This is a genomic window from Herbaspirillum sp. GW103, from assembly GCF_000261365.1.
Taxonomy (GTDB): domain Bacteria; phylum Pseudomonadota; class Gammaproteobacteria; order Burkholderiales; family Burkholderiaceae_D; genus Herbaspirillum.
In genome coordinates this window covers 288,358-345,198 of the sequence record NZ_AJVC01000003.1, presented here as the reverse complement: position 1 = coordinate 345,198, position 56,841 = coordinate 288,358, and the positions used below count along the sequence as shown (strand labels likewise).

Genomic DNA, 56,841 nt, shown 5'->3' with positions numbered 1-56,841 from the left:
CTGGTCAACTGTACCGGCCCGTACCGTGACAGTGGACGACACTGTACGGGTGGGCCCTGGGGAACGTGTACCGCTGGATGGTGTACTGCTGTCTGGTAGCACCAGCATCAACCAGGCTGCCATCACCGGCGAAAGCATACCGGTACAGAAGCAGGAAGGTGACCCGGTCTTCGCCGGCACCATCAATGAACAGGGCGCCTTCGAGATGCGCGTGACAGCCGTGCAAGGTGATTCGACGCTGGCGCGCATCGTCAAGAGCGTGCAGCAGGCACAGGGCCAGCGCGCGCCTACGCAACGCTTCGTCGACCATTTTGCGCGCTACTACATCCCGGCCGTCGTCGCGATGGCCGTGCTGGTGGCGCTACTGCCACCGCTGCTGGCCGGCGCACCCTTCCAGCCCTGGCTGTACAAGGCCCTGGTGCTGCTGGTGATCGCCTGCCCCTGCGCGCTGGTCATCTCCACCCCCGTGACCATCGTCAGCGGCCTGGCCTCGGCGGCGCGCCATGGCATCCTGATCAAGGGCGGCGTCTATCTGGAGCAAGGCCGCCAGCTGCGCACCCTGGCGCTGGACAAGACCGGCACCCTCACCTTCGGCAAGCCACGCGTGACCGACGTGGTTTCGCTGCATGCCGATGCCGACCAGCAGGCCCTGTTGCAACTGGCGGTGTCACTGGCGGCGCGCTCGGATCATCCGGTCTCGCGCGCCATTGCCGATCAGGAAGAGATCGTCACCCTGGAGGTCAGCGACTTTGCCGCGCTGGCCGGACGCGGCGTACAGGGGCGCATTGGCGGACAAATGCTGCACCTGGGCAATCACCGTCTGGTGCATGAGCTGGGCCAATGCAGCCCGGAACTGGAAGCCCGTCTGCAAGCCTTCGAAAAACAGGGCAAGACCACTACCCTGCTATGCCGCGAAGATCAGCCGCAGTTGTTGATCGCCGTGGCCGACACCGTGCGTCCCGGCAGCAAGGAAGCGGTGGCCGGGCTGCGGGCGCTGGGCGTGGAGGTCATCATGCTGACCGGCGACAATGGCCACACGGCCCAGGCCATCGCCGCGCAGACCGGGATTGCCGATGCCCGTGGCGAGCAACTGCCGGAGGACAAGCTCAAGGTGATCGAGGAACTCGCTGCGCGCCATGGCGTGCGCAGCGTGGGCATGGTGGGCGATGGCATCAATGATGCCCCGGCGCTGGCGCGCGCCGACATCGGTTTCGCCATGGGCGCGGCCGGTACCGACACGGCGCTGGAAACGGCCGATGTGGCGCTGATGGATGACGACCTGCGCAAAATCCCCGACTTCATCCGCTTGAGCCGCAAGGCCCATACGGTACTGGTGCAGAACATCAGCATTGCGCTGGGCATCAAGGCGGTGTTCCTGGCGCTGGCGCTGCTGGGCATGAGTTCGTTGTGGATGGCGGTGTTTGCCGACATGGGAGCCAGCCTGATCGTGGTCTTCAACGGACTGCGCCTGGTACGCGGCTTGCGCCAGCGCAAGGCCGGCTCCTGAGTCCGGCGCGACAGCTTGATCGCCGGCGCAGCGGCGGTCTATACTGCCGCCCATGATGCTGCGCGCAAAACTCCTCCTGCTCTGGTTGCTGGCGCTGGCCATTCCCGTCCAGGGATGGGCCGCAGTGCTACAGCCCTGCGCGCCCGGGCAACAGCAGTCGCTGCAGCATCACGCGTCGGCGATGCCGCAGGCACATCAGACGCATCAAGGACATCACGCGGATCATTTGGCAGCAGCGCAAGTGGCCGCTGCCGATGATACACAGACCGAACATCAGCAACAGCAACAGCCACAGGCCCACGGCTCCTGCAGCTTCTGCGCCGCCTGCACCGTCGGTGGCCTGCTGCCGCTGGCCTTGACTGCACCACCTGCCCCCGATCTTCCCTCGCGCGAGTTCAACGCGCTGCCGGCTTCCGGCTTCGTCGGCTATCTGCCGGAAAATCCCGACCGTCCCCCTGCCCTCGCCTGACATCGCCCTGCACACCTTCGCGTGTGTCTGAGCCCGCACGTGCCGAACCCGGCGCGTGCGGGGCATGACGATCATCATCAGACGAGGATTCCATGATGTCCCACGTTTCACGTCCCTGGCGGACTGCCGCCGTGGCCGCCTGCACCTTGCTGGCCGGCTGCGCGCAGCTGTCGCCCGACGGCGGTTTCGACCAGCTCGCGCAGAGCAGCAGCGCGCGTCTCGGCCAGGCCCCTGCCTGGAACCGCACCCCGCAACAAACCCAGGCCAGCAAGGAGCGCGTGCGCCAGTTGCTGCACGATCCTGCCGACGGTGCAGCGCGCCTGGCCAACGCCGACGATGCGGTGCAGATTGCGCTCATCCACAATCCGGACCTGCAGGCCGAGTTCGCCCAACTCGGCGTGGCCGAAGCCGACCTGGTGCAAGCCGGGCGGCTGCCCAATCCGGGGTTTTCTTTCAAGCGCACCCATGCCGGTGACGATCTGAAGATCGAACGCAGCCTGTCGTTGGGCCTCATGCGCCTGCTCACCCTGCCGGCTGCCTCGCGCATCGAGCAACGGCGCTTCGAGCAGGTCCGTCTGTGGCTGGCCGGGCGCGTGCTGACGGTCGCAGCACAGACCCGACAAGCCTACTATCGGGCGGTCGCCGCGCAGCAGGGCTTGCAGTATCAGGAGCAAGTAGCCGACGCCGCCGAGGCCGCGCATGAACTGGCCGCGCAGATGGCGCGGCTGGGCAATATCAGCCAGCTTGATGCGGCGCGCGAGCAGTTCTTCTATGGACAGGCCCAGGCCAGCCTGCAACAGGCCCGTCGGCAGGCGGCGCAACACAAGGAAGCGCTGGCCCGCCTGCTGGGCCTGGCGCCGGATTTCGCCCTGCCCGCGCAATTGCCGGCACTGCCCCGGCAGCTTGATACGGTGGACGACATCGAACAGCAAGCCCTGCAACAGCGCCTGGACGTGCAGGCTGCGCGCACCGAACTGGAGGGCCTGCAAGCCTCGCTGGGCCTGACCCGCAGCACGCGCCTGATCAACGTGCTGGACCTGGGCGCAGTGCGGACCACCGAGCGCGGCAAGCCGCCCGAAAACGGTTACGAAATCTCGCTGGAGATTCCCTTGTTCGATTGGGGCCAGGCGCGCGTGGCCAAGGCCGAGGCCATCTATCTGCAAGGCGCGCAAAAACTGGCCGCCAGCGTGCTCGATGCCCGCGCCCAGGCGCGCCTGGCCTGGCGCGAGCGGGAGGATGCCTATGCGCTGGCACGACGTTTCCAGGATCAACTGGTGCCGCTACGCCAGCGCATCGCCGAGGAAAACGTACTGCGCTACAACGGCATGCTCATCAGCGTCTTCGCCCTGCTGGCCGACGCCCGCGAACAGGCTGCCACCGTGAACGCCGCCATCGAAGCCCAGCGTGATTTCTGGATCGCCGACGCCGGCCTGCAACAGGCGCTGGGCGGCCATCCCCAACCAGGAAAGCAACCATGAACCCGACCGACAAACAACGCCGCCACTTCCTGCAAGGCGCGGCCCTGGCGGTGAGCGCCGGCGCCCTCAGCCGCGCGGGCGCCGCCAGCCTGCCCGAAGCCGCGCTGCAAACCAGCGCCGCGACGCAGCCGCCACTGCAACCTGCCAATGGCCGCCCTTATCAGCCGGTGGTCACGCTCAACGGCTGGACCCTGCCCTGGCGCATGAAGAACGGCGTCAAGGAATTCCATCTGGTGGCCGAAGCGGTGGAACGTGAAATCGCCCCCGGCATGAAGGCCAGGCTGTGGGGCTACAACGGCCAGAGCCCCGGCCCGACCATCGAAGTGGTGGAAGGCGACCGGGTGCGCATCTTCGTCACCAACAAGCTGCCTGAGGCAACGTCGGTGCACTGGCACGGCCAGCGCCTGCCCAACGGCATGGATGGCGTATCGGGCCTGACGCAGCCGGCCATCCCGCCGGGCAAGACCTACGTCTACGAATTCACGGCCAAACGGGCCGGTACCTTCATGTATCACCCCCATGCCGACGAGATGGTGCAGATGGCCATGGGCATGATGGGCTTCTGGGTCACGCATCCCAGAGACCCCGGCTTCATGCGGGTGGACCGCGATTTCGTGTTCCTGATGAATGCCTACGACATTGCGCCGGGGGCAGCCGTCCCCAAGGTCAGCACCATGCTGGACTTCAACCTGTGGACCTGGAACAGTCGTGCCTTCCCCGGGATCGACCCGCTGGTGGTACGACAGAACGACCGGGTGCGCATCCGCGTGGGCAATCTCACCATGACCAATCATCCGCTGCATCTGCATGGTCACGAATTCAGCGTCACCGGCACTGATGGCGGCTGGGTGCCGCCATCGGCACGCTGGCCTGAGGTCACCACCGACATTGCCGTGGGCCAGATGCGCGCCATCGAGTTTGACGCCACCGAAGAAGGCGACTGGGCCCTGCACTGTCACAAGGCGCACCACACCATGAACGCCATGGGCCATGACGTGCCGACCATGATCGGGGTTGACCAGTCCAAGGTAGTGAACAAGATCAGCCGGCTCATTCCCGACTACATGGTCATGGGCGACAAGGGCGGCTCGATGGGCGAGATGGAGATGCCTCTGCCGGACAACACTCTGCCCATGATGACCGGACGCGGACCGTACGGACCCATCGAGATGGGTGGCATGTTCAGCACCGTCAAGGTTAGGCGCACGCTGGCGCGGGATGACTATCGGGACCCCGGCTGGTATCGCGCCCCTGCCGGCACGGTGGCGCGCGAATGGCAAGGCGAGATGCCCGAGGCACGGCGGGCGACACCGGACCAGTCCGGCTCCGGCGCACCGGCCACGCTGGAGGTCATCAAGCCCGGCGGGCATCAGGGGCATCATTGAATGTTCGACTCATTGAAGGCCCCGGCAATCTCATTGTTGAATGACTGTTTTTTGAATCAGCGACTGTGCTTCGCTGACGACTTCATGAAAGGAAAGATCATGTTACGCAAGCTCCTCATCACCGTAGTCCTTTGTCTTGACGCATGGGCGGCTCACGCACAGGGTGATGCGCCGCAGGTGGAGGGTGAAATCCGCAAGGTCGACACCGGCAATGGCAAGCTGACCATCCGTCATGGCGAGATTCCCAATTTGCAGATGGGTGGCATGACGATGGTGTTCAAGGCCACGCCCGAGATCCTGGCGCGGGCGCGCGAAGGTGAAAAGATCCGCTTTACTGCCGACCGGGTCGATGGTGCACTGACCGTGACCTCGCTGGAAGAAAAGCGCTGATCTTGCCAGGGCGAGCTCGGGACGATGCGCAATTTCGTCGTCCCGACGACCATGCTGTCGGGGACTTGGCGGTATCATCGGGGTTCGTTTCATCCATCCTGTCCATAAGACATAAGAGGCGGCCCTGCCGCCGCACAACAAAGGAGACTCCGGCATGCCCCAAGCGATCGAGCAAACCCCGTCGGCCTATGGCTATCCGCTGTTGATCAAGCAGTTGCTGCACAGCGCCCTGGCCACCGCCCCCGAGCAGGAAATCATTTACGGCGCGCGTCGCCTGAGCTATACCGGCTTTTACGAGCGGGTGCAGCGGCTGGCCAATGTGCTCAAGGAAATGGGCGTGCAGGCAGGCCATACGGTGGCCGTGATGGACTGGGACAGCAATCGCTATCTGGAATGTTTCTTCGCGGTGCCGATGATGGGTTGCGTGTTGCAGACGGTGAATGTGCGTCTGTCGCCGGAGCAGATTGCCTACACCTTGAATCATGCCCAGGCGGATATCTTGCTGGTCAATTCGGATTTCATGCCGGTGTTGAAGCAGATCCGGGGCGAGCTGAACACGCTGACGCGCTGTGTTCTGCTCACCGACGATGGCAGTCCCTGTCCGCAGGGACCGGGCTTTGCGGGGGAGTACGAAGCCTTGCTGGCCGAGGCTGGCAGCCGGTATGACTTCCCTGACTTTGACGAGAATGCGCGCGCGACCACCTTCTACACCACCGGTACGACGGGCTTGCCCAAGGGGGTGTATTTCAGCCATCGGCAGCTGGTACTGCATACGCTGGGCACCACGGCCGGGCTGGCATTGGCGCCGCAGCAGGGGCGTTTGCATCGGGACGATGTCTATATGCCCTTGACGCCGATGTTCCATGTGCATGCGTGGGGGCTGCCTTATGTGGCGACGATGGCGGGGGTCAAGCAGGTATATCCGGGGCGTTATGTACCCGATACCATCTGCAAGCTGATCCGTGAGGAGAAGGTGACGTTCTCGCATTGTGTGCCGACCATTCTGCAGATGGTGCTGACTTCCGAGCAGGCGCGCGAGGCGGATCTGTCGGGGTGGAAGATGATCATTGGCGGTTCGGCGATGACCGGGAGTCTGGCGCGGATGGCGCGGGATCGGGGGATTGATGTCTTTACCGGCTACGGGATGTCGGAGACCTGTCCGGTATTGACGCTGGCGCAGGTGCCGACCGCGGAGCTGGGCGGTGAGCGCGAAGCCACGCTGCGGGTGAAGACCGGGCGGCCCTTGCCGCTGGTGGCCTTGCGCACGGTGGACGCCGAGATGAACGACTGTCCTCGGGATGGCAAGAGCACCGGCGAAGTCGTGGTGCGCGCCCCCTGGCTGACTCAGGGCTATCTGCATCAACCGGACGCATCGGAAGAGTTGTGGCGCGGTGGGTGGCTGCATACGCAAGATATCGGCCATCTGGATGCCGAGGGCTATCTGCAGGTGACCGACAGGATCAAGGATGTCATCAAGACCGGAGGCGAATGGGTCTCTTCTCTACAGATCGAGGACATCATCGCACGACATCCTGCCGTGGCTGAAACGGCAGTCATCGGGGTGCAGGATGGCAAGTGGGGAGAGCGGCCCGTTGCTCTGGTCGTGCTGAAGAAGGATGCGGCCAATGTTTCCGAAGAGGATATCCGGCAGCATGTGATGGCGGCCGCTGAAGCAGGGACGATTTCTCGCTATGGCGTGCCGGATCGGGTGCGCTTCGTGTCTGAACTGGCGCGTACCAGCGTAGGGAAACTCAACAAGCGGGCGATGCGGGAGCAGTATCCTTCCGGGGGGTGATCTTTTCCTTTTTGTGTTGGTGGATGTTGTGTTGGTGGATGTTGTTTTGGCGGGCTTGGTTTTTGGTTTTGGTTTTTGGGTAGTCTGCACGGATTGCTGTTCTGCGCTCTAGCTTAATACTTATCATTCTCCGGTCGGGAGAACGCGCCGGGGGCGGCCCGGCAGCCGCTCACTTTTCTTGTCTCGCCAAGAAAAGTAAGCAAAAGAAGGCGACCGCAGCTGCACCGCCCTCCTTCGGAGGGTCCCCGATTCAGAAGCCAACAAAACGGGAAAAATAGAGTCGCTTCGCTCCGACTATTTTTCTGATCCGTTTTGTCGGCTTCTGAATCGGCGGCGCAGATGCGGACGACCTAAACGCCTCGCCTTCGGCATCGTAAGGCACACTACTCGCCTTCGGCTTTGCTTTGGCGTTCTTGCGCCTTCGATACGTCGCTGCGCGACTACTCAGGACGAAAGAACATAAATAATTTAAACAATAAAAACCAAATCAGGACGTTGATCGAAGAAAAAATCGATGCCACAGGCGAGCCAACCCAAAGCCGAAGGCGAGTCGGAGATCCGGCGAGGCCGCAGGCGAGCCCGAGTGGACTCTTCCCCATAGAGCCAGCCGTCGCAGCGGAGCGAAAAGTGGATCAGAAGGATAGTCGGAGCGAAGCGACTCTATCCTTCCCACTTTTCGCTCCGCTGCGACGGGGACCCTCCGTAGGAGGGCTGGCTCTCTGGGGTCGCCTTCTTTTGCTTACTTTTCTTGGCGAGACAAGAAAAGTGAGCGGCTGCCGGGCCGCCCCCGGCGCTCCGTTCCGACCGGAGAATGATAAGTATTAAGCTAGAGCGCAGAACAGCAATCCGTGCAGACTACCCAAAAACCAAAACCAAAAACACAAGCCCGCCAAGACAACATCAACAAAAGCCACAAAAACAAAAACGCCGCCCAGGCAGCCCCCGAACGGCGTCTAAATCAGAACCAGCGGATCAGTTGAAGATGACGGTCTTATGCCCATTGAGCAAGATACGATGCTCGGTGAACCATTTGACAGCCCGCGCCAAGACCACGCATTCGATATCACGCCCGATTGCGGTGAGGGTATCTGGCCCCATGGAGTGATCCACGCGCTCCACGCCTTGTTCGATGATTGGACCTTCATCGAGGTCACCGGTCACGAAGTGCGCGGTTGCGCCGATGAGCTTGACCCCGCGATCATGCGCCTGATAGTAGGGCTTGGCTCCTTTGAAGCTGGGCAGGAAGGAGTGATGGATATTGATGGCTCGTCCGCGCAGGGCCTCGCACATTTCGGGAGAGAGGATCTGCATGTAGCGTGCCAGCACCACCAGATCGATCTGGTTGGCCTCCACGATCTCCATGATGCGTTGTTCCTGCGCGCGCTTGACTTCCATGGACGACCCGGTCGCCAGCGGCAGATGATGGAAAGGAATGTTGTAGCTCGCGGCCAGCTGATAGAAATCCGTATGGTTGGACACGATCGCCGGAATCTCCACCGGCAGCAATCCGCTCTTGTAGCGGAACAGCAGATCGTTCAGACAATGCCCGATCTTCGACACCATCAGCATCACGCGCGGCTTCTTGCCCGCGTCATGCAGCTGCCAGTTCATCTGCAGCGAATCGCCCAGCACCCCGAAATCTGCACGCAGCGCCGCGTCCGACACTGCCGCATCCTCGGAGGAGAAATGTACACGCATGAAGAAGAGCTTCGATTGCGCATCACCGAACTGTGCCGAATCGATGATGTTGCAGCCGTGATCGGCCAGAAAGCCTGAGACGCGATGCACGATGCCGCGCTGGTCCAGGCAGGACAGGGTAAGAATGTATTCCGGGTGAGCCATGAGTGAACTGAGCAATGAAACCGAGAAGCGCCAGCGCCCTCCCGGCGCCGCCACTCAGGACGACACCGACCCGACTGAGCGGGAAAAAGGACGAAAAGACGAAAGGCGCTATTGTCGCACGACCGGGCCATGCGGACAAATCCGCCGCGCGCAAATACACGCCGAATACGTCAAAGCCAGGTCATTGCACCGGAAATCACCGCAGATCGGCACGACTTGACAACAAATCGCACCGACCAGGCATCATGGTTTCCCACCGGAAATGCAGCCAGCGCAGCAAGCCACTGGCCGGGCATCAAGCACTGCCCTCATCGGATGACGAACGGCGCTGCACACCCGCCACCACCCGCAGGGGAGCTCATGCGGTCTTCTGCAACAGATCCTTCTGCTCGTGACCACCGCCGACCTGCAGATCGCCTGCCAGCTGGCCGCCTTCTTCAATGACCAGCTTGCCATACCGGATCTTCCCGGTCACCTTGCCGCTGGAGTAGATCACCAGCTTCTGGCGTACCGTCAGGTCACCATCGAACTCGCCGCGGATCTCGGCCAGGTCGATCTCGGCCGAGCCCTTGAAGGCGCCACGCTCGGCAATCTGCACCACGCGACAATTGATGGTCGCCTGGACCTTGCCTTCCACCACCAAGGTGTCGCAATCCTCGATCTCACCCTTGACCTTGATGTTGGGACCGACGGTGAGCTTGCTGCCGCTCTCTTCGGTGGCCGCAGGAGCGGTATTGGAAACGGAAGAAGGATATTGGCTAGGTTTGTTCACGCTGGTCACATTGCCGCCTGTCGTAGAAGAGACGTTGCCCGCACTGCTGAACGGGGAATTGGTCGAACTGGTTTCGCGTTTGCCGAAGAGGGATTCCGAGCGAAGCATGTGATCTCCTGAAATGGTAGTGCTGATGCGTAAAAATCTACGCGCGAAAATAAAACGTGCGGCAAGGTGCGCACGACAAGCTCATGACGCCCACCGCCAGTGCGGCAGCAGAACCGCCCTGCACGATCATCGAGAAAACCGGCAGCGTGGACGGCGCGTCGTAGCGTCGACAAGGTCAACGAAAGCGGCTCTTCCGAATGTCCACGCAGATCGCATGGATAGCCCGGACATCACGCATCCGGACATTGCCAAGGAAGAAACCTGTGCGATTCGGCAGGATGCCTTTTGCAAAGTTCACCGCAAATTTGTAACAGTGAGAACACCGTTTTTTGCGCCGTTTTTTGCGCTCTCAAACCAGAGCAAATTATTTATATTTTGAGACCCCTTGTAACTAAAAAAAATGTAACAGTTGTTAGAAGCATGGCGTCGCCTGAAGGCGACACATCATCCCCTGAAGTCCGCTCCCGACATGGCTTCCACAGAATCAATCCATTTTCATCAGGGCTCGACGTCATCCATGGAAATGGATCTAAAACTTAGAAATCAAGACCAAGCAAACTTCTCGAAAAACGGGGCAATATCGCTCGTTCCCGACGTCAATGGATGAGCATGAAAGAGCATGAATGAGCGCATCGATGCGCCCGACTCGCGAACGGACAGGCGCAGCGACCGCCGCACCCCGGAGACCATGTGTCTTGATGTAAGCGTTGAAAATGAATGTCATCCGGCCAGCACAACCATGCCCGCCCGATTTATGATGGAGTCCATTGCCCGGCCGATGTCGCCCGCCCCGCTGCGACGCCGGCCCCTCCACCTCCCGTGACGACACCATGAGCAACGACAAGATTCCCTCGCCGGAATCGCTGGATTCCTTTGGCGCCCACCTCTTCCCGGCACGCCGCAACTCGGCTGCGGCGCAAACGCTCGCCGGCCTGATCGCACTCATCAGCTGGTTCGCCTTCGCGGCGCAGACCGACATCACCATCAACCGCCTGCTGGCGCGCGGCGGCGGCATACTGGATGGCCTGGACCGGCTGACCATGTATCTGACCAACCTGACCATCCTCATGAGCGCACTCTGCTTTACCTCGCTGGCGCTCTCGCTGAAGTCGCCCCTGAGCCGCTTCTTCCGGCAACCCTCGGTGATCTCGGCCGTGGTGACCTACCTGGCCTTCGTGGGCATCGCCTACAACCTGCTGCTGCGCCATCTGTGGACGCCCACCGGCTTTCGCGCACTGGTCAACGAGAGCCTCCATACGGTGGTGCCCCTGCTGGCAATCGTCTATTGGATTTTTTTCGTGCCGGTGTTCCAGGCGTCGCTGAAAAAGGCACTGCTGTGGCTGGTGTACCCGCTGGCCTATCTGATGATCACGCTATGGCGCGGAGCCCTGTCGGGCTTCTATCCCTACCCCTTCATCGACGTCAATGCACTTGGCTATGCGCGCGTGATCCTCAACGCCAGCCTGCTGCTGGCGGCCTTCCTGGGATTGATGGGGGTGTTCATCGCAGTCAACCGGTCCGGCAAACCAGTGCTGCAGAGAAAATGATCCGGAGCGCAGGCAGAGGCCGGTCCTTGCTCCCCGGCCGCCTGTCAGATCAGCGGGTCCGTCAGTGCCAGCGCCAGCATGAACAGCATCCAGACACTGAAGCCCGCACCGATGATCAGGTATTGAAAAGTTTTGAGCAAGATGTTCCCCTCGTCAGACAAGACCGCATTGACATGAGAGCAGTCCCCGCCATCCCCTGGCCGGAACTGCCCACCTGACCCGGTCGCCGGGCCGCGCGATGCGCGGCTGCAACCGGTGCGGTCGAGGCATTCTAGGGCCTTGGCCACGCATGAGGCGCATCCTAGCGCGTCCTTTACCTAGTCTTTCATTGTCTCTTGGTGCATGTTTCGTCATTTTCTTGAGCAAAATCCTGACGAAAAAGACACATCCCTGTCATACGGTCGCGCTATCCTGATCGCCGCTACGCGCCAACCCCCATAACAATATCCGACAGGAAACTCATCCATGAGCAAGCACGACGACGACATCGCCGGCAGCCAGCCGAGCGCCGACGATACCCTTCCGCCCCCGCAAAACAGCAGCCGCCGCCGCTTTCTGGGCGGCGTGGCGGCACTGGGGGCGGGCAGCGCCCTGGGCGCCTGCGCCACCGAAGGCCAGGGACCGGCCCTCTCCCCGAGCGGCAATCCGGCCGAGGCTGCTGCGCTGGATCGCGCCCTGCGCGAGAACATCAAGACCATCGTGGTGATCTACGCCGAGAACCGCAGCTTCAACAACCTCTTCGCCGATTTCCCCGGCCTGGAAAAGCCGCTGTCCTCGCTCAAGCCCTCGGACTACCAGCAGCGCGACCGCGACGGCACCCTGCTCAAGCAGTTGCCACCGGCATGGAGCGGCGTGGTGCGCCAGGAGCAGACCATCGAAGGCGTAACCTACCCGGCCGACAAGCAATACCAGAGCAACCTGCCCAATGCCCCTTATGCCTTGAAGGGTCCGCAGGGCGAGGCCCTGCCGCTGGGGCTGGTCACACGTGACCTGTGGCACGTGTTCTATCAGAACCAGATGCAGATCAACGGTGGCAAGAATGATGGCTTCGTGGCCTGGGCCGACTCCGGCGGCCTGACCATGGGCCACTACGCGGATACCCGCTACAACCTGCGCCTGTGGGATGTAGCGCGTGAGTTCGTGCTGTGCGACAACTTCTTCCAGGGGGCCTTCGGTGGTTCCTTCCTGAACCACCAGTATCTGATCTGCGCCACCGCCCCCTACTATCCGAACGTGATGAACTCGGTCTCGCGCACCCAGGTAGCCAGGACCAGGAACAATGATCCGCTCTCGCCGGAACTGGTCCCGGCCGAGAACAGCCCGGCCAGCGCCCTGCAGGGACCGCCCAAGTTCGGCCCCAGTGCACTCACGCCGGACGGTTATGCGGTCAATACCATGGCCCCGCCCTACTGGCCGACCTGGAGCCGTGACCGCAACAACCCGGCCTATGCCGAGCCCAACCAGCCCAGCGTGCTGGTGCCGCAGACGCACGAGCACATCGGCGACAAGCTCAACAAGAAGGGAATCGACTGGGCCTGGTATGCGGGTGCCTGGCAGGCCACGCTGGACGAGTTCAAGGATTCCAAGGGCATCCCCAAGATCCCCAATTTCCAGTATCACCACCAGCCCTTCAACTACTTCAAGAACCTGGGTCCGGAAAATCCTGCCGAACGCAACAAGCGCCTGCGCGATGGCGGTCTGGGTGATGAAGCACGCACCAACCGTTTCCTGGCCGATGTCGAGGCCGGCCGCCTGCCGCCGGTGACCTTCTACAAACCGCAGGGCAACCTCAACCTGCATGCCGGCTATGCCGACGTGGCTTCGGGTGACCGCCACATCGCCCACATCGTCAAGAGCCTGCAGGCCAGCCCGCAGTGGAAGAACATGGTGGTGGTCATCACCTTCGACGAGAACGGCGGCTGGTGGGACCACGTCGCCCCGCCCAAGGGCGACCGCTGGGGTCCGGGGACGCGCGTGCCGGCGCTGGTAATCTCCCCCTTCGCCCGCAAGGGAACGGTGGACCATACCGTCTATGACACGGCCTCCATCCTGCGCCTGATCACCCGCACCTTTGCTCTGGAAAAGCTGGACGGCCTCAGGCAGCGTGATGAGGCCATGATCGCGCGCGGCCAGCAGCCCATGGGGGACCTGACCAACGCGCTGCAGTTCAAGGGCTGATCTCCCTTCTGCCAGTCACAAGCTCAAGGCCGCCGCAGGCTTCTCCTGCGGCGGCCTCGTTCATGGTGAGACCTGATGCGCGAGGACGTATTACGCCAGCCAGGGCGGTGCCGCCTCGCTCAGCTTGATCTTCCTGGGGATCAGCTTGAGATCAAGGAAGGTATCGGCAATCTGCTGTTGCTCGTCGAGAATGGCATGGGTGATGGGCAAGGTGCCGTAGTGATAGCGGCGTACCACCACGTCCAGGACGCTCTTGGGCAAGCCGAGGATGCCGGCCACTTCGCTGGCGTACTCGTCCGGACGCGTCTGGGCAAAGGCGTCCACCTTGGCCAGCTCTTCCAGCGCGATGCGGATGAGGTCGGCATTGTCGCGCGCATACGTCCGGGTCGAAAAATAATAGGCGCGGTTCTTGACCACGCCATCGGCGTCGGCCAGGATGCGCGCCTTCAAGGTCTGCTGGGCCGCCGCCAGATAGGGATCCCAGATGGCCCAGGCATCCACCGCACCGCGCTCGAACGCGGCACGCGCATCGGCCGGGGCCAGCCATACCGGTGTCACGTCGCCATATTGCAGGCCATGCTTTTCCAGCAGCTTGACCAAGAAGTAATGCACGTTGGAACCCTTGTTCAAGGCGATGCGCTTGCCCTTCAACTGTACCGGTTTCTGCAGGCTGTCCTGCTTGACCAGCACCGCTTCCACATAAGGACGCGGCACGGTCGCCCCCACGTAGACCAGGGGCGTACCGGCGGCCTGAGAAAAGATCGGTGGCGCTTCGCCGACATCGCCGAAATCAATGGATCCCGCCCCCAGTGCTTCGAGCTGCACCGGGCCGGCGCTGAACTCCACCCATTTGACGCTCGCCCCCAGCGGGGCCAGGCGCTGCTCCAGCGAGCCATGGGCACGGATGATGCTCAAGGCCCCCTTCTGGTACCCCACCCGCAACTGGCGTGTGGCCGCCTGCGCCGGGCGCTCACCGAAAACGGTAGTCGCAGCGGCGGCGCCCAACGCCAGCCCGGCGCCGATCAGGCGGCGACGCTTGCGGCTCGGCTCAAAGGCGGTGAGGACGTGGCGGGGTGTGTCTTCGTGCTGTGGCATGGGGACTCCATCGATCATGGTTGAGGTCGATACATCGAGGCTCACAGCGTAGCCAGACCCGCGCACGCTGCGAACGAATCATTCCTCCTGTGCATAGAAGAAAAGCAGATAAGTCGTGCCGCGCATACAAGCGCCAACCCGTCGTGCCTCACGTTTTTATATCATATTGCGATATATTTGCCGCTTATCCCTTTATTCATGCGCCCTCTACAAGATCGCGCTACCACTACCGTCCTTGAACACGGCAATCCATGAAACACAAACGCGACTACACCGCCGACCGACGGCTACCCCTGCTGTGCGCCATCGCGGTGCTCATCGGCATGTTCTCCACGGGTGCGGCGTGGCTACTGCTCAAGCTCATTGCGCTCTTTACCAACCTGTTCTATTTCCAGCGCCTGTCCTTTGCCGCCAGCTCACCGGCGGGCCATACGCTGGGCTGGATCGCCGTGCTGTTGCCGGTCATCGGCGGCCTGATCGTCGGTCTCATGGCGCGCTATGGCAGTGACAAGATCCGCGGTCATGGCATTCCTGAAGCAATCGAGGCCATCCTCTTCGGCAAGAGCCGCATGTCGCCCAAGGTCGCGTTGTTGAAGCCACTGTCCTCGGGCATCGTCATCGGCAGCGGCGGTCCGTTCGGTGCCGAGGGTCCCATCATCATGACCGGCGGCTCGCTCGGTTCGCTGCTGGCGCAGTGGCTGCACCTCACCGCTGCCGAGCGCAAGACCCTGTTGGTGGCCGGTGCCTGCGCCGGCATGACGGCCATCTTCGGTACGCCGTTGGCCGCCCTGCTGCTGGCAGTGGAACTGCTGCTGTTCGAACTGCGACCGCGCAGTCTGTTGCCGGTTGCGCTGGCCTGTGTCATCGCCGCTTTCCTGCGACCGTGGCTGATCGAGGCAGGTGTGCTTTTTCCATTGCAGGTGGCACCGGTCGCGCCGATGGCGCTGCTGTCCTGTCTGCTGGCCGGATTGGCCAGCGGGGTGCTGGCCGCCGTGCTGACGCTGGCCCTGTATCGTATCGAGGATGGCTTCCATCGCCTGCCGCTGCACTGGATGTGGTGGCCGGCACTGGGTGGCATGGCCGTGGGCCTGGGCGGACTGCTGCAGCCGCGCGCGCTGGGCGTGGGCTACGACGTCATCGCTGACCTGCTGAATCAGCACATGCTGGTCTCGGCGGCATTGGCGCTGCTGCTGGTGAAGGCGGTAATCTGGCTGCTGGCCTTGGGCTCGGGCACCTCGGGCGGGGTGCTGGCACCACTGCTGATGATGGGCGCCGGACTGGGCCTGGTGCTCTCGCCGTGGCTGCCGGGTGGTTCACCCGGCTTGTGGCCGCTGGTCTGCATGGCTGCAGTGCTGGGCAGTGTGCTGGGCGCACCGCTGACGGCAATCGTCTTCGCCTTCGGCCTGACCCATGCCGACAATGCACTCCTGCCGCTCATCGCCACCACGTCGGTGGCCTATGGCGTGAACGTGCTGTGGATGAAACGCTCCATCATGACCGAGAAGATCGCGCGACGCGGCCTGCATGTGCACCGCGAATACGGTGTCGACCCGTTGGAGCGGGTGCATGTGGAAGACCTGATGTCCGCACCGCAGGCCCTGGAGGCGGCCCTGCCCGCCGCAGAGGCGCTGGCGCTATGCCGCGCAGCGGACCATGTCCATCGCCATTACCCGGTGACCGCAAATGGTCGCCTGCTCGGCATGGTCGCGCTGACGCGCTTGCAGGCGGCCGATCCGGCCCAGGCTTGCAGCGCCCTGCTGGCGCCCGATGCCGGCCATCTTTTGCCGCACCTCAGTGCCCGCATTGCCGCCGGCACGATGGCGCGCCTGGGCGTGGCGCGGCTGCCGGTAGTGAGTACGGCAGAACATCGGCAGCTGGTGGGCGTGCTGTCCCTGTCCGATCTGGCGCGGGCCAGCGCGAGCCATGCAGAAGAAGAATCCGTGCGGGAAAAACTGCTGGGCAACTGACGCCCGTTCCTCCCTGCGCAATCCTCAGACGCCGCCGCTGAGCTTGCACATCAGATTGTCGTGCGAGACCAGGATGACATTGATGCCGGCATTGCCGTTGTCCATGCGGAATTCGCTGTTGCCGTTGGAGAGGGAAATGATGCGCACGGCACGTGTGGCCGTCTCGGTCATGACGGTTTCGGCAGCCATGTTCAGGCAGGTCAGCACACAGCCGCTGCCGGCCGCGCAACTGCGGGTAATGTCGCTGGCCACCGGTGTGGGCGCGGCAGCGGGCAGCGTCGGCACGCTCGCCGGGACCGGCACGGGAACCTGCGCGCGCGCCGCGACGGCAGGCAGCAGCACCATGGACAACAGCCACAGCAGCCCCAGCTGGGACAGGGAAAAACGCGGTTTTGACATGGAAACTCCTCCCGTACAAGGCACTCTGATCAAGCCCGTATTGCATCACAAACAAAAAAAGGGCGCCCCCCCTTGCGGAAGTACGCCCAAAAGTAAGCCCCCCTCAGGGCTACCCGGTAATCGTGCAGAAGCTCTCCCCAGATCGGCTGTCTGATCTCCGACCTTCGTTCGGATTTCTTGCCGCAACTGGCATGACGAGACTTTAAGTTTTTGTGGTTCCGCCAAGTATCAGGAGCTTCCTGAGTCGCCCCGCATTGGTGTCAGGAATTTCCTGAATGACACAAATACATCATCTCGTGAGCCATTGAACAATCCTCACCAGGCGAGTCGCCGAAACGCTTGCGGTACTGACTGCCTGCTTTGCCCTGCCCGACGCCGCGCGCGCATTTTTGATAGCATGCGGGCATGGAACCTTCTCACACCCCCGAACTGAACGCGCTGACCGACTCGGTCGAGTCGGCGGGACTGGGCTTGTCAGCCGTTGTGGCCGGCCTGCGCACCTCGCGCGAGATTACCCACAAGATCCGCTATCGCGGCGAGATCCGCGAGCTCCCCTCGCGTGAAGCGATGCAAAAGCTGCTGCAACATCTGCAGGCGGCCTTGTTTCCCACGCATTATGGGCATACCGATTTATCCGATGAGACCATCGATTATTTCGTTGGCAGCCAGTTGAATGCTGCGCTGTCGATCCTGCGCGAGCAGGTACGTCGCAGCCTCTATTTCAGCAGTGATGTGGACGATGAGGCGCTGCTGCGCCAACGCGCCGCGGCCATCACGCGCGACTTCGCGCATCGGTTACCGGGTGTGCGTGACATTCTGGTCAGCGACATCCAGGCTGCGTATCACGGCGATCCGGCCGCCTCCAGCATCTCGGAAATCCTGCTGTGCTATCCCGGCACCACCGCGATCATCTATCACCGTCTGGCGCATGCGCTGCATCAGCTGGGGGCCCCGCTGCTGGCACGTCTGATTGCCGACATTGCGCATTCGGCCACCGGCATCGACATCCACCCGGCAGCGCAGATCGGCCCCAGCTTCTTCATCGACCATGGCACCGGCGTGGTCATCGGCGAGACCACCATCATCGGCCGCAACGTGCGCCTGTACCAGGCCGTGACGCTGGGGGCCAAGCGTTTCCCGCAGGAGGCCGATGGTTCACTGGTCAAGGGCATTGCGCGCCATCCCATCGTCGAGGATGACGTAGTGGTCTATGCCGGCGCGACCCTGCTGGGGCGCATTACCATTGGCCAGGGATCGGTGATCGGCGGCAATGTCTGGCTCACGCACAGCGTGCCGCCGGGCAGCAACATCTCCCAGGCGGAGATGCTCAGCGACTGTCGCCAGCCCTGATCCCCTTGGTGAACAGACCCTAACGTGGCACCGGTGCGCGTGCGCAGGCGATTGCCGCCAGCGCCAGTGCCGAGGCGGCCAGTCCGTAGAGCCACAGGGACGACATCACCGGCAGCAGCAAGCCTGCCAGCATCGGCCCCATACCGGCCCCGATATCGCGCCAGATGGCGCGTCCGGCCAGGGCATGCACGCGCTGCGCCGCAGGCGTGCGGGCGGCGACGATGGGGGCCAGGAGCGGCAACTGCAAGGCACGAAGGATCACGATCAGCCCCGCAAACAGCCACAGCAGCCCGCCTCCGAAACCGACCAGCGCCGCACAGGTAGCCAGTGACAGGATCACCAATACCTTGACCGCACCGAAGCGCTCGGCCAGCCAGCCGCCCAGCGGGCTCAAGACGATTTCGCCGGCATAGCGCAGGGCCATCAGCACCCCGGCCACCAGTTCGCCATCGGCCCCGAAGGACTGCTTGCTCATGTAGGCCAGGCCGACGATGAAGAGACCATCGAGCGTCAGTCCTTCGAGGAAGGACCACCAATCCAGTGCATTGGGCAATTTCCAGCGGCGCGGCTGCGGTGGCGCATAGGCGTGCTGCGGCAGGCGGCGGGCGGCCAGCAGACCCAGGATCGCCGTCGTGGCGACCAGGGCGAACACCATGCGTGGTCCGATGTGCGGCGCCAGCAGTGCGGCTGTGGGCAGCCACAGCATGGGGCCAATGGCGATCACCCCGCGCGAACGTCCGGAGCGGCGGGCGGCGCCGTGCGGATTGGCGGTGGACATGGCCTGGGTAGAAAGGTTGAGTCCGGCGAAGGCCATGCCCCACAGCAGGCGCAGCGGCAGGAGGGCCCAGAAGCCGTTGGCCATCGTGTAGCCAAGTGCGCAGAGGATGGCCGCGCACACGGCCAGGGTGCAGGTGGGGCGGTCGCCGCGTCGGGCGTAAAAGCTGGCGACCCAGCGATAGCCGGCGATGCGCACCAGTCGGTTGGCCGCCAGCAGCACGCCGGCCTCGGCCAGGCTGACGTGGAACTGGGCGGCATACATGGGAAGCAGCAGGTAGAGGACGATATCGCAGGGCAAGGCGGCCGAGAGCGACATGGCGGCGTGGCGGGAATCGAGGTCGGCCTGGCGGAGGTCTGGCGTGGTCATGAAGACCGATGATGCGCCGCATGGGCAGGCGCTGACAAACGATATTAATTCCGGCCATGCGTGATAATATCTCACGCATGGCCGATCTCACACTTCCGCTCAACGCCATCCGCGCCTTTCTGGCGGCGGCCCGTCACCAGAGTTTCACGCTGGCGGCACAGGAGCTCAATGTCACGCATGGCGCGATCAGTCGCCAGATCAAGAATCTCGAAGGCTACCTTGGCATGCCCTTGTTCGAGCGCCGTACGCGGCAGGTACTGCTGACTGATCGTGGCCGGCAGTTCTTCGAGCAAGCCAGCCCGGCGCTGGACATGTTGGCCAATGCGGCGCGGCGGGTGATGCGCGACGCCCCCACGCGCACGGTGGTGATCAATGTGCGGCCGTCATTTGCGGTGCGCTGGCTGATTCCGCATCTGTCCGGTTTCGTGGAGCATTATCCGGGGATTGCACCGCAGGTGGTGACCAGTACGGCGACGGTGGGCAAGGTAGGCTCTTCATTTGACATTGCGATCCGGCGAGGGGAGACCAACTGGCCTGAGACGCTGAAGGTGCAGCGCTTCATGGAGGATGAGCTGGTGCTGGTGGCTTCTCCTGCTCTGTTGCAGTCCATGCCGCTGGAGGATGTATCAGGGCTGGCGCAGCATACTGTGCTGGTGTCGCGCAGTCGGCGCAATGACTGGGAGGACTGGCGCAAGCTGGCAGGACTGAAGCGCTCTCGATCGCAGGCCATGCTGCATTTCGATCACGTACATTTCGTGTTGCAGGCAGCAGTGGATGGACTGGGTGTGGCCTTGTCTCCTTTGTCGCTGGCAGACAATGATCTGCGTGCCGGTCGCTTGGTCTGCCCCTTCCTCTCCTTGCGTCTGCCCCTCGCACCTTACTATCTCGGGATCAATCTTCAGGCGGGAGCTGAAGCACAGTTGTTTGCCAAATGGCTGGCGGAATATCGCGGATCGTTGGTTGTTGCTGGTTGATCTTGCTTGGTTTTTTGTCTTGGCGGGCTTGGTTTTTGGGTAGTCTGCACGGAATTTCTTCCTGCGCTCTAGCTTAATGCTTATCTTTCTCCGGTCGGGAGGACGCGCCGGGGGCGGCCCGGCAGCCGCTCACTTTTCTTGTCTCGCCAAGAAAAGTAAGCAAAAGAAGGCGACCCCAGAGAGCCAGCCCTCCTTCGGAGGGTCCCCGATTCAGAAGCCAACAAAACGGGAAAAATAGAGTCGCTTCGCTCCGACTATTTTTCTGATCCGTTTTGTCGCCTTCTGAATCGGCGGCGCAGATGCGGACGACCTAAACGCCTCGCCTTCGGCTTTGCGTTGGCGTTCTTTCGCCTTCGATACGTCGCTGCGCGACTACTCAGGACGAAAGAACATTAATAATTTAAACAATAAAAACCAAATCAGGACGTTGATCGAAGAAAAAATCGATGCCACAGGCGAGCCAACACAAAGCCGAAGGCGAGTCGGAGACCCGGCGAGGCCGCAGGCGAGCCCGAGTGGACTCTTCCCCATAGAGCCAGCCGTCGCAGCGGAGCGAAAAGTGGATCAGAAGGATAGTCGGAGCGTAGCGACTCTATCCTTCCCACTTTTCGCTCCGCTGCGGCGGGGACCCTCCGTAGGAGGGCTGGCTCTCTGGGGTCGCCTTCTTTTGCTTACTTTTCTTGGCGAGACAAGAAAAGTGAGCGGCTGCCGGGCCGCCCCCGGCGCTCCGTTCCGACCGGAGAATGATAAGTATTAAGCTAGAGCGCAGAACAGCAATCCGTGCAGACTACCCAAAAACCAAAACCAAAAACACAAGCCCGCCAAGACAACATCAACCAGCAACGGGAACAAGTCAGGAAATCAGCTTGATGTAACCAGCCGCATCAAGGAACCCATCAGCAGAGAAAGGCACAGCCGGCTTCAGCTTGAAGATCCACTGTTCATAAGGCGCCGCATTGATGGCATCAGGCGCATCAAGCAGCACCTCGTTGACAGCAATCACCTCCCCATCAACAGGCGCATGCAGATCAGAAGCTGTCTTGTTGGACTCGACGATGCCCGATTCAGCCCCCTGTGCCAACACCTTGCCCACCGCTGGCATATCCACATACACCAGCGGCCCCAACTGTTCCTGACCGAAATCGGTAATACCGATGGTCAGTGTCCCGTCGTCTTCAAGCTTCACCCACTCATGGGTATCGGCATAGACCAGATGATCCGGAATGTGCATCACAGTCTCCTCATGCAAATGATTATTTGGCCTCAGCCTTGCTGCCATCGGCAAACACCGGCTCACCCAGGTTGAGCATCAAGCGGTTGGCCCAGGCGAAGATGGCCACCGAATGAATCAGATCCAGCACTTCCAGCTCGTTCAAGCCCACGTCATACAGTGCCTTGATCTGCCCGGCGCTGATATCACCAGGCGTCTCGGTCAGTTCCGCCGAGAACTTGGCGATGGCCTGCTCGCGCGCATCCACCCCTGCCCCATAAGGCGAATCGAACACCTGCCGAACCGTATCGTTACGCTTGGCCAACTGCTCAAAACGCTGTGCATGGACCGACGCACAATACACACAGCCATTGATACGCGAAACCACCAGCGAACCCAGCTCCCGCTCGGCGCGCGACAACCCGCCTGGCGCATACATGATGGCGTTGAATGCAGCCGAGCGCTGACGCAGGATGTCCGGCTGATGCGCCAGAAACAGGTAATAGTCCGAGGTCTTGGCCTTGGGATGGCTTTCTTCCAGCACCTTGATCTGGTCCTCACTGGCCGCTTCCAGCTGGATCACATCCAGCCAGGCATCCCACTCCAGGGACTCATTGGTAAAGCCATTGGCCTTGATGATGTCGCTCATGTCGACTCTCCTTACTGGGCAGCGGCAGCACGCATGGCCTTCAGGCCCGCGACCACACGCAATTGATAGGACACGAAAGCGATCAGCTGCGACAGCGCCACCACCGCAGGCGTACTGATGCCAGCGGCCGGCAGCTTCTCGATCGCCGCCTTGTCGCCTTCCACCGGCCGCTGCGTCAACGCGCGCGTAAAGACCAGCATGGCGCGCAAACGGCCCTCCGGCAATTGCTCAGGCGCGCCACTCTCAGCCACCGCCAGTTGCCCGGCATCCGCCGACACCGCCTGCGCACGTTCGCGGTAGTGCGCAGCCAGATCGGACGCACCCGCCAGACGGCAGGCGTACAGCGCCACCAGCAGACGCTCGTCCAGGCCGATGCCCTCCAGAGCCGGATCGAACAAGGTGTCATAGCTGCCCTGTGACGCCACGGCCACCTTGTCGCGCTGATGGCGCAGGCCGTGCAGGGGACTGCCAGCGGCCAGACCGGCCAACTGGTCGATGACATCCTTGCTGATGTCGTAGACAGGGGTACTCATGAAATTTCCTTTGTGGATGTGTGCCTGGCCAGCGCCTCGCGCAGGAAGTGCTGCGCCTGCTGCCAGGCGTCGAGATCGGCGCGGGCATTGGCGGCGGGCTCGCCGCCACCGGTACTGATGCGCCCCGAGACCGGGTGCGCATACGTGGTCTGCGTGGTCGGAACAAACGGGAACAGAATCGAATGGCCGGCATGCGCATAGTCGCGCCATACCACCGGCCAGCGATGCGACACCTCGGCCAGCTTGTCACGCACCATCGCGCAATACAGACTGGAAGGCCAGGAACCATCATCGGTGGCCGACAGCAGCAACACCGGTGCCGTGATCTTCTCCACCGGAATGCGGGCACGCGCCACCGCATCCTCATCCTGCAGCGCAGTCAGCATGGCCAGCGCATGACGGTGCGGGGCCGGGCCTTCGTCAAACGGTGCCCAGCTGGCCGTGCGGTTGTCCTGCCATTGATGCGGCAAGGGTACACCGCGCAGCAACCAGGTCGGACCTTCCCGCCCCACGGCCGGGTCAGCCGCGTTCTGGCCGCTGTGTACCAGGGCACTGGGTACATAGGCCAACACCGCCGAGACCTTCTGCGGGAAGACCGCAGCCAGCAGCAACACCAGCTCGCCGCCGCGCGACTGCCCACTGATGGCGACGAAATCGTGCAAGGGACGTACCTCGGCACGCAACCAGTCCAGACCGCGTTCAACATATTCCAGCGGTGTATTGGAGATGTAGTCCGACAGGCCCGGCGCCTTGAAATACGCCAGCGCAAAGGCCGCATAACCACGCGCCGCATACAGCGCGGCACGCGGTTCATTGATGCCGCCACCGGACCCGTTGAGAATCATCACCGCCGGATGCGGCCCCGGCGTGGCCGGCAGGAACAGCGTACCGACCAGCCCCTGCTCCCGCACCTCGCGCCGGATCACGCCGGCACCGGCCAGCCGTTGCACCAGCTCGGTACTGGCCGGGACACAAGGTGCGAGCCCGGGCTGATCCAGTGAAGAGACCGTCAGCGTGGTCACCAGCGGCGCCAGCACATCGGCATGGAAGAGATCGCGCCGGCCGGCCTGCACCGGCTTCTGCGACCACAGCAGCCCCATGGGATCGATACCGTAGTAATCGCCATCGATGGCCGGATTCATGCTCACGTCGACATTGCCGTAGGCATCGGCAATGTAGCAGGCGGCGCTGCGCCACTCGATACCCTCCCGCAAGGTAGACGAGGAAATGCGCACCGGCTCGCCCGGATGCGCACCCCGCACGATGATGCGGCGGGGTACGTCGATCAGGTCGTCGGCCGGGCTGACGTCAATCGAGAAGTTGGGCATGCGCTTACTTCTTGTCCTGCGTCACCATCATGGCGGTGGTACGGTCACTGGTGATCGGAGTGACCTTCAGGCCCTTCCTGGCCGCCCAGATGTTCTGGTAGTGATACAGCGGAATCACGCCCACATCGTCCGAGACCGTCTTGGCAGCACCACGCAGAATGGCCTCACGCTTGGCCGCATCGAACTCGGCGGTCGAATCGGCCAGGGCCTTGTCCACGGCCGGGCTGCTGTAGTGGTTCCAGTTCGAGGCACCAATCCCCTTCTTGGGATCGACCGTCCCCAGCACATTGACCAGCGCATAGCTGGCTTCACCGGTACCGTTACCCCAGGCCAGCACGGAGACGGCAAACTCGTTCTTGTTGGCACGCGAGGAATACGACGCCCACGGCAGCACCTCGACCTGGGTCTTGATGCCGATGCGGGTCCAGAACTGCGCCACCGCCTGCATGGTCTCCGGCGCCAGCGGATAGCGGTCGTTGGGCACGTGGATGGTCAGCTTGAATCCTTCCGGGAAACCGGCCTGGGCCAACAGCTTCTTGGCCTGCGCAGCGTCGAAGGGGATGTTCTTGATCTCCGGGTTGTAGCCGAAGGTATCGGCCGGCATCCACTGGTTGGCCTCGGTGGCCGCACCCTGCAGGATGCGGTCGATCAGGGCCTTGCGGTTGATGGCCAGCGACATGGCACGGCGCACGCGCACGTCCAGCAGCGGGTTCTTCTCCAGCGGCTTGCCATTGTTGTCGGTGATGAAGGGGCTCGGGCCTTCATGGAAGCTCGGCTGGATCAGCAGCACGCGCAGGCCGTTGTAGGGATAGACCTTGATATCGGGTGACTGCTTGAGCCTGGCCAGGTCCGACACCGAAACCTTGTCGATCACATCCACATCACCCGAGAGCAACGCAGCGGTACGCGCCGCACCATTGTTGATGTAGCGGTAGTTGACCTTTTCCCACAGCGCCTTGCCATTCCAGTAGTCGTCGTTACGCTGCATCACCACGCGATCACCCGGGATGTAGGAGACGAACTTGTAAGGGCCGGTACCGATCATCGCGGCACCACTGTTGTAGTTCTCGGTGGTCGATTTCTCGCCCACGTGCTTGCTCACGATATGCACCGAGGCCAGATTCAGCGGCAGGTCCGGATTGGGAACATTGGTCTTGATGACCAGCGTCAGCGGATCCTTGGCCGTGACCGATTCCACCGTGCGCAGGTAGCCGGCGAAGGTGGCCACGCTGCCCGGCACCGCGCGGGCGCGCTGGTAGGAGAAGATCACGTCATCGGCTGTGAAGGGCTTGCCATCCTGCCACCTGACGTTGGGACGCAGCTTGAATTCCCAGGTCTTGGGGTCGATGTTCTTCCAGCTCACGGCCAGGCCGGGCACCAGCTTGTTGTAATCGTTCTGGACCAGCAGGTCCCAGAAATGCAGGTCCACGGAGCGGTCACCGGCATGGTTGTTCAGTTGCGGATCCAGCGAGGACAGCGGATCGGCAAAGCCGATGTTCAGGTTCTGCGCATGCGCCGCATCGGCGGCAGCGGCCAGGGCTGCACCGGTCAGGGCGACGGCCAGCAGGCGGGTCAGGAGGGTCTTCTTCATGGTCGGGTTCCTCTGTGGTCAGGGTGGAAGCACTACGGATACATCAGTTCGGGGCTTTCTGGACGGCCCCCTTGCTCAGTCCGAACGGTAGGTAGAACATTTCAACAAACCTTGTCAACGGCCATCATTGAGATGGCAGGCACTCCTGTGTCCCGGCGCGATCTCGCGCAACACCGGCTGCTCTTCACGGCAACGCTGCGTGGCATGCGGGCAGCGCGGGTTGAAGTGGCAACCAGTGGGCGGATTGAGCGGGCTGGGGATCTCGCCCTTGATGGCGGTGAATTCCTTCTTGCGTGCTCCCATGCGCGGCACCTCGGCCAGCAGCGCCTGCGTGTAGGGATGGTTGGGCTGGCCGAACAATTCGGCCACCGGCGCACTTTCCACCACACGCCCCAGGTACATGATGACCACGCGGTCCGACACGTGCTCCACTACCCCCAGGTCATGGCTGATGAAGAGATAGGTCAGACCCAGTTGCTCACGCAGGTCCATGAACAGATTGAGGATCTGTGCCTGGATCGACACATCCAGCGCCGCCACTGCCTCGTCGCAGACCAGCATCTGCGGCTGCACCGCGAGTGCGCGCGCAATGCCGATGCGCTGGCGCTGGCCGCCGGAGAACTGGTGCGGATAGCGGTCACGCAGGGCCGGATCGAGACCGGCGCGCAGCAACTGCTGGCAGACGTAGGCATCGAGGTCGCCCTCGACCTTTCCATTCACTTGCGCTGCTTCGCCGACAATCTGGTCGATGCGCAAACGCGGATTCAGGCTGGCATACGGATTCTGGAAAATCATTTGCACCTGCAGGCGTGCCTCGGCCTCTTCTCTGCCGTTGAGGCTGGCGCGCTCGCGCCCATGGACCAGCACCTGGCCATCGGAAGGTTCGAGCAGCCCGCAGGCCACCCGGCCCAGCGTGGACTTGCCGCAACCCGATTCGCCGACCAGGCCGACTACTTCGCCAGGCAAGACCCTGAGGTCCACCTGGTCCAGCGCATGGGTAACGGCCGGCGGTCGGCTCCAGCCGCGCGCCTGCAACTGGCGTTCCAGCCAGCCCTGGCGGCGCTCGCCGAAGCGGCGGCTGACGGCGCGGGTTTCGATCAGAGGGATGACGGCCTTATCCATGGTGCTCGTTGCTCTGTGTGCTTGGGATGGGGTGATGGCAGCGCACCCGGTGCGCCGGCAGTGGCTCGCTGATCGCGGGGGCCACCAGGCACTGCCGGGACAGGCGCTCGCAGCGGGCAGCGAAGGCGCAGGTCGGCGGCAGGTGCAGCAGGTTGGGCGTCATCCCGGGAATCTGGCGCAGACGCGCACCGCGCCGGTTGTTGCTGGGCAGGCTGCCGATGAGGCCCTGCGTATAGGGGTGCAGCGACGCATCCAGCACCGCATCCACACTGCCCTGCTCGACGATGCGCCCGGCATACATCACCGCCACTTCATCGGCCAGGCCCGCCACCACGGACAGGTCGTGCGTGATCCAGATCAGCGCGGTGCCATGCTGGCGCGCCAGCTTCTGCACTTCCGACAGGATCTGCGCCTGGATGGTCACATCCAGCGCGGTGGTGGGTTCATCGGCGATGATGAGGTCAGGCTTGTGCAGCATCGCGATGGCAATCGCCACGCGCTGACGCATGCCGCCCGACAATTGGTGCGGATAGGCCTGCAGCCGTTCCTCCGGGCTGGCGATACCCATCATGCCCAGAGTGTCACGGGCCAGTTCGCGCGCCTGCTGGCGGCCGACCTTGCTGTGCGCCAGCACGGCATCGACCATCTGCGCCTCCACCTTCAGGACCGGGTTCAGGGTCATCATCGGGTCCTGGAAGATCATGGCGATGCGATTGCCCTGCAGCTCGCGCAGCGAAGTCTTGTCCATGCTGACCAGGTCACGTCCCTGGAACAGGATCTCGCCGCCGACGATGCGACCCGGCGCATCGACCATGCCGAGGATGGAAAAGCCGGTCACGCTCTTGCCCGATCCGGATTCACCGACCAGGCCGAGAATGCGACCCCGCCCGACCGACAGCGAGACGTCATCCACCGCCGGCAGCACACCCTCGGGGGTAAAGAAATGGGTGCGCAGATTGCGCACCTCAAGAGTAGGCGCGCTCATTTCTGCCACCGTGGGTTGAGGATGTCGCGCAGGCGGTCACCGACCAGGTTGATGGCCACGATCACCACCAGCAGCGTGATGCCGGGATAGAAGCTGATCCAGTATTCGCCCGAGAGCATGTATTGGTAACCATTGGAGATGAGCAGGCCCAGCGAGGGTTCGGTAATGGGCACCCCCAGGCCGAGGAAGGACAAGGTCGCCTCCAGCGTGATGGCGCGCGCCACCTGCAAGGTACCGATGACGATGAGCGGCGGCAGGCAGTTGGGCAGGATGTGGCGCACCATGATGCGCCAGGACGACAGATTCAGGCCGCGCGCGGCCTCCACGTATTCCTTGCGCCGCTCCACCAGTGCCTGGCCGCGTGCGGTGCGCGCGTAATACGCCCACTCCAGCACCACCAGCGTGGCCATCACGTTGAAGATGCCCTTGCCCACATAGGCCAGGATCAGCATTGCCACCAGGATCGAAGGGAAGGACAACACCAGGTCGGCAAAGCGCATGAGCAGCGTATCGACCTTGCCACCGGCATACGCGGCCAGCAGGCCAATGAGCGTGCCGATGACACCGGCGATCAGGGCTGAGCCCACGCCGATGCCCACGCTGATGCGCAGGCCATAGAGAATGGCCGAGACCAGATCGCGGCCCTGGCCATCGGTGCCCAGCCAATAGGTAAAGCTGCCTGCACCGTTAATCGTGCCAGGATGCAGGCGTGCATCAAGCACATCGAGCTGCATCAGGTCATACGGATTCTGCGGCGTGATCCACGGAGCAGCGATGGCGCCGACGATGAGCAGCAGCACGATCACCAGTCCCAGCATGGCCGAACGCGAGGCCACGAAATGGCGCATCACGCGCCGCCATGGGGACTCGCGACGCGGGGCCTGGAAGGCCGACAGCTCGGCCACGCGGGCGCGCACCTGTTCTTGCGTCATCGTCACTTCGGTCTGCGGCGCGCTCATGCACGGGCCTCCACCCGCACACGCGGGTCCAACAATTTGTAGAGCACATCGACCACCAGATTGATGGTGACGAACATGCAGACGATCACCATCAGGTAAGCCACGATGACAGGACGATCCAGTGCGTTGATGCTGTCCAGGATCAGCTTGCCCGCACCAGGCCAGGCAAAGATGCTTTCCGTGACCACCGCAAAGGCAATGGTGGAGCCGAACTCCAGCCCGACCACGGTCACCAGCGGGATGAGCGTATTGCGCAGCACGTACATCAGCACCACGCGCGCCGGGGACAAGCCCTTGGCACGGGCGAACTTCACGTAGTCCATCGGCAGCACCTCACGCACATTGGCGCGGGTAAGGCGAATGACCAGCGAAATCTTGAACAGCGACAGGTTGATGGCCGGCAGGATCATGTGACGCCAGCCGTCCGCAGTCAGCCACGACCATTGCACACCGAACAGTTGGGCGGTCTGGCCGCGTCCGCCCGAAGGCAGCCATCCCAGCGTGACCGAGAAGGCCATGATCAACATCAGCCCGATCCAGAAGGTCGGCAGCGAAAACCCGAAGATGCTGGTGGTCATCACCAGGCGCGAGAAGGGATGATCCGGCTTCATGCCCGCCAACAGCCCCAGCGGCACCCCGACCAGCAAGGCCAGCAGCAATGCCGCCAAGGCCAGTTCCAGCGTGGCCGGCAGGCGCTGGAAGATCAGCAGGATGGCCGGAGTGTTGTAGACGAAGCTGTTGCCCAGATTGCCGTGCAGCGCGCCATTGAGGAAGGCCAGGTACTGGCGCCACACCGGCTGATCCAGTCCCAGTTCCTGGATGATGCGCAGGCGGTCCACCTGATCGACATCCTGGCCGATGAGGATATCGACCGGATTGCCGATCATGTGCAGACCGAAGAAGACGATCACCGTCATCAACAGCACCACCATCAGCGCCTGCAACACGCTCTTTGCGATCGCTGCACTCATGCGGGCAGCTCCCAGGGCGATTCGCTCCATTCGTCGCCTTCCAGTTCCGGTTCTTCATAGGACTGGATATTGCGGTAGTGATACTCCACGTCTTCGCCGTACATCAGTGCAGCAATGCCCTGCGCCAGGCGGTAGGCACCATCGCTGATGGCGGGGATGTCGCCGGAAACCGTGCCATGGCTGGCCGCCGCCGGATAGCAGAAGCAATGTATGCGCTCCAGGCCCGGCAGGCTGCCCGGGGTCTTTTGCTGGAACTCGAATGCCGGCCCCAGGTAGGGCGAGTCGGCCAGCTCCTGGTCTTCTTCGCCGGCCGGCGGAGTGTAGCGGTCGCTCCAGTTGAGGATGTGCGGGGCGATGTCCTTGAATTCGCTACGCAGGCTCCAGTCGATCTTGAAGCCGGTGGAGAAGAACAGGAAATCCAGTTCCAGCGGGCCGCGATTGGTCTGCAGCAGCAGCGTGCCGTCCGGCTTGACTTTGACCGATTCGATGGCGGTGCCCAGCAGGAAGCGTGCATTGGCAAAGCGCGAGACGCGGCGGGTGCTGCCGGAGGGCGGCGGCACCTGCTGCGCATTGACGTAGTGGCGGATGCGCCACTTCCATTCGTCCGACAGGTGCAGGTGACCGTTAACCAGGCCGGGGCTGCCCGATCCCTTGCCCTTGTTGATGCGCGGCAGGTCCTTGCGGCGGATCAGCATATCCACTCGCGCAGCCCCCTCTTCCAGTGCGGTGGCAGCACTGTCCATGGCGGAGGCGCCACCACCGATCACGCCCACGCGCTTGCCCTTGAGGCTGGCATAGTCGAACAGGTCCGAGGAATGTGCCCAGCGATCGCGCGGCAACTGATCGGCCAGCGGCGGCAGGTAGGCGCCACCCAGGCCGTCGCGGCCGGTGGCCACCACCACGCGGCGCGCCAGCACGGTCGATGTGCCCGCAGGCGATTGCAGCTGCAGCGCCACGATGCCATCGGCGCGCGGCTGCACGGCCAGCACGCGGTGTTCGTTGCGGATATCGAGCTGCATGACGCGACGGAACCAGCGCAGGTACTCCATCCATTGCAGGCGCGGGATCTTGTCCAGCGCTTCCCAGGCGTCCAGCCCGAACTGGGCCTCGAACCAGGCACGGAAGGTCAGCGCCGGGAAGCCCAGTGCGGGACCGGTCAGGGTCTTGGGCGAGCGCAGGGTTTCCATGCGCGCGGTGGTGGCCCAGGGGCCTTCGAAGTCCTTGGGCGACTGGTCGTAGATCACATTGGGAATACCCAGGTGCGACAGCGCCACCGAGGCGGCCATGCCGGCCTGGCCGCCGCCGATGATGGCCACGTCGATCACCGGCACACCGTCGCGCAGGATGGCCGGGGTCCACGACTTGCCGGGCAGCGCCAGCCACTGCAGGTCCTGGCGCAGGCGCGCCTCCAGGGCAGCCAGTCCTTGCGGGGGAGCAGCGGGGATCAGGGTCGGTTCGGTCTCGTGCATAGCGCCTCGTCAAAAGCATGAAGAGACGTCGCGGGCAAGGGCCTGCGATCGTCTCGATTCGGGTTTTGTGATGCAACGCCCTTCCCGGTTGACGCTGCTTGCTTGGGTTCTAACTGCGTGCTGCCAAATCATTTACAACAATTCGTCATGCAGGCTGGCATCGCGCTTGACGAAGCCCTGCAAGGTCATGCGGGCGGCCTTTTCCACGGCATCGATGAGGCGCTGCGTGACGCCTTCGACCGGTTTGCCATAGGGCGTGACCACGCCGAAGTAAAACGGAATCTCCACCGCCAGGCGCTTGACCACCATGCCCTCGATGGGCATGCCATAGGCCGTGGCCGGCTCCACCAGCGCCACCCCCAGCCCGGCACGGGCGGCCATGATGGCGTTGAAGGAGGTATTGGTATCGATGGCCACATCGAGCTGGCTGTTTTCGCCCAGCGCCAACTCCACGCGCTGGCGCAGGCGATAGCGGTTGGACATGGTAATGACGCGCTGGCCACGCAGGGCCGCGCGGGTGAGCTTGTCGCGACCGGCCAGCGGATGGTCGGCGCGCACCACCGCCACGCAGGGTGCCTCGCCGATCCAGTGCAGCTCCAGCCCGCGATGGGCCACCGGCAGCGAGGTCAGCCCCAGGCTGACGGTACGGTGCAGGACTGCATGCACCACCTGCTCGGCCGAGGCGCTGCGCAGGTGGACGTGTTCGGGGAAGGCTCGCTCCCTGTCGGCAGCCAGCAACTGCAGGGCCGCCGGGGCGATGGTCGAGGCCAGGGCAGGCGTCGCCACCAGGTGCACGGGATGGACTTCTTCGCGGGCGATCTCCTGCGCACGCTCGCGGATGCTGCGCAGGCCCACCAGCGAGCGCTCCACCTCTTCATAGAGCAGAAAAGCCTTCGCCGTGGGCGTGACGCGCGGACCATTGCGATCGAACAGGGCATAGCCCAGCTCGGCCTCGAGATCACCGATGGCCTTGCTGACGGCCGGCTGCGAACGGCCCAGGCTGCGGCCGGCACCGGTCACACTGCCCAGGGTCATTACAGCAGCAAAGGCCTCCAGCTGGTTCAGGTCCATGGAAATCGCATTCCTTGATCAAAGTGCTTGCATATGATTTTCGAATTATAGGTTTGCTTGTATTCTATTTCAGTATAATAATTTTGTATAAGCAAATACGTGAGGTGGCATGTGATCGCGAATCTCGCCGTCCTCCTGCCTTGCGGACTGGCCAGTGGCGATGCTCGCGGGCAATCTTTACAAATCGTATATACAAATAAGCGCAAAGTCGTTTTCCGGATGCGGGCGACGGCGTTACTGTATGTGCTGGTCGCTGGTCACCCTGCTCAACTGGAATACGCTGCACTCTCCGGAACACCGTCATGAACGCCCCTGCTCCCTGCGGCCCGTCGGCCGATCTTCGTTTCCCCATCTACCTGGACTATGGCGCCACCACGCCGGTTGACCCGCGTGTGGCCCGCGTCATGTGCGACTTCCTCACGGAGAAGTTCGGCAATGCGGCCAGCAGTTCCCATCCTTTTGGCTGGGAGGCGCGGCGCGCGGTCGACCGGGCACGTGCACAAGTGGCGGGCCTGGTCGGTGCCCGGGCCGATGAAATCATCTGGACCTCGGGGGCGACCGAATCCAACAACCTGGCGCTAAAAGGCAGTGCCCACGCGCTGCGTGCCCAGGGGCGAGGCAAGCATCTCATCACGGTAGCGACCGAACACAAGGCCGTGCTGGACACCATGCGTACGCTGGAGAAATCGGGCTTCGAGGTCACCATCCTGCAGCCCGATGCAGACGGCCTGATCACGGCAGCGCAGCTGCGCGCGGCACTGCGGCCGGATACGCTGCTGGTTTCGGTGATGTATGTGAACAACGAGATCGGCGTCATACAGCCGATTGCCGAACTGGGCGAAGTATGTGCCGAACGCGGCGTGATCTTTCACGTGGATGCGGTGCAGGCTGCCGGCAAGATCGCCATCGACCTGCAGCAGTTGAAGGTAGACCTGATGTCCTTCTCGGCGCACAAGGTCTATGGCCCCAAGGGTATCGGTGCCCTGTACGTGCGTCGCACCCCGGATCTGACACTGGAAGCGCAGATCGATGGCGGCGGCCATGAAAACGGCATGCGTTCCGGCACCCTGGCCACACACCAGATCGTGGGCATGGGCGAGGCCTTTGCGCTGGCGGGAGAATTGCTGGAAGAAGAAGGACGCCGCATCCGCTGCCTGCGCGACCGCCTGTGGTCGGGCCTGGCGAACTTGCCGGGCGTACAGTTGAACGGCAGCGCCGAGGCGCGCGTGCCGCACAACCTCAACGTGAGCTTTCCGCCCACGCGCTATGGCACGCTGGGCAGCCAGTTGCTGGGCATTGCGGTGTCGGCCGGCTCAGCCTGCAACTCGGCGGCGTCGGCCCCTTCCTTCGTGCTGCTGGCCATTGGCCGCTCGCCCGAGGTGGCGCGCAATGCCGTGCGCTTCTCGCTGGGACGCGGTACCAGCGAGGCCGAGATCGACTATGTCGTGGCCACCGTACGACAAGTGCTGGCGCATGAAGTCGAGGCTGCCGCACTGACCGGCGACTGAAGCGCCCCGTCCCCTTCACGGGCGCGGCCACGACCCGGCCGTTGAGCAGAACCACGGTGTGATCCGTGGTTTTTTTTCGTGCCGCGCCAGGCGGGCGATCACATTATCACTCTCCGGGACAGGTACAAACTTGGTGCCCGCCCGCCCCAACATCGCCCCGACCTTGCCCCTCCATCGGCCAGTCCATATCGGCATCACATCATGCCGGATCGGCACCATCCCGGACGATAGCGCGGGCGCCTGTTGCGGCGCATTGGCAACCGGGCCGCCGCTCCCGCGCCAGGCCTGGCATGGTCATTGCAAACCCGCCCCGGCACGACACAGTCCATTCAACGAAAGGGATTTACATGAAATTTGCCAAACCGGTGCTGGCCGTCTCGCTGGCCCTGCTGGGCCTGTCCACCCAACTCGCACGGGCCGACGCGCTGGCCGACATCCAGAAGGCCGGCACCATTCGCATCGCCGTGCCGCAGGACTTCGCGCCGTTCGGCTCGGTCAATTCCGAGCTGCAACTGCAGGGCCTGGACATCGATGTGGCCAAGCTGATCGCGCAAAAAATGGGCGTGAAGGTGCAACTGGTGCCTGTAGCCAGCGCCAACCGCATCGCCTACCTGCAGACGCACAAGGCGGACCTGGTCATCTCCACATTGGGCAAGAATGCCGAGCGTGAAAAGGTGATCGACTTCTCGCAATCCTATGCGCCCTACAACAACAGCGTCTTCGGGGTAGCCTCAGTCAAGGTGAGCGGCCCGGCCGACCTGGCGGGCAAGACCGTGGGCGTGGCACGCGGCACCTTCCAGGACCTGCAACTGACCGACACGGCCCCCAAGAGCGCCACCATCAAGCGCTACGAAGACAACAACGCCATGATCTCGGCCTACGTGTCCGGCCAGGTGCAGTTGGTCGGCACCGGCGATTTCGTGGCCTATGCGCTGGCCGAGAAGGCTCCTGAGAACAAGCCGGTGCTCAAGTACATCATCCAGGAATCCAGCTGCAGCGTCGGCCTCAACAAGGGCGAAGCGGCCTTGCTTGACAAGGTCAATGAGGTCCTGACCGCGTCCAAGAAAAATGGCGAACTCAATGCCATCGTGCAGAAATGGCTGAACGTGCCCTTGCCCGCCAAGATGGCGACCACTTTCCAATAAGCAGAACGGCCCGCCAGGGCGGGCCGTCCTTGCGGGCCGGATCGCTTACTGGTAAGTCGTGGCGATCTTTTCCGGCAGCGGCACATTGAGCCACTTCTTGACGATGCCATTGAGCTCACCGCTCTTCTTGGAGGCAGTCAGCGCCTCATTGACCTTGGCCATGAGCGCGGGCTCACCCTTGTTCATGCCTACATAGCAGGTCGAGACGTTGATGATGTACTTGAGCAGCGGCTTGTTGGCGGGTGTCTTCTCGGCCAGCGCATAGGCCACGAAATCGCCGGTGCCGACCAACTGCACCTGACCGGACACGTAGGCCGAGATCAGCCCGTTGTTGTCTTCGTAGCGCTTGATGGTGGTGCTCTTGGGAACGCTGTCAGTGAGCATCAGATCTTCGAAGGTGGAACGGGCCACGCCCACAGTCTGGTTGGCCAGGTCAGCCGGACCCGCGACCTTGATGGCGGCCACGCCGAAGACACTGTTGTTGTAGGGCGCATAGCCTTGCGAGAAGTCGATCACCTTTTCACGCTCGGCATTCTTGCCCAGGGTGGAGATGATGAGGTCGATCTTGTGCGTCTGCAGGAACGCCATGCGGCTGGAGATCGGCACCGGTACCAGTTCGGCCTTCACACCCAGGCCCTTGGCGACCAGCTTAGCGACCTCGATGTCCAGCCCCTGCAGCTGCAGATCAGCCGTGACCGATCCATACGGCGCAAAGTCCTGCGGCACACCGATCCTGACCACGCCGGCCTTCTGGATGTCGGCCAGGTTGTCGGCGCAGGCGGTAGCGCTGAGAGTGGCCAGAGCGGCCAGGGCAATGATGGTCTTGATGAACTTCATGAAGGTTCCCTTGTTGTCGTGGATATCGTCAACGGTGCGGCAGACAAAGACTTAGAAAATCACACGCCGCAATCCGTACGCGTCCCGCATCGTTGCCATGAAGCAGGAGCTGCCGGACGCGATCTTCTTCCCTGCAAGGACCATGCCAGCCAGCCCCGGATAGCGGAAATCATTTCCATCATCGGAGCACCCGGGGGAAATCCGATATCGCTCCGGATATCGCTCCCGATCTCTGCGGTGCCTGCCCGAAGTTCTAAGGTTTCCGGATCGGACCACACCATGCCGGCCCACGCGCCAATGCCCATCCCCCGAGCGAAAGCGGAGAGGCCGGCCGCCGTGCACGATTGATCGCGACGAGGCAAAATCTAAGGAATGCAGGACTGGCCCAAAGGGACAATATTATGGGAATTCGCTTGACACGAACTTCAAGCAGGAATAAAAAGCGGGGGCATCTTCGCTGTTGCGATCGCGCCAAAGATCGGCACCGACATTCCCGCCAAATAAGAGCGGCCCGACAAAAATCGTAAAATCGAAGAAATAAGTTCTTCTGCCTTTACGATCGAAGTTATATTGCCGCAGGCACTTCAGCAACCTCATTCCAGACCAATCACAAGGGAGATACCCATGCCCAAGCGTTCCAAGACCATCGAACCCGTCGTGGTGGTTCCGCCGCAGTTTCTGACCGAACCGGATGGTTTCCTCAATGTCCCGGTGAGCCGCAAGACCCGCGATCACATCCACCACCTCAAGAAAAGCATGCGGGTTTCCAGCCAGGCTGAAGTGATCGAGAAGGCCGTCGCCATCGTACGCGCCATTGATCTGGCTGCCAAAGGCGAGTTGCCCGAAACCTGAACCATGCTCGGCACCACCTCCGGCCATGCAAAAGGCCATCCGTTCATCCGGATGGCCTTTTTTCATTGCACGACCTGAACAGCCGCTTCGGCTGGCACGGCGCGCTGCCGTCGGCACCGCGCCAGGCGTCTTACTTGCCGGCCATCTTCTCATCGAACCAGCGTTTCCACGCCGGCACGGCCGTGGCAAAAGTGCCGCGATGCGTAGTCGGTCCGGTCGACACCGCCTGCACATGCGGATTGCCCGCGCCCATGGCTTGCGCGTAGGTCATCGCCATGCGGCCTACGCCAGGGGTGATGGCTTCGTCCGTCTCGCCATAATAATTGCGCACGTCGGAACGGATGACCCAGCGATAGGCCTGGGTCGCCGCGATCAGGCGCCCGTAGGCGGACTGGGCAAAGTATTGCGGGTCGAAATATTCAGGGCGCATCAACTTGTGCAGGTCGGTCGGAATGTCGGCCACATTGAAGGGCTGGCGATCATAGGCTTTCTTGGCCACGTCATAGACGGAATCCTTGAGTACCGAACGCGCCAGCCCCGGTACACCGTAGTAATTCTCGAAGGCGAAGGCCGAGAGGATCACGATGCTGTTGAGCCAGGCCGCATCATTGGGACGCGGATAGGTAAGAAAGCCTTCAAGCAGTGCGAACACATCCAGGGGCGCACTGGCGGTGGTGGCGGCATCGACCTTGATGCCGGCCGCCTCCAGCTTTTCGAGGAAGGCCATGGTCACGAAGCCGCCCTGGGACCAGCCCGAGAGGAACAGTTTGTCGTCGCGCACGCCCATGCTGGCCAGCACGCTGCGCGCCGCCAGCAACATGTCGTAGGTGGCCTGCTGATGGCTGCCCTTGACCATGTAGCCTTCCGGCTCGGTGGAAATGCCCATGCCGAAATAATCGGCACCGATGAGGGCATAGCCCTGGCCGGCGAACTGGGCAATCATCAGTTGCGTTTCCGGAGATTGCTCGGGGAAGGAAGGTACCTGCTGGCGCTCATACACGGTGCCATGCTGGTAGGACACCAGCGCATAAGATCTGGCGGACGTATCGGGCAATGCCAGCAGGCCGGACGCCAGGATGGGCTGATTGCCGCGCTCCGGGATCACCGAAGGATAGGTCACCCGATAGAGCAGCACGGCATTGCGCGCGGGCGTGTAATTGACCTGGACACCGGAGAAGGCGGGCGTGTCCTTTTGCAGAATGGCATTGAGCCGGTCGACATCCCAACGGCCGATCAGCTGATAGCGCACACCCGAGGCCACCGCCTGCACCGCCGGAGCAACGGGCGTCTGCGCCCATGCCGGAGATGGCAAGGCGGACAACATCCCGGTCAGTATTGCCAGAACCATGCTGGCGCGCATCAGGCATGACTTCATTGCTTCCCCTTTTTTGTATTGGAATTGAATCGCTGCAATCGTTTGCATCGCCTGTAGACGACGCTTGCGTGCAACATGCAGCGTATGTATATACTGTCCAGCCTGGCGCATTATGACGAGCCGGTGCGCGTCGCAAAGCGGGAAAAGCGGGGGCTTTACCGTGCAAGCGCAGGTTTGGGGCTGAGGTGACTTCTGGTATAAACAGTGACTGGAACGCCGTCTGCCCTTTCCCCCCGATGGCCGGCGGCGCCATTCACATTCCGACATCGAGAAACGAGCAAGCCATGAACAAGCGTTCCCTCTCCCGCGTCCGCTTTCTGAAGCTGGCCGCCCAGGCCGGCCTGATCTGCGCCGCAGCCCTGAGCTACCCTGCACATGCCCAGGCCAACCTGGACTTCTTCTCCAACACGGCCGTGGCCGACCTGAAGAAGGAACAGATCAACTCCCTCTATGCCGCCATCAGCGCCTCGCTGGATGCGGGCGTGAGCGGCAAGACCTCGCAGTGGACCGATGGCCCCAAGCCCTCCACCACGGCCAAGATCACGCCGACCTTCGAGCAGAGCACCCCGCCCTGCGCCAAGGTGGACCTGGTGGTCTCCAGCAAGCGCGGGACCGAACCGCTGAAATTGCGCTATTGCAAGAACAGCGCAGGCAAGTGGGCGCTGAGCAACTGATCCGCTGACTGACTGCATTACTGCGCGCAGCGCGGCGTCGGCATGCTTTTTGCACCCCGCGCAACTCACACCGCTTCCTCAAGGTAGCTTTACACCATGGCTGATACAGACCAACATTTTCTTGTCGTCGATGACTTTTCGACGATGCGCCGCATTGTCAGCGGCCTGCTCAAGGAACTCGAATACACCAAGATCGTGGAAGCCGATGATGGCTCCACGGCCCTGAAGATCCTGGAGTCGGGTGCTTCCAACATTACCTTCGTGCTGACCGACTGGAACATGCCGGTCATGGACGGCCTGACCCTGTTGAAGAAAATCCGCTCCACGCCGGCGCTGGCGCATCTGCCGGTATTGATGATCACGGCCGAGGCCAAGAAGGAGAACATCGTCACGGCGGCCCAGGAAGGCGCCGATGGGTATATCGTCAAACCCTTCAACGCCACCACGCTCAAGGAAAAGATCGAGAAGATCCTGGCGCGGCGCGCACAGATGAAATGAGAGAGCGCGATGGACATCCCCGCCAATGACGACCAGCAGGAACCGGAACCGGGCAGCATCATCAAGCACGCCTCCATGACGACCCGCATCCACCGGACCATCTATACCCTGGAGAGTCGTATCGTGCAGCAGGGCAGTGGCGTGCAGCGCTCGGAATATCGTGTGCTGCTGGAACGCAATGTCATCAAGGACTGGACCGAAGGTGACGTGGCCCAGTATTTCGGACTGGACATCTACTGATTCCTGCGGATTGCGGTGAGCGCTTTGCACACACCGGCAGAAAACATCAACGGCAGCCTCGTGCTGCCGTTGTCGCGTCACGTCGTGCAAAGACCGACGCAGCGCTCAACCGCGGCGGCCACCTGCAACGGGTCGAAGCGAGTCCAGCGGGCTGCAACGTGCTGGTCCGGCCGGATGAGGTAGGTGCATCCCTCGCGCGCGGCATAGCGCTGTGCGACCAAGCCTTGCACATCCTCCAGCATGGCCCCGGAACCGGTCGGACCGATGGTCTTGACCGCAATCTCAAGGCCTGCCGCATGCAGGCTGGCAGGGGTCTCGCCACTACCGAACACCAGTACGGTGAAGCCCTCCCCCAACTGATCCAGCAGCCAGCCCGGCCGCCTTGCCTGCCGCACCGGCGCATCCGCGCAGGGGGTGCCGGGCACCATGCGCGGGCCAAACAGGACGTTGTCGGGGGTATTGAGCGAGGACGCCACATAAGGCGTGGGCGTGGACAGGCGCCCGCTGTTGACCAGGGTCCGCGCGAACGGCTCGCGCTCGGCCAGGGTCAGCACGGCATCGCGCAGCACACGACTGACACGGCTCTTGGGCGTGATGAAATCGGTGGAGCGCGTGGACTGGCGCAGGTTGTCGTCGGCGGCGAAGGCGCGCTCCTCGTGATAGCTGTCGATGAAGCTGGCCGGTGCCTGGCCATCGATGACCAGCTTGAGCTTCCAGATCAGGTTGTCGATATCCTGCACGCCGGTATTGGCGCCACGTGCGCCGAAGGGGGAGACCTGGTGCGCCGCGTCACCGGCAAAGAGTACCCGCTGGACGCGCATGTTGTCGATGCGGCGGCAGGCAAACTGGTAAACCGACACCCATTCCAGCTCGAATTCCACACCCTCGCCCAGCATGGCCTGGATGCGCGGGATGACCTTGCCGGGCTTCTTCTCTTCCTCCGGATCGGCGTCCCAGCCGAGCTGAAAATCGATGCGCCAGACGTTGTCGCACTGCCTGTGCAGCAATACGCTCTGGCCGGGATGAAAAGGCGGATCGAACCAGAACCAGCGCTCGGTAGGGAAATCGGCCTTCATGATGACATCGGCGATAAGGAAGCGGTCCTGGAAGAACTGACCGGTAAATTGCGCGCCGACCATCTTGCGCGTATCACTGTTGGCACCGTCGCAGGCGATGATCCATTGTGCCTGCATGGTGAAAATTCCATCCGGCGTTTCCACGCTCAGGGTGGCACCGTCGTCGTCCTGTTCCAGGGCCAGCAGGCGATGCTTCCAGCGCAGCTCGATGAGCGGCTGCGCCAGACAGGCTTCCACCAGATACTGCTCCAGATAGTATTGCTGCAGGTTGATCATGGCCGGCATCTTGTGCCCGGTCTCCGGTAGCAGGTCGAACTGGTAGACCTGGCGCTCCTCAAAAAACACCTTGCCCAGTTGCCAGCCCACGCCCTTGTCCACCATGCGCTGCGCCACGCCCAGGCGGTCCCAGATTTCCAGCGGACGCTTGGCATAGCAGACCGCACGCGAGCCGATGCTGACCGTGTCATTGTCATCCAGCACCACGGCGGGCAGGCCGCGTGCTGCGCATTCCAGTGCGGCCGTCAGGCCGATGGGGCCGGCGCCGATGATGACCACCGGATGGCGCAACGGTTGCCCGCTGCGCTGTTCATCAGATTGCCGGTAGGCGAAACGGGGATAAGTATAAGTGCTCTGCATGGGTGTCTCCTGTCAATGAGCGGGTGATGCTGGTGTCATTTTTTTATCGGATCAATGGTCTGCCGCCGTGAATTCCTGCGCGTGCATCCAGGCAGCGTGCCGGGGCGCACGGCGGGTCCGCGACCACTCTTCGAGCATGTCCCACTTCACCTCGTCCAGGCGCTGCATCTGCTGCGCACTGGCGCAATCGGCGGCCAGTTCGATGCGGTGGCCACTGGGATCGAAGAAATAGATGGATTTGAAGATGGTGTGATCGGTAACGCCGACCACGTCGATGCCATCGGCCCGCAGGCGCTGCATGACTTCCCGCAACGTGGCTTCGCTGTCGACCTTGAAGGCGATGTGCTGCACCCAGGCCGGGGTATTGGTGTCGCGCCCCATGGGCGGAGAATTGGGGATCTCGAAGAAGGCCAGCACATTGCCCTGGCCGGCGTCGAGGAAGACGTGCATGTAGGGGTCAGGTGCCTTGGTCGAGGGCACCTGGTCTTCGGCGATGGCCAGAATGAAATCCATGTTCAGGTATTTCTGGTACCAGAGCACGGTTTCTTTGGCGTCCTTGCAGCGGTAGGCAACGTGATGGATGCGATCGATCTTCATGACAGTCTCCTGGAGGGCGTTCTTCGAATTAGTAACGGTTGTTACTATATGGACAGCCGACGGCCAGGGTCAATGTGGAAGATGGGCAAGAACGGCAGCACAGGCAGGGGTCTTGACATGGATCAAGCGCAGGACGGCTGCGTTGAATTGGTAACGTCTGTTACCATGCGGGAATGAAACTGCAATCCTTCTTTCCCTATCAACTGGCGCAACTGGCCGAGGCGGTCAGTCGTTCGGTGGCCGGTGTCTATGCCGACCGCTTCGGGCTGAGCCGTGACGAGTGGCGCATTCTGGCTGCCCTGGCCGAAGAGGGGCAGATGCAGGCCAGTGCTCTGGTGCCCCACACCTCGCTGGACAAGATGCAGGTCAGCCGCGCGCTGGCGCGCATGGAACAGGAAGGACTGGTACTGCGCCAGCCCTGTCCGGACGATGCACGCGCGCGCATCGTGCGGCCAACGGCGCAGGGCCGCAAGCTGTACCGCAAGATCGTCCCGATGGTGCAGGCGCGTGAAGCCTATCTGTTGCAGGCCTTGAGCTGTGGCGAGCGCGAGGCCCTCCTGCGCGCCATGGAGAAGATCCGCGAGCGCGCCATGCAGGCCGTGGACGCGGCCGACTGAGGCTGCTCGTTGCCAGCATCAGACCGCTAGGCGGACCAGGCCAGCTTGGGTTTTCTGACGGGGAATTCGCGGTAGACCGCCCTGCCACGCCCGGCCTCCTTGGCCTGATAAAGGGCCTTGTCGGCGCTTTCGATGAGTTCGCGCGGGAGGTAGGAAAAGCCCTCGTCGGAGGTGATGGAGGTAATGCCGATACTGACCGTGACCGTACCCTCGACGCTGGATGCGTGCGGGATAGCCCGGGCCCTGACGGCTGCCTCTATCCGTTCGGCCACGACGAGGGCACCGGCGCTGCCGCACTCAGGCAACAGCACGGAAAACTCTTCGCCCCCGTAGCGGGCCACGGTATCGATCTCCCGCTGGACGGCGCCGGAGATGGCCGCTGCAATGTTCTTCAGGCAGACATCACCTACCACATGGCCGTACCGGTCGTTGTATTGCTTGAAGTGATCGACATCGATCATCAGCAGCGAAAACGCCCCGCCCACTCGCGCAAAGCGCGCCGCTTCGGCCTCCAGCAATTCATCGAAATGGCGGCGATTGATGGCGCCGGTCAATCCGTCACGGCGCGACTGAGTCTGCAGCAACTCGAACATGGCCTCAAGTTCCGCCTGCGCCCTTACCGCATCAGCTTGTGCCCGCTCCCGCAGTGACACCTGCGCCACCATCCTGGTACCGCCGTAGCAGATCGCAAGCAGCAGGACAATGATGCCCACGCCGCGCACGATGGCATGCCTGGCCCAGCCGTGCAGGACTTCGTCCTCGGACACGGCCACGATGACAAAGAGCGGGTAATTGGCAAGGTGCTTGAAGCCATGGATGCGCAAGATACCGTCCTGCGTCGACCGGCTCTCTACCGCACCCGCCTCTTGCACCTTGATGTGCTGTTGGAACAAAGGCGACTGCGCGAGCGACTTGCCCATGGAATCGGCAAGCAGTGGCCGGCGATACAGGACCGTGCCGTCGTTCGAGCCGAACAGGATGGCACCCTGCTGCCCGATATCGAACTTGTGATAGAAGCGTTCGAAGAACTGAATGTCCAGCGTGGCCAGCACGACGCCACCAAACGAACCGTCGGGCTTGCTGACGCGGCGGCTCATGGTGAGGACCCAGTGTCCGGTCGACTTGCTGCGGATGGGCTTGCCGATGAAGGTGGTATCGGCCTGATGTGCCTGGTGATGCTGGAAATAGTCGCGGTCGCTGTTGTTGAATCGTGTTTCGAGAACCGGCTGGGAGGAGGCGATCCATCGGCCTTTTTCGTCATAGACGAACAGGCCCGCCAGTTGCGGCACCTCGCTTACGTTGCGGACCAGGAAGTTGTGCAGGCGCTCGTTGTCCGTGGTCGCCAGCCGCTTGTCCTGAACCTGCTCCATCACGGCCTTGAGCACGATGTCGACCTCGTCGAGCGCCTGGTCCGCATGCTGCGACAGGGCCAGCGCCATGTTGGCCGTGGCGCGGAAGGATTCGTCCATCTCGGTGCTGCGCTCGTGCCAGGAGGTCCAGGCCTCCAGCACGAGGATGATGATGCAGACGGCCGCCACAAACCCCTTGGCCGCCCTGGACGCCACCTTGATCGGACACACTTGCATTGCTCTCCCCTGAACGGTGACGTCTCGTGGCGCCATTATTGTTCAACCGGGCGGGCATTGCCATCAGAGATTGCCTGATCAGGATTCTCCCGATGGTATCAAAGAACCAATGCCGTATAAGCTCGGGGCGATGGGAGAAATCATGCTAAACAGTTTTGCAGAAGAGATTGCCGACCGATATGTCCTGATCATAGAGAAGCTGGCCGAGATGGCCGGAGCCAACCTGATCGTGGGCGACCTCATCCGCAATGCCACCCGCAATTGCCTGGTCGCGATGTCGGCTGCCGGTGCCGAGCCCGGTGAGATACGCCAGTACGCAGGTGGCCTGATCGGCAGGCATATCGGCGCCCTGCAGGCGCACAGCGGACGGACGCTGGCGGCATGGGTGCATGCCCGCAATCATATGGAATTCCTGCTGTTCATCGAGGAACAGGACGCGCTGCCACAGTCCCCAGAGGCGGGGGCAGTGGCCGGAGCAACGATTCACTGATCCGCTAAGCCAGCTTGAAACCCGCTGAGGTATCAGCGAGCTTGCACCGGGATGAACAGAGGCAACTTTCATCAACCGCTCACCAAACCGCAAATTTGGCGTGGACAGGGTTTTCCTGCCACCCTGTAGCCGGCGGCCCGGAAAGTATCCGTGCCGTTGGGCCTTGCATGGTGTACGGCAACGGCGCACTCCGGTCTTCACACTGAGCGTACCGAAGACGTATCCAGCTTGAAAGTCGACACCAGTCCCGCCAAGGCGCTGGCCTGCTCCATCATCGAATTGGCCGCTGCTGCAGCTTCCTCCACCAGCGCGGAGTTTTGCTGCGTGGCTTCGTCCATGTGAGTCACGGCCAGATTGACCTGGCTTATGCCGTGACTTTGCTCCTGGCTTGCATGGGAAATCTCGGCAACGACATCTGTGACCCTCTGCACACTGGAAACCACGTTTTCCATCGTCAATCCTGCTTGTTCGACCAAGCTGCTACCCTGTCCGATCTGTGCAACCGAATCGTTGATCAGCTCCGTGATTTCCTTGGCGGCCGTCGCGCTACGTTGCGCAAGGCTGCGCACTTCGGAGGCAACGACGGCAAAGCCACGCCCTTGCTCTCCTGCCCGTGCCGCTTCGACTGCGGCATTCAATGCAAGAATATTCGTCTGAAAAGCAATTCCGTCAATGACGCTGATGATGTCGACAATCTTCCGTGAGGAGGCGTTGATGCCCTCCATGGTCTTGACCACTTCACCCACTACGCTGCCACCTCGGGTGGCAACGTCGGATGCCGACACAGCCAACTGACTTGCCTGCTTGGCATTGTCGGCATTTTGCTTGACCGTGGACATCAACTCTTCCATTGCAGACGCAGTTTCTTCCAATGCGCCCGCTTGCTGCTCGGTACGAGAAGACAGGTCCATGTTTCCGGATGCGATTTCCGCAGAAGCCTGCTCAATCGTATGCGTGCCCTCGCGGACCTTTCCCACAATTGATACCAGACTGTCCCGCATCTGCTTGATGGCAAACAGCAAGCTGGTCGCATCCCCTGCCTTGGTTTGCACTGGAGAAGTCAGGTCGCCTGCAGCGATCTGCTGCGCGATTTTTGCGGCGTAGGATGGCTCACCACCAAGCTGTTTCAACAGGCCGCGTGTAATGACAACCGCGACCAGCGCAGAGCTGACGGCCACAAAAAAGGTCAATGCGGCGACAACGATAGAAGCTTTCTCGGCCATGTTCATCGTCGCCTCGTGTGCCCGGTCATTTTCGACGTCCACTTCCGCGATGACCTTGTTGATATCAAGCACAATCTGTCGACGCAACGGACTGCATTCATTGACCAGGAAGTCACGGTACTCTTCCATCTTTCCGCTCTCACGGTAAATACGCGGGCGCTTCAGTTCTTCGGCCATTTGCAGCAGACCTGTCCGCACCTTGTCGAAGGCCTTATCGCCGGAGAAACGGGATTCCATCTCTTTCAATGCCTTCAGATACACGTTCTTCTGTTCATCGACGATTGCCAGTTCCTTCTGGGCATCGCCGTCACTCTTGAAAACATAGGCGTTGCGCGCGGCAATGCCAGTTTGATCAAGTGCTTCCCGCGCAAGATATAGCGGCACCAGACGCTGATCTTGAACCGCATCGGCCACCTTGATGGATGTCGTCAAAGATCGAATGCTGGCAAGCGAAATCGCAGCGAGCGAGACGGTAAGCAACAGCAAAACCGCAAACGCCAGCGCGAGCTTGTTGCCGATCTTCATATTATGGAAAAAAGTCATTTCTGGATTCCCCTTGAATTAAATGCGAGCATTTCAAATAGATCAATCTGGAAACGACCAATCTCTGCCTGAGAAGACTATAGCCAAGGGCAGAAAATAAGGATGTAGGGATTTTCCCCATACCGTAGAGCTAGTGTTAAAAGATCGACAATTAATGCGAGTAATTATCTTTGGATGGCTGACGGTGCAGAGATGGAGGGATTTCCAATACGCCACTCAGTGCCGGCATCTCTCGTGGACGAAATGCCATCGCCGGGCCAAGTCAATCAATGGGTCAGACGTTCTCATACTCAATTGAGGAGACAGGCCATACAGCTCACATTGCGACCGCGATTTTCCTTATCTCGGCAATGCCGGCTCGCCCTTTCCTACAAAAGTTAGAGAAAAGCGCTGATCGCTGCGCCCGAAGTGACTGCTCTAGGATGATCCAGCCTTTCCGGTCCGTCGGACCGGTCCTGTGACCATACACTTTCTGGGGTAGTGACCACTATGAAGCTCGATTCGCTCGCACGTCCTTGCTTGCCCATCAGGACATTTCGTCTGATGGCTTCTCTTTCCGGCACGGTTGCACTGAGCCTGCTTGCTCAAGGCGCCCATGCAGATCCCTCACCGGCGCTGGATCGTTTCAGCCTGTCGGCAGGCGGCTATTACGTCAATCCGACCTTCAACGTCCAGGCCAATACGCGCTACGGCTCCGCTGACAGCGGTGACATCGACCGCAACCGCACCACCCTGCCGCGCTTGCGCGCCGAACTTCTGCTGGGAGACAGCCAGGGGCTGTCCTTCGATTATTTCCGCTACCGCAACGACTACAGCTACAGCACTTCGCGCTCATTCAACGTCGGCGGTACGCCAGCCATCCTGGCCGGCACAGCCAACGCCAATATCGAGGTGGACTTCGCCTCGCTGGCCTACAAGTGGTGGCTGGGCAAGGGCGATGACGTGTTCGGCATCGGCCTGGGCGCGGGTTATTACCGCGCCCACTATGATCTCAGAGCCAATGGTGTCTTCAACGGCACCACCGGTTCCCTCGATGAAAGCGATACCGAAAAGACCTTCGCACCGCTTCTTGAGCTCGGATGGAAGCACGCTTTCAGCAAGGACCTGCGACTGTATGCCGAGGCTTCGGGGGTCAAGAAAAACTGGGGGACGGTGACCGGACATATCTATGGCGCGGCTCTGGGCGTGGAATGGTATCCGCTGAAAAACCTCGGCATTGGCGCCGACTATGGCATCACCCGCATTCATATCGACCGGGATGGCGGCAGTTCGCAAGCCGCACTCGATGTGAAGCTGACCGGGCCATCGGCCTATCTGAAAGTGCGGTTCTGACAGAAGATCGCCCCAGCGGAGTCGGAACAAATTCTGTTGCCTCTCATCAAAGCGGCCGCAACAGAGCATCACTTGTACGCTATGTGCGACCTGGCGAGGAAATCATGAGTCCATCCATTCATCACCATGGGAGACAAGTCCAGGCATGGGAGCTCGGTCATCAGCGGCGGTCAGACCTTTTTCAGCCATGGCAAGCGCCGCAGCGCGTAAAAAAATCCCCGGCTCATTCGAACCGAGGATTTTTCGCCGCGCCGATTGGCTTCACGATGCCAGATCACCTCGAAGCGTGCCCAGACAAGCACGGAATTGACGCATGTGCGAAATGCTTCTCTATAGAGTAGAGGCTTACCTGGAATAGTCCAGCGCGCTGTAGCGCGACACTGCTCCTATGTTCGAGCGTCCCCGTTGAGCATCGTGCGGATGCCCACCGATCGGGTCTGAAACTACGCTACTTTCGACTTCAAGTTTGAACACTCCTACAGCCTCCTCCAGGTGCTGAGCTTGGACCTGCAGCGATTGAGAAGCTGCAGCTGCCTCCTCTACCAAGGCCGCATTTTGTTGGGTCACTTCGTCCATTTGGGTAATCGCCTGATTTATCTGTTCTATTCCGTCGCTTTGTTCATTGCTAGCCGCACTGATTTCATTGATCACCTCACTAACTCTACGAACACTGGAAACTACCTGTTCCATAGTCGCACCGGCTTCGGCGACCAACTTGCTGCCGTCTTCCACGCTAGCGACAGAGTCGTTGATTAAAACTTTGATCTCCTTTGCGGCAGCCGCGCTTCGTTGCGCCAGAGTACGCACCTCGGACGCAACTACCGCAAACCCTCGGCCCTGCTCACCAGCCCGAGCAGCCTCTACAGCGGCATTCAATGCGAGGATATTTGTCTGAAACGCGATTCCGTCAATCACGCTGATGATGTCAACGATTTTGCTGGACGACTCATGAATGGTTTTCATCGTCGCAATAACCTTGCCCACAACTTCGCCGCCACCAACCGCAACCGCCGATGCCGACAACGCCAACTGATTTGCATTGCGTGAATTTTCGGCGGTTTGCTTGACGGTCGAGGTCAATTCTTCCATTGCAGATGCGGTTTCCTCCAATGAGCTCGCTTGTTGCTCTGTTCTAGAGGAGAGATCAAGGTTGCCGGACGAAATCTCAGTGGCGCCTGCCGCGATCAAACCAGAAGAATTTCGGACCTCTCCAACGATCCCCACGAGATTTTTCTGCATCACCAACAATGAGGCCAATACGCTGTTATCTGGTACGGAGCCCTGCGTCGCGATAGATCGTAGATCTCCTTTGGCAACCTGATGCGCAATATCTACCAAGGTCGTTGGTTCGGCACCGAGAGACTTCGTTAAGCTTCGGACCGTCAGCGCACCAGAGGCAACCGCGCCAGCGATGGCCAGCAGGCATACCGCGATGAGCAACTTGCGCTCAGCTATGTAACGCTCTTCATCCTCATGAAGCAGATTTTTTGATCGTACAGTTGTTGCCTCGGCGTAGGCGTTCGCCTTTGCCGAAAGCGCATTGAGCAAAGGAATACACTCATTGTTAATTTTGTTGATCGCCTCATCTCTCCGCTGGTTTGAAGCCAGATCAACAATCGATAGGGCGACCGGTGTATAGGCCTGTTCAATTCGATCAATGTCCGCAACCATCGCTTTGATATTGAGAGGAATGTCATCGTCCGCGATCATCGCCTTCAGCTTGGAAAGGCTTTCCTGAACAACTTCATGAGATTTGATAGCCGCGGCCTTCTCCTCTTTTAGACGATTAGGGTCGGTGGCCAGAACCATATTGCGTACTGCAATTGCTCGCTCGCTGACCGCGATATGAATTTGCTCAACGAGGTGAGCGCGTGTGTTGATACCGAGGACAAAGGCACTAAACTGCTCCTGAGCAGTTCGTAAGGAATTGATTGCGATAAGCGAAGCAATACAGACCAAAAGAGACAGCCCTCCAAAGGTTAAGGTCAGTCTGGTGCGCACCGTCATATTTTTCAAATTCATCTCTAGCTCCTATGGATGTCGACTTCCTCTAGTTCGAATGCCCCCGCTTATGAGCAAGAGTTAGAAGAGTTGAAAAAATCAACCAAAAAATAATTTAATTACTAAAATTCATCATATTTAATTTTTCTGCTTAATTCAATGGAGGCGCAACAACAATAGGTCAGTCATTTCCTGATAGACGGTAAGATTTAATAAGAAGAGGAATTATGATTTTTGATAAGACGGGGCTTGTGACGCTCCCAGAGCGTTTGCCCATGCGGCGGCTTTTCACTCGGAAGGATCGGCCGGGTACCTTCGGTTAATAATGCGCCGCGAAATCAAAAGCCTGCTCGTCGACGTGCAGCAAGTCTGCGGCTATCGTCATCTCGGCAATCAGTGTCACAAAACAGCAGCTCGAGGGCTGCTGGCTTGTCGCGAAAATGGCAGCGACAATCAGGCCGAAGCACTGGCGCACGTCTAACTCCGGCCAGGCCCACGGCGACGGTTCGGCAGAATCTGCTGTCCGCGTGTCGGCTTGGGCGCTCAGAGTTAGTTACCCTCATTGGTCGGAAGTTGATAGGAACGGAAGCGGACCGCTTCTCGGCTGTCCCACTCGTTCAAAGAAAGAAACTGCGCCTGCAACGGCTCAATCGCGTTACCGCCAAAGACGGTGACGGCCTTCGTCACATCGCTGAATCCGCCGGTGTCGTTGGCCATGGCCCCAGTCATTGCGCCGGCACGCGATGCGCGTGCAAGCACATCGTCGCGCGTACAGTTCTTGATGTCGAAAAATTCGTCCTTGGCCGCGATCTCGGAAACCCGCAGGGTCTGCAGGCCACCTTTCTTGCCCCCGGCCCATTCACAAACAGGTTGCGGAAATTGTCCGGCCCTTTGCTTTTGCGCATCGCCTCACGCAGCTTGTCCACATCGCTGACGTTGCTGGCCGTGTCGGTCATGTAGAAGATGAGGCCCGTATGCGAGCCCTCGAAGTAGAGTCGGCGCACAACGTGCCGAGGCTCTGTCGCCTGGTCGATGTTGTCCTTGATGTCTTCTGGAATTTCTAACATGCCCAAGCGCAGGCAGCGCGCGCGTAGCGGGGCTTTACCGAGTCGCCCCCCGATAACGACCCTCAGTTCACTGCTGCATTTCGCCCATTGGCAGAAGATGACGTTATCCGATCAACCGATACCGAGCGCGAAAACTCATGGCAGCATGATGCTAACTACAGGCAAATCACCGATGTGGATCGCTCAAGAAATGGGGCATTCAGACCGGAGTATGACCTCTCGAGTTTACGGAAGTTGGATCAAGGATGCTCAACCTGAGGCAGGATCCAAAGCTGTTCAGATATTCAGTCACCAAACAAGAGAAGATCAAAAACGGCACCCGAAGGGTACCGTTTTTGCATCTAATCCCATCTGCTTTCAAAAAGTTTCCCACTCCTCATCCGCCCTCTTGTGATTGGACGACGAAACACTCTCCTTGAGAGCATCGCTCTGCTTGGGCAGCAGCACAGGGGCCGCTTGGCGCATTACGGGCTTTTTCGACTGGGATGGCCGTGGTGCCGCACGAGCCGGTGCGGGCGCGCCCCGGGACGGGGTCGCACCACCCACTTTGAATACCCCCACTGCCGCGCGCAACTCAACCGCCTGCTCCGACATCGCTTGCGCTGCGGCAGCGGCCTGTTCCACCAGTGCCGCATTTTGCTGTGTGACCTGATCCATCTGGACCAGCGCCTGGTTGACCTGTTCGATGCCGGCGGTCTGTTCAGAAGACGCGGCACTGATCTCGTTCATAATGTCGGTCACGTTGCGCACAGCCTGCACGACTTCGCCGATGGTCTCACCAGCCTCGTCCACTAATTGCGTGCCGCGTCCAACCCGTTCAGCCGATAACGTAATCAAGTCCTTAACGTCCTTGGCCGCTGCAGCACTACGTTGCGCCAGAGAGCGCACTTCGCTGGCAACCACTGCGAAACCGCGCCCCTGCTCGCCTGCGCGGGCGGCTTCGACTGCCGCATTGAGCGCAAGAATGTTGGTCTGGAAGGCAATCCCTTCAATCACCGTAATGATGTCGGATACCTTGCTGGAGCTATCCGAAATCTCGTTCATGGTGTCAACAACGCGACTGACCACCTCCCCGCCCTTGACCGCCAGGCTCGACGCATTCTCAGCCAGAACATTGGCCTGTTTGGCATTATCAGAGTTCTGGCGCACGGTAGAGGTCAATTGCTCCATGCTCGATGCTGTCTCCTCGAGCGAAGCCGCCTGCTCTTCAGTACGCTGGGACAAGTCGGTATTGCCGGTAGCGATCTCCCCGGCCGCCATTGTGATTGACTCACCAGAAGCCTGGATGCCGCGCACGATATTGGTCAATTGATCTTTCATGCTGGCCAGCGATGCCATCAGGCTGGTCCGGTCATTCGGATTGAGCGCCACGGCAACCGTCAGATCTCCAGCTGCGATGGACTGAGCCACCGAGGCTGCCTGAGCGGGTTCGCCGCCCAGAGCACGAAGGATGCTGCGGGTGATGGTAAAACCAGCCACGATGGCCAACAGGATAGTTAAGGAACCAGCACCAATGAGCGTCCACAACGTCGACTTGCTCAAGGTGTGGACCTGTTCGCTGCGAACCGACAGCAGTGATTTCTCGGCCTGCACGAATTCTTGCTGCACGGCACGGAAGCGATCCATGAAAATCTTGTCGTGGGTGGCACCGAAATAAGTTTGCAGTTCCTGGTTGGAAGCGCTGGCATTGGCCTCTTTTCTCAGCCTCATCAGCATCTGGTCGACTTCCTCGATCTTGTCCGTCAGATCAAGCATTTCGACCAAGCGTTTCTGCTGTGCCGGGTTGTCGGCCGTGAGCGACTTGGCCTTATCGAAGGCTATGCGAAAATTCTTGCGTCCACTCTTGTATGGATCAAGGAACGCTTCATTACCCGAGGCAACGTAGCCTCGGACGCCGGTTTCGATATTGACCATGTTGAGCAACATATCGTCGGCCGCGCCCATCACTTCATAGGTATGGACGTTCATTGCACTGGCTTCTTCAAGTCTGGAAAAATTGAACAAGGACACGCTACTGCCAATCAGCGAGACCAAGACCAACACCAGAAATGACAAGCCCAACTTCCTGCCGACCGTGAGTGACGAAAACATGTTTTCCCCTAGATGAAAATGTATTGGCGATATGGAGTTTGGGTTCGTGCATTGGCTTGCACTGGGCGCGACGATGAAAGAGCCCCCTCTTGTCGACGCGCCGACAGGCAACCGACCCTAATTTGTATTGCGACACTCGCACTGAGCTTCGACGACGGCAGGCCTTGCGATCAAGATCAATTTTCCCCGGCCGCCGTGTCAGCTTTCGAGGATTCTCTACTCACACAACAGCCCAAGCGTTACTGATGTGAATTAATTGCAAATTAATCACAAAGTCCAAGGAAAGTTGTAATCTTGTCAGTTGACCAAAAGATTACAAAGCAATCCTTTGCAGCATGTCTCATTGGGAAAACTTGACCATGCAAAGGAGAGTGGCCGCCCATATTTTTCATTCCGTTCGAGGAATAGGTGGAGCGGATTTGGTTCTTGAATATCGGCTTTTAACGCTGGCATTTTTGCTGTCATTTGGTTGCCAACCTCATCCTACTCTGGCCCATTTGACGGGCGCAAAAAAAAACGCCTAACTATTGAAATCAATAAGTTAGGCGTTTTACTCTGGCGGAGAGGGGGGGATTCGAACCCCCGATAGGCTATGAACCTATACACGCTTTCCAGGCGTGCGACTTAAACCACTCATCCACCTCTCCTGGATTTGGGTTCGCGTTCAGCGAAGCCACGCATTATAGCAAGCTTCTCGGCGAAGCCAAGTCTTTTCTGCATGTTTTTCAAAAAGACCATAAAAAAACCGGCAGGACCAGGCATCGCTACCACAACGCCCTGCCCCGCCGGTTTGCCTGCCGCCGCCTTGCAACGGCAGTATCAGGCTTACTGCGCTTCCTTGAGCTGATCCAGGATGGCCGGATTTTCCAGTGTGGAGACGTCCTGCGTGATCGCCTCGCCCTTGGCCAGCACGCGCAGCAGACGACGCATGATCTTGCCGGAACGGGTCTTGGGCAGGTTGTCGCCGAAACGGATTTCCTTGGGCTTGGCAATCGGACCGATTTCCTTGGCCACCCAGTCGCGCAGCTCCTTGGCAATCTGCTTGGCCTCGTCTCCGGTCGGACGCGGACGCTTCAAGACCACGAAGGCGCAAATCGATTCACCCGTAGTTTCATCGGGCTTGCCGACCACGGCGGCCTCGGCCACGATGCTGTTGGCGACCAGCGCCGATTCGATTTCCATGGTGCCCATGCGGTGGCCGGAGACGTTCAACACATCATCGATACGCCCGGTGATGGTGAAGTAACCGGTCTCCTTGTTGCGCACCGCGCCGTCGCCAGCCAGATAGATGTTGCCACCCAGCTCCTCCGGGAAGTAGCTTTTCTTGAAGCGCTCCGGATCGTTCCAGATGGTGCGGATCATCGACGGCCACGGACGCTTGACTACCAGGATGCCGCCATTGCCATTGGGGATGTCATTGCCAGTCTCATCGACGATGGCTGCCGTGATGCCCGGCAACGGCAGCGTGCAGGAACCGGGTACCTGGGGCGTTGCGCCCGGCAGCGGTGAAATCATGTGGCCGCCGGTCTCGGTCTGCCAGAAGGTGTCGACGATGGGGCAATTCTCGCGGCCAACGTTCTTGTAGTACCACATCCAGGCTTCCGGATTGATGGGCTCACCCACCGAACCGAGGATGCGCAGCGAGGACAGGTCGTATTGCTTCGGGTGGACCTTCTCATCTGCATCGGCGGCCTTGATGAGCGACCGGATCGCCGTCGGTGCAGTGTAGAAGATGGTGGCCTTGTGGCGCGCCACCATGTCCCAGAAGCGGCCAGCGTTCGGATAGGTGGGCACGCCTTCGAAGACGATCTGGGTCGCACCCACGGCCAGCGGGCCATAGGCGATGTAGGTGTGGCCGGTGATCCAGCCAATGTCGGCAGTACACCAGTAGACATCATCAGGCTTGATGTCGAAGGTCCACTTCATGGTCAGCACGGCCCACAGCAGGTAGCCGGCCGAGGAATGCTGCACGCCCTTGGGCTTGCCGGTGGAACCGGAGGTGTAGAGGATGAACAGCGGATGCTCGGCATCCACCCATTCCGGCTCGCAGGTATCGGGCTGGTTGGCCACCACGTCGGAAAGCCACAGATCGCGCCCTTCGACCCAGTTGATCTCGGCACCGGCGCGCTTGTAGACGACCACGTGCTTCAGGGTGTCGCAGCCGCCCATGGCCAGGGCTTCATCGACGATGGATTTCAAGGGCAGCTGCTTGCCGCCGCGCACCTGGTAATCCGCGGTCAGCACGGCCACGGCACCAGCGTCGATGACGCGCTCGTGCAGGGATTTGGCGGAGAAGCCGCCAAAGACCACCGAGTGCGTCGCACCGATGCGCGCACACGCCTGCATGGCGGCCACACCCTCAACCGACATGGGCATGTAGATGACCACGCGGTCACCCTTCCTGATGCCCAGCGATTTGAGGCCGTTGGCGAACTGGCAGACCTTCTGGTGCAGTTCGCGATAGGACACGCGGGTGACCTTGCCGTCGTCGGATTCGAAGATGACGGCAGTCTTGTCGGCATTGCCGTTGTCCAGGTTGACGTCCAGGCAGTTGTACGAAACGTTCACCTGGCCATCGGCGAACCACTTGTAGAACGGTGCGTTGGATTCATCCAGCGTCTGGGTGAAGGGCTTGTGCCACTTCAGGTTGTCCTTGGCCAGCTTGGCCCAGCTGCCTTCGTAGTCTTTTTCGAATTCGGCGTTCAGGGCCTGGTAGGCGTCCATGCCCGAAATGGCGGCGTGCTTGACCAGCTCGGCCGGCGGTGCGAATACGCGGTTCTCTTGCTTGAATGTCTCGATGTCTGCCACGGTAGTCTCCAAAAGGTTTGTTTTTGCTTTCCGCAAAACATAGGCCGTTTCACTTACTCAGTCCTTACACAAGCAGCACCCATCCGGGCGGGAAGCCGCTTGCATCAGGGCTGACCGGCGATGACGGCGCCTTGGTAGGCGTCGGAGCCGCATAGTAGTGCGCTGGCTCCATGGACGCAGACCTTCATATCGCTGCAATGTTCTCTGATGTTCAAGACAACATATTGGCATTCTGGCACAGGTCGATGTTTCCCGCAGGCACTGTCCACGGCGCTTGCGAGGCGGGTCCCCGGAAATGGGCGAAGGGCGTGTAGAATACGGCCCCAAATCCGAAGCCGCGCTGGTCCTCCGCAGTCGGCGCCCTCCTCGGATATCGCCACCATCGCCAGAATCACGCGTAGCCCAGACCCATGAAAAACTCGTCGCCCCAGCCTCCCCGCAAGATCGGCATCCTGCCCAACCTGATTTTCATGAGCCGCTGGCTGCAACTGCCGCTCTATCTGGGGCTGATCCTGGCACAGTGCGTCTACGTCTATCACTTCTGGGTCGAGCTGGTGGACCTGATCGGTGCGGCCATGGGCAGTGCCAGTTCGCTGGCTCACATCCTGGACGCCGTGGCCATTCCCGGCGCCATCCGCCCGGAAAAGCTCAATGAACAAACCATCATGCTGGTGGTGCTGGCGCTGATCGACGTGGTGATGATTTCCAACCTGCTGATCATGGTGATCGTGGGCGGATATGAAACTTTCGTCTCCCGCATGAACCTGGAAGGCCATCCGGACCAGCCCGAGTGGCTCTCGCATGTGAATGCTTCCGTCCTGAAGGTCAAGCTGGCCACGGCCATCATCGGGATCTCGTCGATCCACCTGCTCAAAACCTTCATCAACGCCAATCTGTATGATGCCAAGACGCTCATCGCCCAGACCGGCATCCATATCGCCTTCCTCTTGTCGGCCATGGCCATCGCATATTGCGACCGGCTGATGGTGCATCCGACCGAATCGTCCGACAAGCCGCACTGACTTTGCCTCATCCAAACCGAGAGAACCAGCCATGACCATCATCAAGCAAGACGATCTCATCGAATCCGTCGCCGCCGCGCTGCAGTACATCAGCTACTACCATCCGGCCGACTATATCCAGCATCTGGCCCGCGCCTACGAGACCGAGCAAAGCCCGGCCGCCAAGGATGCCATCGCACAGATCCTGACCAACTCGCGCATGTGCGCCGAGGGCAAGCGCCCGATCTGCCAGGATACCGGCATCGTCAATGTCTTCCTGAAGATCGGCATGGGCGTGCGCTTCGAAGGCTTCTCGGGCTCGATCGCCGACGCCGTCAACGAAGGCGTGCGTCGCG

The 56,841-nt window shown here is 61.2% G+C and carries 52 protein-coding genes and 1 tRNA gene (2 of these 53 cut by a window edge); 25 read left to right on the top strand and 28 right to left on the bottom strand.

The genetic code is table 11. From position 1 onward, the window contains the following. From GWL_RS05005 to GWL_RS04980, 6 genes are all read left to right on the top strand, one after another. Window positions 1-1,507, top strand: partial view of a heavy metal translocating P-type ATPase gene (locus tag GWL_RS05005; RefSeq protein WP_008327377.1) — the 3' portion only. It extends 821 nt beyond the left edge of the window; 1,507 of the gene's 2,328 nt are visible here — the last part of the coding sequence; its start codon lies off the left edge, out of view; the stop codon is at window positions 1,505-1,507. A gap of 52 nt (window positions 1,508-1,559) precedes the next feature. Next, window positions 1,560-1,976 carry a DUF2946 family protein gene (locus GWL_RS05000; protein WP_008327376.1) on the top strand — a complete coding sequence of 139 codons (417 nt, stop codon included), beginning with the start codon at window positions 1,560-1,562 and terminating at the stop codon, window positions 1,974-1,976. A 92-nt stretch (window positions 1,977-2,068) separates the two neighbouring features. After that, window positions 2,069-3,454 carry a TolC family protein gene (locus GWL_RS04995; protein WP_034350109.1) on the top strand — a complete coding sequence of 462 codons (1,386 nt, stop codon included), beginning with the start codon at window positions 2,069-2,071 and terminating at the stop codon, window positions 3,452-3,454. Beyond that, a complete protein-coding gene (locus GWL_RS04990; RefSeq protein ID WP_008327372.1) occupies window positions 3,451-4,839 on the top strand; it encodes a multicopper oxidase family protein in 1,389 nt (462 codons plus the stop codon). The genes GWL_RS04995 and GWL_RS04990 overlap by 4 nt, the downstream gene beginning before the upstream one ends. Before the next feature lie 99 nt (window positions 4,840-4,938). Continuing rightward, window positions 4,939-5,229 carry a copper-binding protein gene (locus tag GWL_RS04985; protein WP_034350108.1) on the top strand — a complete coding sequence of 97 codons (291 nt, stop codon included), beginning with the start codon at window positions 4,939-4,941 and terminating at the stop codon, window positions 5,227-5,229. 154 nt (window positions 5,230-5,383) lie between these two features. Beyond that, window positions 5,384-7,024: a fatty acid--CoA ligase gene (locus GWL_RS04980; protein WP_008327367.1), complete on the top strand. Its 1,641-nt coding sequence runs from the start codon at window positions 5,384-5,386 to the stop codon at window positions 7,022-7,024. A 972-nt stretch (window positions 7,025-7,996) separates the two neighbouring features. Here GWL_RS04980 and purU read toward each other — a convergent pair. Continuing rightward, entirely contained in the window at window positions 7,997-8,866 is an 870-nt protein-coding gene (gene purU, locus GWL_RS04975) for a formyltetrahydrofolate deformylase (protein ID WP_008327359.1), read from the bottom strand. On the opposite strand from purU, the gene GWL_RS23290 reads away from it, so the two are divergent. Then, window positions 8,865-9,086, top strand: coding sequence for a hypothetical protein (locus GWL_RS23290; RefSeq protein ID WP_157174197.1), 222 nt, complete (start codon window positions 8,865-8,867; stop codon window positions 9,084-9,086). The two genes, purU and GWL_RS23290, sit on opposite strands and share 2 nt — an antisense overlap. Window positions 9,087-9,224: 138 nt before the next feature. Here the strand turns inward: GWL_RS23290 and GWL_RS04970 are convergent, their stop codons facing one another. Further along, window positions 9,225-9,746, bottom strand: a complete 522-nt coding sequence (locus GWL_RS04970) for a polymer-forming cytoskeletal protein (protein WP_008327358.1) — start codon at window positions 9,744-9,746, stop codon at window positions 9,225-9,227. A 214-nt stretch (window positions 9,747-9,960) separates the two neighbouring features. On the opposite strand from GWL_RS04970, the gene GWL_RS23285 reads away from it, so the two are divergent. The 3 genes from GWL_RS23285 to acpA all read left to right on the top strand — a co-directional run bounded on the left by GWL_RS23285 (window position 9,961) and on the right by acpA (window position 13,471). After that, on the top strand, window positions 9,961-10,125 hold the full coding sequence (locus GWL_RS23285) for a hypothetical protein (protein WP_008327357.1): 165 nt from the start codon (window positions 9,961-9,963) through the stop codon (window positions 10,123-10,125). Window positions 10,126-10,576: 451 nt separating this feature from the next. After that, window positions 10,577-11,293 (top strand): Pr6Pr family membrane protein, encoded by a 717-nt coding sequence (locus tag GWL_RS04965; RefSeq protein ID WP_008327356.1) that lies wholly within the window; start codon window positions 10,577-10,579, stop codon window positions 11,291-11,293. A 465-nt stretch (window positions 11,294-11,758) separates the two neighbouring features. Next, a complete protein-coding gene (gene acpA / locus GWL_RS04960; protein ID WP_008327354.1) occupies window positions 11,759-13,471 on the top strand; it encodes an acid phosphatase in 1,713 nt (570 codons plus the stop codon). A 90-nt stretch (window positions 13,472-13,561) separates the two neighbouring features. On the opposite strand, the gene GWL_RS04955 is transcribed toward acpA, so the two are convergent. Beyond that, a complete protein-coding gene (locus tag GWL_RS04955) occupies window positions 13,562-14,566 on the bottom strand; it encodes a sulfonate ABC transporter substrate-binding protein (protein ID WP_008327353.1) in 1,005 nt (334 codons plus the stop codon). A 251-nt stretch (window positions 14,567-14,817) separates the two neighbouring features. On the opposite strand from GWL_RS04955, the gene GWL_RS04950 reads away from it, so the two are divergent. Then, complete coding sequence (locus GWL_RS04950; protein WP_008327352.1) at window positions 14,818-16,533, top strand: chloride channel protein; 1,716 nt, start codon at window positions 14,818-14,820, stop codon at window positions 16,531-16,533. A 24-nt stretch (window positions 16,534-16,557) separates the two neighbouring features. On the opposite strand, the gene GWL_RS04945 is transcribed toward GWL_RS04950, so the two are convergent. After that, the gene (locus tag GWL_RS04945; RefSeq protein WP_008327351.1) at window positions 16,558-16,932 is read right to left on the bottom strand and encodes a hypothetical protein; all 375 of its coding nucleotides are present in this window, start codon (window positions 16,930-16,932) and stop codon (window positions 16,558-16,560) included. 405 nt (window positions 16,933-17,337) lie between these two features. Here GWL_RS04945 and epsC point away from each other — a divergent pair, with 405 nt between their 5' ends. Beyond that, window positions 17,338-18,282, top strand: a complete 945-nt coding sequence (gene epsC / locus GWL_RS04940) for a serine O-acetyltransferase EpsC (protein ID WP_008327350.1) — start codon at window positions 17,338-17,340, stop codon at window positions 18,280-18,282. 19 nt (window positions 18,283-18,301) lie between these two features. Here the strand turns inward: epsC and GWL_RS04935 are convergent, their stop codons facing one another. Beyond that, window positions 18,302-19,426 (bottom strand): MFS transporter, encoded by a 1,125-nt coding sequence (locus tag GWL_RS04935; RefSeq protein WP_008327349.1) that lies wholly within the window; start codon window positions 19,424-19,426, stop codon window positions 18,302-18,304. 77 nt (window positions 19,427-19,503) lie between these two features. On the opposite strand from GWL_RS04935, the gene GWL_RS04930 reads away from it, so the two are divergent. Then, window positions 19,504-20,400, top strand: coding sequence for a LysR substrate-binding domain-containing protein (locus GWL_RS04930; RefSeq protein ID WP_034350106.1), 897 nt, complete (start codon window positions 19,504-19,506; stop codon window positions 20,398-20,400). Window positions 20,401-21,253: 853 nt separating this feature from the next. Here the strand turns inward: GWL_RS04930 and gcvH are convergent. The 11 genes from gcvH to GWL_RS04875 all read right to left on the bottom strand — a co-directional run bounded on the left by gcvH (window position 21,254) and on the right by GWL_RS04875 (window position 32,288). Further along, window positions 21,254-21,631, bottom strand: coding sequence for a glycine cleavage system protein GcvH (gene gcvH, locus GWL_RS04925; RefSeq protein WP_008327347.1), 378 nt, complete (start codon window positions 21,629-21,631; stop codon window positions 21,254-21,256). A gap of 22 nt (window positions 21,632-21,653) precedes the next feature. Continuing rightward, window positions 21,654-22,259: a peroxidase-related enzyme gene (locus GWL_RS04920; RefSeq protein ID WP_008327346.1), complete on the bottom strand. Its 606-nt coding sequence runs from the start codon at window positions 22,257-22,259 to the stop codon at window positions 21,654-21,656. An 11-nt stretch (window positions 22,260-22,270) separates the two neighbouring features. Next, the gene (locus GWL_RS04915) at window positions 22,271-22,792 is read right to left on the bottom strand and encodes a CMD domain protein (protein WP_008327345.1); all 522 of its coding nucleotides are present in this window, start codon (window positions 22,790-22,792) and stop codon (window positions 22,271-22,273) included. Next, entirely contained in the window at window positions 22,789-24,120 is a 1,332-nt protein-coding gene (locus GWL_RS04910) for an acyl-CoA thioester hydrolase/BAAT C-terminal domain-containing protein (RefSeq protein ID WP_008327344.1), read from the bottom strand. Before GWL_RS04910 ends, GWL_RS04915 begins: the two co-directional genes overlap by 4 nt. Before the next feature lie 4 nt (window positions 24,121-24,124). Further along, window positions 24,125-25,711, bottom strand: a complete 1,587-nt coding sequence (locus GWL_RS04905) for an ABC transporter substrate-binding protein (protein ID WP_008327343.1) — start codon at window positions 25,709-25,711, stop codon at window positions 24,125-24,127. A gap of 114 nt (window positions 25,712-25,825) precedes the next feature. Further along, a complete protein-coding gene (locus GWL_RS04900) occupies window positions 25,826-26,833 on the bottom strand; it encodes an ABC transporter ATP-binding protein (RefSeq protein WP_008327342.1) in 1,008 nt (335 codons plus the stop codon). Further along, a complete protein-coding gene (locus GWL_RS04895; RefSeq protein ID WP_034350104.1) occupies window positions 26,826-27,818 on the bottom strand; it encodes an ABC transporter ATP-binding protein in 993 nt (330 codons plus the stop codon). The genes GWL_RS04900 and GWL_RS04895 overlap by 8 nt, the downstream gene beginning before the upstream one ends. Next, window positions 27,815-28,777 (bottom strand): ABC transporter permease, encoded by a 963-nt coding sequence (locus GWL_RS04890; RefSeq protein ID WP_008327340.1) that lies wholly within the window; start codon window positions 28,775-28,777, stop codon window positions 27,815-27,817. Before GWL_RS04890 ends, GWL_RS04895 begins: the two co-directional genes overlap by 4 nt. Next, on the bottom strand, window positions 28,774-29,748 hold the full coding sequence (locus GWL_RS04885) for an ABC transporter permease (RefSeq protein ID WP_034350103.1): 975 nt from the start codon (window positions 29,746-29,748) through the stop codon (window positions 28,774-28,776). The genes GWL_RS04890 and GWL_RS04885 overlap by 4 nt, the downstream gene beginning before the upstream one ends. Beyond that, a complete protein-coding gene (locus GWL_RS04880) occupies window positions 29,745-31,217 on the bottom strand; it encodes an NAD(P)-binding domain-containing protein (protein WP_008327338.1) in 1,473 nt (490 codons plus the stop codon). Before GWL_RS04880 ends, GWL_RS04885 begins: the two co-directional genes overlap by 4 nt. A gap of 132 nt (window positions 31,218-31,349) precedes the next feature. Beyond that, window positions 31,350-32,288 carry a LysR family transcriptional regulator gene (locus GWL_RS04875; protein WP_008327337.1) on the bottom strand — a complete coding sequence of 313 codons (939 nt, stop codon included), beginning with the start codon at window positions 32,286-32,288 and terminating at the stop codon, window positions 31,350-31,352. Window positions 32,289-32,590: 302 nt separating this feature from the next. Between GWL_RS04875 and GWL_RS04870 the strand changes: the two genes are divergently transcribed. Both GWL_RS04870 and GWL_RS04865 read left to right on the top strand, forming a co-directional pair. Further along, window positions 32,591-33,796, top strand: a complete 1,206-nt coding sequence (locus GWL_RS04870) for an aminotransferase class V-fold PLP-dependent enzyme (protein WP_008327336.1) — start codon at window positions 32,591-32,593, stop codon at window positions 33,794-33,796. Between the two features lie 347 nt (window positions 33,797-34,143). Beyond that, complete coding sequence (locus GWL_RS04865; RefSeq protein WP_008327334.1) at window positions 34,144-34,941, top strand: transporter substrate-binding domain-containing protein; 798 nt, start codon at window positions 34,144-34,146, stop codon at window positions 34,939-34,941. 45 nt (window positions 34,942-34,986) lie between these two features. Here GWL_RS04865 and GWL_RS04860 read toward each other — a convergent pair whose 3' ends face one another. After that, window positions 34,987-35,778: a transporter substrate-binding domain-containing protein gene (locus GWL_RS04860; RefSeq protein WP_008327332.1), complete on the bottom strand. Its 792-nt coding sequence runs from the start codon at window positions 35,776-35,778 to the stop codon at window positions 34,987-34,989. A gap of 624 nt (window positions 35,779-36,402) precedes the next feature. On the opposite strand from GWL_RS04860, the gene GWL_RS04855 reads away from it, so the two are divergent. Then, complete coding sequence (locus tag GWL_RS04855) at window positions 36,403-36,630, top strand: hypothetical protein (RefSeq protein ID WP_008327329.1); 228 nt, start codon at window positions 36,403-36,405, stop codon at window positions 36,628-36,630. A gap of 130 nt (window positions 36,631-36,760) precedes the next feature. Here the strand turns inward: GWL_RS04855 and GWL_RS04850 are convergent, their stop codons facing one another. Then, the gene (locus tag GWL_RS04850; RefSeq protein WP_237713520.1) at window positions 36,761-37,978 is read right to left on the bottom strand and encodes a S9 family peptidase; all 1,218 of its coding nucleotides are present in this window, start codon (window positions 37,976-37,978) and stop codon (window positions 36,761-36,763) included. Window positions 37,979-38,289: 311 nt separating this feature from the next. Between GWL_RS04850 and GWL_RS04845 the strand changes: the two genes are divergently transcribed. The 3 genes from GWL_RS04845 (at window position 38,290) to GWL_RS04835 (ending at window position 39,417) form a co-directional block, all read left to right on the top strand. Continuing rightward, window positions 38,290-38,679 carry a hypothetical protein gene (locus GWL_RS04845; protein ID WP_008327325.1) on the top strand — a complete coding sequence of 130 codons (390 nt, stop codon included), beginning with the start codon at window positions 38,290-38,292 and terminating at the stop codon, window positions 38,677-38,679. 96 nt (window positions 38,680-38,775) lie between these two features. Further along, complete coding sequence (locus tag GWL_RS04840) at window positions 38,776-39,177, top strand: response regulator (protein WP_034350101.1); 402 nt, start codon at window positions 38,776-38,778, stop codon at window positions 39,175-39,177. 9 nt (window positions 39,178-39,186) lie between these two features. Continuing rightward, a complete protein-coding gene (locus GWL_RS04835) occupies window positions 39,187-39,417 on the top strand; it encodes a hypothetical protein (protein WP_008327323.1) in 231 nt (76 codons plus the stop codon). A 77-nt stretch (window positions 39,418-39,494) separates the two neighbouring features. Here GWL_RS04835 and GWL_RS04830 read toward each other — a convergent pair whose 3' ends face one another. Beyond that, complete coding sequence (locus GWL_RS04830; RefSeq protein WP_008327321.1) at window positions 39,495-41,129, bottom strand: FAD-dependent oxidoreductase; 1,635 nt, start codon at window positions 41,127-41,129, stop codon at window positions 39,495-39,497. 51 nt (window positions 41,130-41,180) lie between these two features. Further along, window positions 41,181-41,726, bottom strand: coding sequence for a VOC family protein (locus tag GWL_RS04825; RefSeq protein WP_008327319.1), 546 nt, complete (start codon window positions 41,724-41,726; stop codon window positions 41,181-41,183). Window positions 41,727-41,899: 173 nt separating this feature from the next. Between GWL_RS04825 and GWL_RS04820 the strand changes: the two genes are divergently transcribed. Continuing rightward, complete coding sequence (locus GWL_RS04820; RefSeq protein ID WP_008327318.1) at window positions 41,900-42,343, top strand: MarR family winged helix-turn-helix transcriptional regulator; 444 nt, start codon at window positions 41,900-41,902, stop codon at window positions 42,341-42,343. A 26-nt stretch (window positions 42,344-42,369) separates the two neighbouring features. Here the strand turns inward: GWL_RS04820 and GWL_RS04815 are convergent, their stop codons facing one another. Beyond that, window positions 42,370-43,929, bottom strand: a complete 1,560-nt coding sequence (locus tag GWL_RS04815; protein WP_008327315.1) for a sensor domain-containing diguanylate cyclase — start codon at window positions 43,927-43,929, stop codon at window positions 42,370-42,372. Window positions 43,930-44,038: 109 nt separating this feature from the next. Between GWL_RS04815 and GWL_RS04810 the strand changes: the two genes are divergently transcribed. Continuing rightward, on the top strand, window positions 44,039-44,419 hold the full coding sequence (locus GWL_RS04810) for a hypothetical protein (RefSeq protein ID WP_237713519.1): 381 nt from the start codon (window positions 44,039-44,041) through the stop codon (window positions 44,417-44,419). A 197-nt stretch (window positions 44,420-44,616) separates the two neighbouring features. On the opposite strand, the gene GWL_RS04805 is transcribed toward GWL_RS04810, so the two are convergent. After that, the gene (locus tag GWL_RS04805; protein ID WP_034350099.1) at window positions 44,617-46,185 is read right to left on the bottom strand and encodes a methyl-accepting chemotaxis protein; all 1,569 of its coding nucleotides are present in this window, start codon (window positions 46,183-46,185) and stop codon (window positions 44,617-44,619) included. A gap of 543 nt (window positions 46,186-46,728) precedes the next feature. On the opposite strand from GWL_RS04805, the gene GWL_RS04800 reads away from it, so the two are divergent. Continuing rightward, complete coding sequence (locus GWL_RS04800; RefSeq protein WP_008327311.1) at window positions 46,729-47,517, top strand: hypothetical protein; 789 nt, start codon at window positions 46,729-46,731, stop codon at window positions 47,515-47,517. A gap of 345 nt (window positions 47,518-47,862) precedes the next feature. Here the strand turns inward: GWL_RS04800 and GWL_RS24080 are convergent, their stop codons facing one another. After that, window positions 47,863-49,539 carry a methyl-accepting chemotaxis protein gene (locus GWL_RS24080; RefSeq protein WP_008327304.1) on the bottom strand — a complete coding sequence of 559 codons (1,677 nt, stop codon included), beginning with the start codon at window positions 49,537-49,539 and terminating at the stop codon, window positions 47,863-47,865. A gap of 304 nt (window positions 49,540-49,843) precedes the next feature. Between GWL_RS24080 and GWL_RS23275 the strand changes: the two genes are divergently transcribed. Continuing rightward, entirely contained in the window at window positions 49,844-49,999 is a 156-nt protein-coding gene (locus GWL_RS23275; protein ID WP_008327302.1) for a hypothetical protein, read from the top strand. Between the two features lie 68 nt (window positions 50,000-50,067). On the opposite strand, the gene GWL_RS23845 is transcribed toward GWL_RS23275, so the two are convergent. The 5 genes from GWL_RS23845 to acs form a co-directional block, all read right to left on the bottom strand. Beyond that, on the bottom strand, window positions 50,068-50,235 hold the full coding sequence (locus tag GWL_RS23845) for a bacteriophage capsid portal protein (protein ID WP_008327300.1): 168 nt from the start codon (window positions 50,233-50,235) through the stop codon (window positions 50,068-50,070). Window positions 50,236-50,243: 8 nt separating this feature from the next. After that, complete coding sequence (locus GWL_RS23840) at window positions 50,244-50,585, bottom strand: hypothetical protein (protein ID WP_237713518.1); 342 nt, start codon at window positions 50,583-50,585, stop codon at window positions 50,244-50,246. A 357-nt stretch (window positions 50,586-50,942) separates the two neighbouring features. Next, on the bottom strand, window positions 50,943-52,676 hold the full coding sequence (locus GWL_RS04785) for a methyl-accepting chemotaxis protein (protein WP_034350095.1): 1,734 nt from the start codon (window positions 52,674-52,676) through the stop codon (window positions 50,943-50,945). A 556-nt stretch (window positions 52,677-53,232) separates the two neighbouring features. Further along, window positions 53,233-53,323: transfer RNA gene (locus tag GWL_RS04780), tRNA-Ser, on the bottom strand. 178 nt (window positions 53,324-53,501) lie between these two features. Continuing rightward, window positions 53,502-55,484 (bottom strand): acetate--CoA ligase, encoded by a 1,983-nt coding sequence (acs, locus tag GWL_RS04775; protein WP_008327298.1) that lies wholly within the window; start codon window positions 55,482-55,484, stop codon window positions 53,502-53,504. Window positions 55,485-55,894: 410 nt separating this feature from the next. On the opposite strand from acs, the gene GWL_RS04770 reads away from it, so the two are divergent. Both GWL_RS04770 and GWL_RS04765 read left to right on the top strand, forming a co-directional pair. Continuing rightward, on the top strand, window positions 55,895-56,506 hold the full coding sequence (locus tag GWL_RS04770; RefSeq protein WP_008327296.1) for a YqhA family protein: 612 nt from the start codon (window positions 55,895-55,897) through the stop codon (window positions 56,504-56,506). A 31-nt stretch (window positions 56,507-56,537) separates the two neighbouring features. Beyond that, window positions 56,538-56,841, top strand: the 5' portion of a protein-coding gene (locus GWL_RS04765) for a fumarate hydratase (RefSeq protein ID WP_008327295.1). It continues 1,238 nt past the right edge of the window; 304 of the gene's 1,542 nt are visible here — the first part of the coding sequence; its start codon is at window positions 56,538-56,540; the stop codon falls past the right edge of the window.

Bases quoted from the DNA above. Each gene is read 5' to 3' on its own strand.
- GWL_RS04875 (WP_008327337.1), bottom strand. From the start codon at position 32,288: ATGGACCTGAACCAGCTGGAGGCCTTTGCTGCTGTAATGACCCTGGGC.
- GWL_RS23285 (WP_008327357.1), top strand. From the start codon at position 9,961: ATGGATAGCCCGGACATCACGCATCCGGACATTGCCAAGGAAGAAACC.
- GWL_RS04990 (WP_008327372.1), top strand. From the start codon at position 3,451: ATGAACCCGACCGACAAACAACGCCGCCACTTCCTGCAAGGCGCGGCC.
- GWL_RS04915 (WP_008327345.1), bottom strand. From the start codon at position 22,792: ATGAGTACCCCTGTCTACGACATCAGCAAGGATGTCATCGACCAGTTG.
- GWL_RS04950 (WP_008327352.1), top strand. From the start codon at position 14,818: ATGAAACACAAACGCGACTACACCGCCGACCGACGGCTACCCCTGCTG.
- GWL_RS04865 (WP_008327334.1), top strand. From the start codon at position 34,144: ATGAAATTTGCCAAACCGGTGCTGGCCGTCTCGCTGGCCCTGCTGGGC.
- GWL_RS04855 (WP_008327329.1), top strand. From the start codon at position 36,403: ATGCCCAAGCGTTCCAAGACCATCGAACCCGTCGTGGTGGTTCCGCCG.
- GWL_RS04840 (WP_034350101.1), top strand. From the start codon at position 38,776: ATGGCTGATACAGACCAACATTTTCTTGTCGTCGATGACTTTTCGACG.
- GWL_RS04985 (WP_034350108.1), top strand. From the start codon at position 4,939: ATGTTACGCAAGCTCCTCATCACCGTAGTCCTTTGTCTTGACGCATGG.
- GWL_RS23290 (WP_157174197.1), top strand. From the start codon at position 8,865: ATGAGTGAACTGAGCAATGAAACCGAGAAGCGCCAGCGCCCTCCCGGC.
- GWL_RS24080 (WP_008327304.1), bottom strand. From the start codon at position 49,539: ATGAATTTGAAAAATATGACGGTGCGCACCAGACTGACCTTAACCTTT.
- GWL_RS04870 (WP_008327336.1), top strand. From the start codon at position 32,591: ATGAACGCCCCTGCTCCCTGCGGCCCGTCGGCCGATCTTCGTTTCCCC.
- GWL_RS04920 (WP_008327346.1), bottom strand. From the start codon at position 22,259: ATGAGCGACATCATCAAGGCCAATGGCTTTACCAATGAGTCCCTGGAG.
- GWL_RS04890 (WP_008327340.1), bottom strand. From the start codon at position 28,777: ATGAGCGCGCCGCAGACCGAAGTGACGATGACGCAAGAACAGGTGCGC.
- GWL_RS04935 (WP_008327349.1), bottom strand. From the start codon at position 19,426: ATGACCACGCCAGACCTCCGCCAGGCCGACCTCGATTCCCGCCACGCC.
- GWL_RS04930 (WP_034350106.1), top strand. From the start codon at position 19,504: ATGGCCGATCTCACACTTCCGCTCAACGCCATCCGCGCCTTTCTGGCG.
- GWL_RS04885 (WP_034350103.1), bottom strand. From the start codon at position 29,748: ATGAGTGCAGCGATCGCAAAGAGCGTGTTGCAGGCGCTGATGGTGGTG.
- GWL_RS04770 (WP_008327296.1), top strand. From the start codon at position 55,895: ATGAAAAACTCGTCGCCCCAGCCTCCCCGCAAGATCGGCATCCTGCCC.
- GWL_RS04880 (WP_008327338.1), bottom strand. From the start codon at position 31,217: ATGCACGAGACCGAACCGACCCTGATCCCCGCTGCTCCCCCGCAAGGA.
- acpA (WP_008327354.1), top strand. From the start codon at position 11,759: ATGAGCAAGCACGACGACGACATCGCCGGCAGCCAGCCGAGCGCCGAC.
- GWL_RS04860 (WP_008327332.1), bottom strand. From the start codon at position 35,778: ATGAAGTTCATCAAGACCATCATTGCCCTGGCCGCTCTGGCCACTCTC.
- GWL_RS04995 (WP_034350109.1), top strand. From the start codon at position 2,069: ATGATGTCCCACGTTTCACGTCCCTGGCGGACTGCCGCCGTGGCCGCC.
- GWL_RS04955 (WP_008327353.1), bottom strand. From the start codon at position 14,566: ATGCCACAGCACGAAGACACACCCCGCCACGTCCTCACCGCCTTTGAG.
- GWL_RS04980 (WP_008327367.1), top strand. From the start codon at position 5,384: ATGCCCCAAGCGATCGAGCAAACCCCGTCGGCCTATGGCTATCCGCTG.
- epsC (WP_008327350.1), top strand. From the start codon at position 17,338: ATGGAACCTTCTCACACCCCCGAACTGAACGCGCTGACCGACTCGGTC.
- purU (WP_008327359.1), bottom strand. From the start codon at position 8,866: ATGGCTCACCCGGAATACATTCTTACCCTGTCCTGCCTGGACCAGCGC.
- GWL_RS04800 (WP_008327311.1), top strand. From the start codon at position 46,729: ATGGCTTCTCTTTCCGGCACGGTTGCACTGAGCCTGCTTGCTCAAGGC.
- GWL_RS04785 (WP_034350095.1), bottom strand. From the start codon at position 52,676: ATGTTTTCGTCACTCACGGTCGGCAGGAAGTTGGGCTTGTCATTTCTG.
- GWL_RS05000 (WP_008327376.1), top strand. From the start codon at position 1,560: ATGATGCTGCGCGCAAAACTCCTCCTGCTCTGGTTGCTGGCGCTGGCC.
- GWL_RS04905 (WP_008327343.1), bottom strand. From the start codon at position 25,711: ATGAAGAAGACCCTCCTGACCCGCCTGCTGGCCGTCGCCCTGACCGGT.
- GWL_RS04815 (WP_008327315.1), bottom strand. From the start codon at position 43,929: ATGCAAGTGTGTCCGATCAAGGTGGCGTCCAGGGCGGCCAAGGGGTTT.
- GWL_RS04900 (WP_008327342.1), bottom strand. From the start codon at position 26,833: ATGGATAAGGCCGTCATCCCTCTGATCGAAACCCGCGCCGTCAGCCGC.
- GWL_RS23275 (WP_008327302.1), top strand. From the start codon at position 49,844: ATGCGCCGCGAAATCAAAAGCCTGCTCGTCGACGTGCAGCAAGTCTGC.
- GWL_RS04805 (WP_034350099.1), bottom strand. From the start codon at position 46,185: ATGACTTTTTTCCATAATATGAAGATCGGCAACAAGCTCGCGCTGGCG.
- GWL_RS04825 (WP_008327319.1), bottom strand. From the start codon at position 41,726: ATGAAGATCGATCGCATCCATCACGTTGCCTACCGCTGCAAGGACGCC.
- GWL_RS04970 (WP_008327358.1), bottom strand. From the start codon at position 9,746: ATGCTTCGCTCGGAATCCCTCTTCGGCAAACGCGAAACCAGTTCGACC.
- GWL_RS23845 (WP_008327300.1), bottom strand. From the start codon at position 50,235: ATGGCCAACGACACCGGCGGATTCAGCGATGTGACGAAGGCCGTCACC.
- GWL_RS04820 (WP_008327318.1), top strand. From the start codon at position 41,900: ATGAAACTGCAATCCTTCTTTCCCTATCAACTGGCGCAACTGGCCGAG.
- GWL_RS23840 (WP_237713518.1), bottom strand. From the start codon at position 50,585: ATGTTAGAAATTCCAGAAGACATCAAGGACAACATCGACCAGGCGACA.
- GWL_RS04810 (WP_237713519.1), top strand. From the start codon at position 44,039: ATGCCGTATAAGCTCGGGGCGATGGGAGAAATCATGCTAAACAGTTTT.
- GWL_RS04965 (WP_008327356.1), top strand. From the start codon at position 10,577: ATGAGCAACGACAAGATTCCCTCGCCGGAATCGCTGGATTCCTTTGGC.
- gcvH (WP_008327347.1), bottom strand. From the start codon at position 21,631: ATGCACATTCCGGATCATCTGGTCTATGCCGATACCCATGAGTGGGTG.
- GWL_RS04845 (WP_008327325.1), top strand. From the start codon at position 38,290: ATGAACAAGCGTTCCCTCTCCCGCGTCCGCTTTCTGAAGCTGGCCGCC.
- GWL_RS04910 (WP_008327344.1), bottom strand. From the start codon at position 24,120: ATGCCCAACTTCTCGATTGACGTCAGCCCGGCCGACGACCTGATCGAC.
- GWL_RS04945 (WP_008327351.1), bottom strand. From the start codon at position 16,932: ATGTCAAAACCGCGTTTTTCCCTGTCCCAGCTGGGGCTGCTGTGGCTG.
- GWL_RS04830 (WP_008327321.1), bottom strand. From the start codon at position 41,129: ATGCAGAGCACTTATACTTATCCCCGTTTCGCCTACCGGCAATCTGAT.
- GWL_RS04850 (WP_237713520.1), bottom strand. From the start codon at position 37,978: ATGGTTCTGGCAATACTGACCGGGATGTTGTCCGCCTTGCCATCTCCG.
- GWL_RS04895 (WP_034350104.1), bottom strand. From the start codon at position 27,818: ATGAGCGCGCCTACTCTTGAGGTGCGCAATCTGCGCACCCATTTCTTT.
- GWL_RS04835 (WP_008327323.1), top strand. From the start codon at position 39,187: ATGGACATCCCCGCCAATGACGACCAGCAGGAACCGGAACCGGGCAGC.